General features: G+C 58.1%; 47 protein-coding genes, 1 tRNA gene and 5 pseudogenes (1 of these 53 running past the window's edge). 22 read left to right on the top strand and 31 right to left on the bottom strand.

The window, feature by feature from the left end; genetic code table 11:
- Positions 1-742, bottom strand: partial view of a type I secretion system permease/ATPase gene (locus tag HJB89_RS22390; RefSeq protein WP_221150538.1) — the beginning only. The gene continues 1,406 nt to the left of window position 1, outside the view; only the first 742 of its 2,148 coding nucleotides appear in the window; the start codon lies at positions 740-742; its stop codon lies beyond the left edge, outside the window.
- 232 nt (positions 743-974) lie between these two features.
- Between HJB89_RS22390 and HJB89_RS33835 the strand changes: the two genes are divergently transcribed.
- Entirely contained in the window at positions 975-1,268 is a 294-nt protein-coding gene (locus tag HJB89_RS33835) for a transposase (RefSeq protein ID WP_409201831.1), read from the top strand.
- Between the two features lie 216 nt (positions 1,269-1,484).
- Here the strand turns inward: HJB89_RS33835 and araD are convergent, their stop codons facing one another.
- The 6 genes from araD to chvE all read right to left on the bottom strand — a co-directional run bounded on the left by araD (position 1,485) and on the right by chvE (position 9,778).
- The gene (gene araD, locus HJB89_RS22380) at positions 1,485-3,224 is read right to left on the bottom strand and encodes an L-arabinonate dehydratase (protein WP_221150536.1); all 1,740 of its coding nucleotides are present in this window, start codon (positions 3,222-3,224) and stop codon (positions 1,485-1,487) included.
- 62 nt (positions 3,225-3,286) lie between these two features.
- Positions 3,287-4,720, bottom strand: coding sequence for an aldehyde dehydrogenase family protein (locus tag HJB89_RS22375; protein ID WP_207581401.1), 1,434 nt, complete (start codon positions 4,718-4,720; stop codon positions 3,287-3,289).
- Positions 4,721-4,755: 35 nt separating this feature from the next.
- A complete protein-coding gene (gene araD1 / locus HJB89_RS22370) occupies positions 4,756-5,751 on the bottom strand; it encodes an AraD1 family protein (RefSeq protein WP_207581402.1) in 996 nt (331 codons plus the stop codon).
- A 116-nt stretch (positions 5,752-5,867) separates the two neighbouring features.
- Entirely contained in the window at positions 5,868-7,079 is a 1,212-nt protein-coding gene (gene mmsB / locus HJB89_RS22365) for a multiple monosaccharide ABC transporter permease (protein ID WP_207581403.1), read from the bottom strand.
- A complete protein-coding gene (gene mmsA / locus HJB89_RS22360; RefSeq protein ID WP_207581404.1) occupies positions 7,076-8,614 on the bottom strand; it encodes a multiple monosaccharide ABC transporter ATP-binding protein in 1,539 nt (512 codons plus the stop codon). The genes mmsB and mmsA overlap by 4 nt, the downstream gene beginning before the upstream one ends.
- A 99-nt stretch (positions 8,615-8,713) precedes the next feature.
- On the bottom strand, positions 8,714-9,778 hold the full coding sequence (gene chvE / locus HJB89_RS22355; RefSeq protein WP_164015215.1) for a multiple monosaccharide ABC transporter substrate-binding protein: 1,065 nt from the start codon (positions 9,776-9,778) through the stop codon (positions 8,714-8,716).
- A gap of 271 nt (positions 9,779-10,049) precedes the next feature.
- On the opposite strand from chvE, the gene HJB89_RS22350 reads away from it, so the two are divergent.
- Both HJB89_RS22350 and HJB89_RS22345 read left to right on the top strand, forming a co-directional pair.
- Complete coding sequence (locus tag HJB89_RS22350; RefSeq protein WP_207581405.1) at positions 10,050-11,057, top strand: LysR family transcriptional regulator; 1,008 nt, start codon at positions 10,050-10,052, stop codon at positions 11,055-11,057.
- Between the two features lie 157 nt (positions 11,058-11,214).
- Positions 11,215-11,682, top strand: coding sequence for a hypothetical protein (locus HJB89_RS22345; protein ID WP_221150535.1), 468 nt, complete (start codon positions 11,215-11,217; stop codon positions 11,680-11,682).
- Here HJB89_RS22345 and HJB89_RS22340 read toward each other — a convergent pair whose 3' ends face one another.
- Complete coding sequence (locus HJB89_RS22340) at positions 11,683-11,967, bottom strand: hypothetical protein (protein WP_221132465.1); 285 nt, start codon at positions 11,965-11,967, stop codon at positions 11,683-11,685.
- A gap of 218 nt (positions 11,968-12,185) precedes the next feature.
- Between HJB89_RS22340 and iolG the strand changes: the two genes are divergently transcribed.
- A complete protein-coding gene (gene iolG, locus HJB89_RS22335; RefSeq protein WP_221150534.1) occupies positions 12,186-13,178 on the top strand; it encodes an inositol 2-dehydrogenase in 993 nt (330 codons plus the stop codon).
- A 579-nt stretch (positions 13,179-13,757) separates the two neighbouring features.
- Here the strand turns inward: iolG and HJB89_RS22330 are convergent.
- Positions 13,758-14,978, bottom strand: a complete 1,221-nt coding sequence (locus HJB89_RS22330) for an ROK family protein (protein ID WP_207581409.1) — start codon at positions 14,976-14,978, stop codon at positions 13,758-13,760.
- A gap of 228 nt (positions 14,979-15,206) precedes the next feature.
- Between HJB89_RS22330 and xylF the strand changes: the two genes are divergently transcribed.
- The 6 genes from xylF to HJB89_RS22300 all read left to right on the top strand — a co-directional run bounded on the left by xylF (position 15,207) and on the right by HJB89_RS22300 (position 23,097).
- A complete protein-coding gene (gene xylF, locus HJB89_RS22325) occupies positions 15,207-16,247 on the top strand; it encodes a D-xylose ABC transporter substrate-binding protein (RefSeq protein WP_221150533.1) in 1,041 nt (346 codons plus the stop codon).
- 258 nt (positions 16,248-16,505) lie between these two features.
- Complete coding sequence (locus HJB89_RS22320; protein ID WP_221150532.1) at positions 16,506-17,819, top strand: sugar ABC transporter permease; 1,314 nt, start codon at positions 16,506-16,508, stop codon at positions 17,817-17,819.
- 14 nt (positions 17,820-17,833) lie between these two features.
- Positions 17,834-18,616 (top strand): ATP-binding cassette domain-containing protein, encoded by a 783-nt coding sequence (locus HJB89_RS22315; protein WP_007630865.1) that lies wholly within the window; start codon positions 17,834-17,836, stop codon positions 18,614-18,616.
- Positions 18,617-18,920: 304 nt separating this feature from the next.
- Positions 18,921-18,997, top strand: a tRNA-Arg gene (locus HJB89_RS22310).
- A gap of 480 nt (positions 18,998-19,477) precedes the next feature.
- Positions 19,478-22,552: a hypothetical protein gene (locus HJB89_RS22305; protein ID WP_221150531.1), complete on the top strand. Its 3,075-nt coding sequence runs from the start codon at positions 19,478-19,480 to the stop codon at positions 22,550-22,552.
- Positions 22,553-22,593: 41 nt separating this feature from the next.
- Complete coding sequence (locus HJB89_RS22300) at positions 22,594-23,097, top strand: hypothetical protein (RefSeq protein ID WP_221150530.1); 504 nt, start codon at positions 22,594-22,596, stop codon at positions 23,095-23,097.
- Positions 23,098-23,156: 59 nt separating this feature from the next.
- Here HJB89_RS22300 and HJB89_RS33830 read toward each other — a convergent pair.
- Together HJB89_RS33830 and HJB89_RS22295 are read right to left on the bottom strand one after the other, a co-directional pair.
- Positions 23,157-23,271: pseudogene (locus HJB89_RS33830) on the bottom strand (ABC transporter permease); the annotation flags it as partial.
- Positions 23,272-23,302: 31 nt separating this feature from the next.
- Positions 23,303-23,836, bottom strand: coding sequence for a YegJ family protein (locus HJB89_RS22295; protein ID WP_221150529.1), 534 nt, complete (start codon positions 23,834-23,836; stop codon positions 23,303-23,305).
- Positions 23,837-24,142: 306 nt separating this feature from the next.
- Here HJB89_RS22295 and HJB89_RS22290 point away from each other — a divergent pair, with 306 nt between their 5' ends.
- From HJB89_RS22290 to HJB89_RS22275, 4 genes are all read left to right on the top strand, one after another.
- Complete coding sequence (locus HJB89_RS22290) at positions 24,143-26,125, top strand: acyltransferase family protein (RefSeq protein ID WP_221150528.1); 1,983 nt, start codon at positions 24,143-24,145, stop codon at positions 26,123-26,125.
- Between the two features lie 627 nt (positions 26,126-26,752).
- Positions 26,753-27,694 carry a sialate O-acetylesterase gene (locus HJB89_RS22285; protein ID WP_221150527.1) on the top strand — a complete coding sequence of 314 codons (942 nt, stop codon included), beginning with the start codon at positions 26,753-26,755 and terminating at the stop codon, positions 27,692-27,694.
- A 191-nt stretch (positions 27,695-27,885) separates the two neighbouring features.
- Entirely contained in the window at positions 27,886-29,295 is a 1,410-nt protein-coding gene (locus HJB89_RS22280; RefSeq protein ID WP_221150526.1) for a DUF882 domain-containing protein, read from the top strand.
- Positions 29,296-29,599: 304 nt separating this feature from the next.
- Complete coding sequence (locus tag HJB89_RS22275) at positions 29,600-29,923, top strand: hypothetical protein (protein WP_221132456.1); 324 nt, start codon at positions 29,600-29,602, stop codon at positions 29,921-29,923.
- 42 nt (positions 29,924-29,965) lie between these two features.
- Here the strand turns inward: HJB89_RS22275 and HJB89_RS22270 are convergent, their stop codons facing one another.
- The 8 genes and pseudogenes from HJB89_RS22270 to HJB89_RS22235 all read right to left on the bottom strand — a co-directional run bounded on the left by HJB89_RS22270 (position 29,966) and on the right by HJB89_RS22235 (position 36,740).
- On the bottom strand, positions 29,966-30,661 hold the full coding sequence (locus HJB89_RS22270; RefSeq protein ID WP_311044380.1) for a NapC/NirT family cytochrome c: 696 nt from the start codon (positions 30,659-30,661) through the stop codon (positions 29,966-29,968).
- Positions 30,662-30,669: 8 nt separating this feature from the next.
- On the bottom strand, positions 30,670-31,173 hold the full coding sequence (locus HJB89_RS22265) for a nitrate reductase cytochrome c-type subunit (protein ID WP_221117501.1): 504 nt from the start codon (positions 31,171-31,173) through the stop codon (positions 30,670-30,672).
- Positions 31,140-33,647 (bottom strand): periplasmic nitrate reductase subunit alpha, encoded by a 2,508-nt coding sequence (gene napA, locus HJB89_RS22260; RefSeq protein WP_221150525.1) that lies wholly within the window; start codon positions 33,645-33,647, stop codon positions 31,140-31,142. The genes HJB89_RS22265 and napA overlap by 34 nt, the downstream gene beginning before the upstream one ends.
- Positions 33,648-33,905: a chaperone NapD gene (locus HJB89_RS22255; protein ID WP_221150524.1), complete on the bottom strand. Its 258-nt coding sequence runs from the start codon at positions 33,903-33,905 to the stop codon at positions 33,648-33,650. It lies immediately after the preceding gene.
- Positions 33,898-34,212 (bottom strand): 4Fe-4S dicluster domain-containing protein, encoded by a 315-nt coding sequence (locus HJB89_RS22250; RefSeq protein WP_221117504.1) that lies wholly within the window; start codon positions 34,210-34,212, stop codon positions 33,898-33,900. The genes HJB89_RS22255 and HJB89_RS22250 overlap by 8 nt, the downstream gene beginning before the upstream one ends.
- Before the next feature lie 8 nt (positions 34,213-34,220).
- Positions 34,221-34,412 (bottom strand): periplasmic nitrate reductase, NapE protein, encoded by a 192-nt coding sequence (napE, locus tag HJB89_RS22245; protein WP_207581425.1) that lies wholly within the window; start codon positions 34,410-34,412, stop codon positions 34,221-34,223.
- Positions 34,413-34,753: 341 nt separating this feature from the next.
- Positions 34,754-35,752, bottom strand: a complete 999-nt coding sequence (locus HJB89_RS22240) for an ABC transporter permease (RefSeq protein WP_207581426.1) — start codon at positions 35,750-35,752, stop codon at positions 34,754-34,756.
- A gap of 68 nt (positions 35,753-35,820) precedes the next feature.
- A pseudogene (locus HJB89_RS22235) lies at positions 35,821-36,740 on the bottom strand (ATP-binding cassette domain-containing protein).
- 80 nt (positions 36,741-36,820) lie between these two features.
- Between HJB89_RS22235 and HJB89_RS22230 the strand changes: the two are divergent.
- Both HJB89_RS22230 and HJB89_RS22225 read left to right on the top strand, forming a co-directional pair.
- Complete coding sequence (locus tag HJB89_RS22230; protein ID WP_221150523.1) at positions 36,821-37,801, top strand: NAD(P)-dependent oxidoreductase; 981 nt, start codon at positions 36,821-36,823, stop codon at positions 37,799-37,801.
- A gap of 48 nt (positions 37,802-37,849) precedes the next feature.
- On the top strand, positions 37,850-38,839 hold the full coding sequence (locus tag HJB89_RS22225; protein WP_221150522.1) for a substrate-binding domain-containing protein: 990 nt from the start codon (positions 37,850-37,852) through the stop codon (positions 38,837-38,839).
- Positions 38,840-38,898: 59 nt separating this feature from the next.
- Here HJB89_RS22225 and HJB89_RS22220 read toward each other — a convergent pair whose 3' ends face one another.
- Positions 38,899-39,777, bottom strand: coding sequence for a LysR family transcriptional regulator (locus tag HJB89_RS22220; RefSeq protein ID WP_221150521.1), 879 nt, complete (start codon positions 39,775-39,777; stop codon positions 38,899-38,901).
- Between the two features lie 190 nt (positions 39,778-39,967).
- Between HJB89_RS22220 and ampC the strand changes: the two genes are divergently transcribed.
- From ampC to HJB89_RS33355, 3 genes and pseudogenes are all read left to right on the top strand, one after another.
- Complete coding sequence (ampC, locus tag HJB89_RS22215) at positions 39,968-41,122, top strand: class C beta-lactamase (RefSeq protein ID WP_221150520.1); 1,155 nt, start codon at positions 39,968-39,970, stop codon at positions 41,120-41,122.
- Positions 41,123-41,454: 332 nt separating this feature from the next.
- On the top strand, positions 41,455-42,411 hold the full coding sequence (locus HJB89_RS22210) for an NAD-dependent epimerase/dehydratase family protein (RefSeq protein ID WP_221150519.1): 957 nt from the start codon (positions 41,455-41,457) through the stop codon (positions 42,409-42,411).
- A gap of 31 nt (positions 42,412-42,442) precedes the next feature.
- Positions 42,443-42,720, top strand: a pseudogene (locus tag HJB89_RS33355) (glycosyl transferase); the annotation flags it as partial.
- Positions 42,721-42,819: 99 nt separating this feature from the next.
- On the opposite strand, the gene HJB89_RS22200 reads toward HJB89_RS33355, so the two are convergent.
- From HJB89_RS22200 to HJB89_RS22185, 4 genes are read right to left on the bottom strand one after another with little or no spacing between them, the layout of a single operon-like run.
- Complete coding sequence (locus HJB89_RS22200; protein ID WP_221150518.1) at positions 42,820-44,178, bottom strand: glycosyltransferase; 1,359 nt, start codon at positions 44,176-44,178, stop codon at positions 42,820-42,822.
- Positions 44,171-45,355 (bottom strand): glycosyltransferase family 2 protein, encoded by a 1,185-nt coding sequence (locus tag HJB89_RS22195; RefSeq protein ID WP_221150517.1) that lies wholly within the window; start codon positions 45,353-45,355, stop codon positions 44,171-44,173. Before HJB89_RS22195 ends, HJB89_RS22200 begins: the two co-directional genes overlap by 8 nt.
- Positions 45,355-46,656: an ABC transporter ATP-binding protein gene (locus HJB89_RS22190; protein ID WP_221150516.1), complete on the bottom strand. Its 1,302-nt coding sequence runs from the start codon at positions 46,654-46,656 to the stop codon at positions 45,355-45,357. The genes HJB89_RS22195 and HJB89_RS22190 overlap by 1 nt, the downstream gene beginning before the upstream one ends.
- Complete coding sequence (locus HJB89_RS22185) at positions 46,653-47,501, bottom strand: ABC transporter permease (RefSeq protein WP_221117512.1); 849 nt, start codon at positions 47,499-47,501, stop codon at positions 46,653-46,655. Before HJB89_RS22185 ends, HJB89_RS22190 begins: the two co-directional genes overlap by 4 nt.
- A 115-nt stretch (positions 47,502-47,616) precedes the next feature.
- Here HJB89_RS22185 and HJB89_RS22180 point away from each other — a divergent pair, with 115 nt between their 5' ends.
- Positions 47,617-50,667 (top strand): trifunctional glycosyltransferase/class I SAM-dependent methyltransferase/polysaccharide deacetylase, encoded by a 3,051-nt coding sequence (locus HJB89_RS22180; protein ID WP_221150515.1) that lies wholly within the window; start codon positions 47,617-47,619, stop codon positions 50,665-50,667.
- On the opposite strand, the gene HJB89_RS22175 is transcribed toward HJB89_RS22180, so the two are convergent.
- The gene (locus tag HJB89_RS22175; RefSeq protein ID WP_221117514.1) at positions 50,656-51,705 is read right to left on the bottom strand and encodes a glycosyltransferase family A protein; all 1,050 of its coding nucleotides are present in this window, start codon (positions 51,703-51,705) and stop codon (positions 50,656-50,658) included. The two genes, HJB89_RS22180 and HJB89_RS22175, sit on opposite strands and share 12 nt — an antisense overlap.
- Positions 51,706-51,864: 159 nt before the next feature.
- On the bottom strand, positions 51,865-52,080 hold the full coding sequence (locus HJB89_RS22170; protein WP_221150514.1) for a hypothetical protein: 216 nt from the start codon (positions 52,078-52,080) through the stop codon (positions 51,865-51,867).
- 1,343 nt (positions 52,081-53,423) lie between these two features.
- Between HJB89_RS22170 and HJB89_RS22165 the strand changes: the two genes are divergently transcribed.
- Entirely contained in the window at positions 53,424-53,630 is a 207-nt protein-coding gene (locus HJB89_RS22165) for a hypothetical protein (RefSeq protein ID WP_007630845.1), read from the top strand.
- Between the two features lie 368 nt (positions 53,631-53,998).
- Here HJB89_RS22165 and HJB89_RS22160 read toward each other — a convergent pair whose 3' ends face one another.
- The 5 genes and pseudogenes from HJB89_RS22160 to HJB89_RS33350 form a co-directional block, all read right to left on the bottom strand.
- Positions 53,999-54,247: a hypothetical protein gene (locus tag HJB89_RS22160; RefSeq protein ID WP_207581441.1), complete on the bottom strand. Its 249-nt coding sequence runs from the start codon at positions 54,245-54,247 to the stop codon at positions 53,999-54,001.
- A gap of 101 nt (positions 54,248-54,348) precedes the next feature.
- Positions 54,349-55,056: a TfuA-like protein gene (locus HJB89_RS22155; protein ID WP_221150513.1), complete on the bottom strand. Its 708-nt coding sequence runs from the start codon at positions 55,054-55,056 to the stop codon at positions 54,349-54,351.
- Positions 55,053-56,276, bottom strand: a complete 1,224-nt coding sequence (locus HJB89_RS22150; protein WP_221150512.1) for a YcaO-like family protein — start codon at positions 56,274-56,276, stop codon at positions 55,053-55,055. Before HJB89_RS22150 ends, HJB89_RS22155 begins: the two co-directional genes overlap by 4 nt.
- Positions 56,277-56,518: 242 nt before the next feature.
- On the bottom strand, positions 56,519-56,944 hold the full coding sequence (locus tag HJB89_RS22145; protein ID WP_221117517.1) for a helix-turn-helix domain-containing protein: 426 nt from the start codon (positions 56,942-56,944) through the stop codon (positions 56,519-56,521).
- A gap of 268 nt (positions 56,945-57,212) precedes the next feature.
- Positions 57,213-57,354: pseudogene (locus HJB89_RS33350) on the bottom strand (methyltransferase domain-containing protein); the annotation flags it as partial.
- 106 nt (positions 57,355-57,460) lie between these two features.
- On the opposite strand from HJB89_RS33350, the pseudogene HJB89_RS22140 reads away from it, so the two are divergent.
- Positions 57,461-57,671 (top strand): annotated as a pseudogene (locus HJB89_RS22140) (exopolysaccharide biosynthesis protein); the annotation flags it as partial.

The raw sequence follows: 57,671 nt of genomic DNA, 5'->3' as shown, positions 1-57,671 counted from the left end.
TCTCGAAGTACCCCAGCGGCAGCCGTAGAAGATGGTGGAACAATCGTTGGCCGAGCTCGACATCGATCCGGTTGGTCGTATGAGCCAACGCGTAGGCTCTCAGGTATTGGAGCATAACATCGAAGAAGCCAATGATCGCGATACCGGCAACGAGCACGAACAGAGTCGAATAAGCTTTGTGCGTCAGGACCTTGTCGACCACCACTTGAAAGAACAAGGGTGTGATAAGCGCGAAGATCTGCACAAACAGCGAGGCAAGCAATACGTGAGCAAGTGGCTTTCGATAGCGCCAGATTGATGGCAGAAACCATTTGAAGCCGAATTCTCGCGGGTCGGATCCTTCACCTCTTATACGCCGTCCCACGAGAATAACACGCGCGTCGATTTCTTCTAATATATCTGAAGGCGTGACTTCCCGATCGACGCGCGTTATCGGATCGACAAGTCTGTACTTGCCGGATGGATTCAACCCGCCGAGCACTTGAAAGGAGCCGCTGCGCACCTTGACTATGGCGGGGACGGGCATGACACGAAGGCGTTGCTCCGTGACGTTCTCCACAACACGCGCCTTCAGGCCGATGATTTTGGCTGCTCGCTGAATATCGGCGGCCTGGGAGGTCCGTCCTTTCAACGCCAAGTCGTGCTGCAGCTGGGCCGGGTCGGCGGCAATTCGATAGAACCCAGCAATGCCGCACAGCGCACGAAGACCGGAGTCCAGATGCTGCGAAAGGATGCCATCCATGCGCGGGAACTTTCCCCCTCAAGTTGCGGATTGTCGCAATTGCCGAACTCGTTCCGGCTGTTTGCCGACATGTAGCTCACGCAGAAGTTTGGCACCATCGGGATTTTTGTACTCGGTGTATTTTCGAAGTAGTGTGACTAATAAGTAGCAAATCCATGCTCCCGTGAGCGATGCATCGATCGTGAAGACGACACGGCTCGAAGCTGATTCAACATTCACAGCGAAGAGATGGATGATGTCGCCTAGCCTTCAAGCGGGTGAGGTCGTGGTCATGGACAACCTACCGACCCACAAGGCAGCAGGGATGCGAGATGCCATCGAGCGTGTAGGCGCCTACCCGATGGTCCTGCCGCCAGATAGCCCTTACTTTAATACCATCGAGAACACATTCCCGACTTTGGAAACCATGATGCGAGCGCGGCCGAACAAAAGAGCGATGCTCTGTCATAACGCAGGGCATTGCCCTTCATCGCACCGAGAATACTCTTGCGTTCGTTTGTCCCGCGTGTCGGCGAAAGCACGGTAACTGCTCTGCCGCGCTTGGTGATCACGATGGATCCATTGTCGCTCTGCATTTGATCGATAAGGTTCAGGGACCTTGCCTCGAACTCGGCTGCGCCAACCGTCTTGGCATGACCACATCTCCTCAACACTTGTAGGAATATCGGGCCATCTCTTCATCGTATAAGGGCAAGAAAAAGGCGGGGTAATGCCCCGCCTTTCAATCTTGAAATTCGCCTTGTTAGTGGCTGTCCTTGCCGACAGCGTTTCCGCGACATCCCTTGAGAAAGTCGAGGTCGGCGCCGGTATCGGCCCCTTCCACATGCTGCTGATGCAGGAAGGCATAGCCTGATGTGGGCAGATCATGGTTCGGCTGCCATTCGGCCAGCCGCCGCGCCAATTCCTCGTCGGAAATGTCGAGATGCAGACGACGGTTCGGCACATCGAGCTCGATCATGTCACCGTTTTGCACGACCGCGAGCGGCCCGCCGACCGCCGCTTCCGGCGAGGTGTGCAGCACCACGGTACCATAGGCCGTTCCGGACATGCGGGCGTCGGAAATGCGCACCATGTCGAGGATGCCCTTCTTCAGCACCTTGGGCGGCAGCCCCATGTTGCCGACCTCGGCCATGCCTGGATAGCCCTTCGGCCCACAGTTCTTCATGACCATGATGCAGGTCTCGTCGATGTCGAGGTTGTCGTCGTTGATCTTCGCCTTGTAATCGTCGATATCCTCGAACACCACCGCCCTGCCGCGATGCACTAACAGATGCGGCGAAGCGGCCGAAGGCTTCAACACGGCGCCCTTCGGTGCCAGATTGCCGCGCAGCACAACGATGCCGCCCGAAGAGGTCAGCGCCTTCTCAGCCGGCAGGATGACGTCCTCGTTCCAGTTGACGACGTCCTTGACCTCGTCCCAGACGGTTTCGCCGGAGACCGTCAGCGCATCCTTGTGCAGCAGGCCCGCCTCGCCGAGCCGCTTCAGCACCACCGGCAGGCCGCCGGCATAGAAGAACTCTTCCATCAGGTACTTGCCCGACGGCATCAGGTTGACGATGGTCGGGACGTCGCGGCCGCAGCGGTCCCAGTCGTCGAGCGAAAGATCGATGCCGACACGGCCGGCAATGGCGAGCAAGTGGATGACGGCGTTGGTCGATCCGCCGATCGCCGCATTGGTGCGGATGGCATTCTCGAAAGCCTCTTTCGTCATGATCTCGGAAGGCTTCAGGTCGTCCTTGACCATCTGCACGATCCGACGGCCGGTCAGCTGCGCCATGACCTTGCGGCGGGAATCGACACCCGGGATCGCGGCATTTCCGGACAGCGCCATGCCGAGCGCCTCAGCCATGGAAGCCATGGTGGAGGCGGTGCCCATCGTGTTGCAAGTGCCCGACGAACGGCTCATCGAGGCTTCCGCCTCAAGGAATTCAGCCTGCGTCATCTCGCCGGCCTTCACCATTTCGGAAAATTTCCACAGATGCGTGCCGGAGCCGACGCGTTCACCGCGGAAATAGCCGTTCAGCATCGGCCCGCCGGTGACGACGATCGACGGCAGGTCGCAGGACGCAGCCCCCATGATAAGCGACGGTGTGGTCTTGTCGCAGCCGACCAGCAACACGCAGCCATCCATCGGCTGACCGCGGATTGCCTCCTCCACCGCCAGCGCGGCAAGGTTGCGGTACATCATCGCGGTCGGGCGGAAGGTATTTTCGGATGCCGAGAACACCGGCACCTCGAGCGGGAAGCCGCCGGCCTCCCAGACGCCCGCCTTCACCTTCTCGGCGAGCTCTCTCAGATGGCCGTTGCACGGTGTCATATCCGACCATGTGTTGAGGATGCCGATCACCGGCCGGCCGTCGAACAGGTCGTGCGGGTAACCCTGGTTCTTAAGCCAGCCGCGGTGGTAAATCACGTCGCGGCTCGTGCCGCCGTACCATTCCTGCGACCTCAGCCTGCGCGGCCATTCGGCTTTCTTCTTCATTGTCTCTGTCCTTCAGGTGATTGCCGGGCCGCCTCGTACGGCCCGGATCATCGCGCTTTGTTTTAAGCCAGCGTGTAGGCGGTTTTGACGGTTGTGTAGAATTCGCTCGCGTACTTGCCCTGCTCACGCGGGCCATAGGACGAGCCCTTGCGGCCGCCGAACGGCACATGGAAATCGACACCCGCCGTCGGCAGGTTGACCATCACCATGCCGGCCTCGGCATTGCGCTTGAAGTGCGTCGCATGTTTCAGGCTGGTCGTGGCGATGCCGGCCGAAAGGCCGAACGGCGTGTCGTTCGATGTTGCCAGGGCCTCATCGTAATCCTTGACCCGGATCACCGAGACCACAGGTCCGAAGATCTCTTCGCGCGAAATGCGCATCTGGTTGGTCGCTTCGGTAAACAGCGTCGGCTGCAGGTAGAAGCCGGGCGTGTCGCGGGAAACCACTTCACCGCCGAAGGCGAGTTTGGCGCCTTCCTTCTTGCCGATCTCGATATAGTCGGTATCGGTCTTCAGCTGCCGCTCATCGACGACTGGGCCGATATGAGTGCCTGCCTTCAGCGCATTGTCGACGACCAGCGTCTTCAGCTTGTCGGTCAAAGCAGCAACGAACTTGTCGTGGATGCCTTCGGTGACGATCAGGCGCGAGGATGCCGTGCAGCGCTGGCCTGTGGAGAAGAAGCCGGAATTGGCGGCGGCCTCGACGGCGACGGAAAGATCGGCATCATCGAGCACGACCATCGGGTTCTTGCCGCCCATCTCCAGCTGGAACTTGCGGTTATGCTCGATGGAAGCGGCGGCCACGCGGCGGCCGGTGCCGGTGGAACCGGTGAAGGTGATGCCGTGAACGTCCGGGCTTTCGAGCATGGCCTGGCCGACGACCGAGCCCTTGCCCATGACCAGGTTCAAGACGCCCTTCGGCAGGCCGGCGCGATTGAGAATGTCGACGATCGCCCAGGAACAGGCGGGCACCAGTTCGGCCGGCTTGAAGACGACAGTGTTGCCGTAGCAGAGTGCCGGCGCGATCTTCCAGGCGGGAATGGCGATCGGGAAGTTCCACGGCGTGATGATGCCGATGACCCCGAGCGCCTCGCGGGTGATCTCGACACCGATGTTCGGGCGCACCGACGGGATGACCTCGCCGGCCAGCCGCAGGGCTTCGCCTGCGAAGAATTCGAAGATCTGCGAAGCGCGGATGACTTCGCCGGTGGCTTCCGGCAGCGTCTTGCCTTCCTCGCGGGCAAGCAGCGCGCCCAGCTCGTCCTTGCGCGCCATGATCTCGTCGCCGGCCTTCTTCAGGATGACGTGGCGTTCCCAGATGCCGGAGCGCGACCAAGCCGGGAAAGCGGCCTTGGCGGCGGCGATGGCGTTCTTGGTGTCTTCGGCGCTGCCGTCGGCATAAAGGCCGACGACTTCGTTGGTATCCGACGGGTTGATGTTCTTCGTCGCGTTCGAGCCGACCCATTCGCCGGCGATCAGGTTTTGATAAATGGTCATGGGCTTAACAAGCCTCCTTTACCGTCTATGAGAAATCAGAGTTGCTTGACGGCGATCTCTTCTTCGGCGGCCACCTTCAGCGGATTGCGCAGCGGCAGACCGAATTCGGCGACTTCGATTTCGAAGACATCGCCCTCTTCCGCCTTGATGCCGTCGGCAAAAGACAGCGTCGCCGTGCCGAACATATGGACATGGACATCGCCCGGTGCACGGAAGAGGCCGTATTTGAAGTGGTGATATTCCAGATTGGCGAAGGTGTGCGACATGTTCGCTTCACCCGACAGGAAGGGCTTTTCGAAGATCACCTTGTCGCCGCGCTTGATGCGCGAGGTGCCGCGAATATCGTCGGGTGCGGGCCCGATGCGGATTTCCGGACCATAGGCGGCCGGGCGCAGTTTGGAGTGGGCCAGATAGAGATAGTTGATCCGTTCGGTGACGTGGTCCGAAAACTCGTTCGACAGGGCAAAGCCGATGCGGAACGGCGAGCCGTCGGTGGCGATGACGTAAATGCCAGCCATTTCAGGCTCTTCACCACCGTCGAGCGCGAAGGACGGCGAGATCAGCGGCGCGCCGGGGGCAGCAGCGCCGTAGCCGTTGCCCTTATAGAACCATTCCGGCTGCACGCCCTTTTCGCCGGATTTCGGCTTGCCATTCTCGAGGCCCATCTTGAACATCTTCATCGAGTCGGTCAGCGTTTCCTCGGCCGCCTCGGTGGTCTTCTTGTGCATGGAATCGCGGGTGGCCGCCGATCCGAGATGCGTTAGGCCGGTGCCGGTCAGATGCAGATGGGCGGCGTCGGGATGGGTGATCGGCGGCAGGAAGCGGCCGTCCACATAGGCCTTTTCAAGATCGACGGCATCGCCGTAACCATGGGCCTCGATAACCGCGGCAAGCGACTTGCCGCCGTCGGCGGCTTCCATCGCCAGCGCATAGACGCTGCCGGCATTGTTGACGGACTTGGCTGCGCCGCCCTGCTCGCGCACGGCGACGACGATCTCTCCGTTGGCGCCCTTGATCTGGGAAATAAGCACGACTTCGATCCTTCTCGTTCCGGCGAAGACTAAGAAAAGCTCCGCCTGTCCGGCTCCATCAGGAGCCGGAATCCATCTTTCTTATGACTGCGAATGCCTGGGCTGCGCTCTGGCGCTCAGCCCTTGTTCTTGTTGTAGACGTCGAAGAACACGGCAGCGAGAAGCACCGCGCCCTTGACCATCTGCTGCGAGTCGGTGCCGAGGCCGTGGATCGACATGCCATTGTTCATGATGCCCATGATCAAGGCGCCGATGACCGCACCGGTCACCTTGCCGACGCCGCCCTGGGCCGATGCACCGCCGATGAAGCAGGCGGCGATCACGTCCAGCTCAAGGCCGAAGCCGCCCTTGGCCGTCGCCGAATTGAGGCGCAGCGCGACGATCAGCCCGGCGAGGCCGGCAAGCAGGCCCATGTTGGCGAAGGTCAGGAAGGTCAGCCGCTCGGTGTTGATACCGGAAAGCTTGGTCGCCTTCTCATTGCCGCCCATGGCGTAGATGCGGCGGCCGATCGTCGTGCGACGGGTAATGAAGGCGTAGGCGACAACCAGCGCGAGCATGATGACCAACACGTTCGGGAAGCCGCGATAGATCGACAACTGCCAGCCGAGCCCGAGAATGGCAAGACTGACGAGGGCGTTCTGGGCGAGGAAGAAGCCCAAAGGTTCGACGTCATTGCCGTGCTTCTCGTTCGACAGCCGCTTGCGCCACGCCAGATAGAACAGCGCGACGGCGCCGACGACGGTCAGAATGATCGAGGTCGAATTGATGCCGCCCAGTGCGACAAGGTTCGGCAGGAAGCCGATGCTGATCAACTGGAACTCCGGCGGGAAAGGACCGATGCTGGTGCCGGTCCCCGAAGCCGTCATTACGAACAGCGTCAGGCCGCGGAAGACCAGCATGCCGGCGAGCGTGACGATGAAGGCCGGGATCTTGTGATAAGCGACGAAATAGCCCTGGATGCCGCCGACAAGCGCGCCCATGGCAAGACAGACGATCGCCGCGACGACATAGTTGACGTGCCATTGCACCGTCATCACGCCGGCGATGGCGCCGATGAAACCGACGACGGAGCCGACCGAAAGATCGATATGGCCGGCGACGATGATGAGCAGCATGCCGAGCGCCATGATGACGATGAACGAGTTCTGCAGAATGATGTTGGTCAGGTTGAGCGGCCTGAAGAGAACGCCGCCGGTCGAAATCTGGAAGAACACCATGATCGCGATCAGCGCGATGAACATGCCGTATTCCCGGATGTTGCCGCGAACGTAGTCTCCGATCGAGACGACACGCCCTTGCTCAGCGATGGGTTGGTTGATCGGCGTCATTGTTTCTTCTCTCCTGAGCGCATGATGGCGCGCATGATGGTTTCCTGGCTCGCTTCTCCCTTCGGCAGTTCCGCAACGATACGCCCTTCATTCATGACGTAGATGCGGTCGCAGGTGCCAAGAAGTTCCGGCATTTCCGACGAGATCATCAGAACGGCTTTGCCGTCAGCCGCGAGCTGATTGATGATAGTATAGATTTCGTATTTTGCACCCACATCGATGCCGCGCGTCGGCTCGTCAAGGATCAAAACATCGGGATTGGAGAACAGCCACTTCGACAGCACCACCTTCTGCTGGTTGCCGCCGGACAGATTGACCGCTTCCTGGAAGATGCTGGAAGAGCGGATGCGCAACTTCGAGCGATAGTCGGACGCGACCTTGGATTCCTTGACGCTGTCGATGACCGACGCATTCGACACGGCCTTCAGATTGACCAGCGTCGTGTTGTGCAGGATCGTGTCGTTGAGCACGAGGCCGAGCTGTTTGCGGTCTTCGGTGACATAGGCAAGACCTGCGTCGATCGCCTTGCGCACGGTGCTGACGTCGACCGGCTTGCCGTGCATCAGCACGTCGCCCGAAACTTTGTGCCCATAGGCCTTGCCGAACAGGCTCATGGCGAATTCGGTGCGCCCTGCACCCATCAGACCGGCGATACCGACGACTTCGCCCTTGCGGACGGTGACGTTGATATCGTGCAGGACCTGACGGTCGCGGTGCTGCTGATGATAGCAATTCCAGTTCTTCACTTCGAGGATGGTTTCGCCGATCGGCACCGAACGCGGGGGATAGCGATCCTCGAGATCGCGGCCGACCATGTTGCGGATGATGATGTCTTCGCTGATTTCGTCCGCGTGACAGTCGAGAGTCTTGACGGTCATGCCGTCGCGGAGCACGGTGATCTGGTCGGCGACCTTGCGGATTTCGTTCAGCTTGTGGGAAATGATGATCGACGTGATGCCCTGATTGCGGAATTCCATCAGCAGCGTGAGCAGCGCGTCGGAATCGCTTTCGTTGAGCGAGGCGGTGGGTTCGTCGAGGATGAGCAGCTTGACGCTCTTCGACAGCGCCTTGGCGATCTCGACGAGCTGCTGCTTGCCGACGCCGATGTCGGTGACCAGCGTGTTCGGAGATTCCGAGAGGCCTACCTTCTTGAGCAGCTGCTTGGTGCGGTTGAACGTCTCGTCCCAGCTAATGACGCCGCTCTTGGCATTCTCGTTGCCGAGGAAGATGTTCTCGCCGATCGACAGCAACGGCACGAGCGCCAGTTCCTGGTGGATGATGACGATGCCGATTTCTTCGGAATTCTTCAGGACCTTGAAGTTGCGCGTCTCGCCTTCATAGACGATGTCGCCTTCATAGCTTCCTGTCGGATAGACGCCTGATAGAACTTTCATCAGGGTCGATTTGCCGGCCCCGTTTTCGCCTACCAACGCGTGAATTTCACCCTTGCGAACCTTGAGGTTCACATTCTCCAGCGCCTTGACGCCTGGGAACGTCTTGGTGATGCTCCGCATTTCGAGGATGGTATTGTCCATAGTCAAAGTTCCAGCGTCTTGAGCCGCCAAGCGGTTTGGCGATCATAAAATCGAAGACCGGAACCCGCAAGCGCGGGCTCCGGTCTCCTGCTTAACTGATTACTTCAGCTTGTCTTCAGAGTAGTAACCGCTGTCGACGAGGATCTGCTTGTAGTTGGTCTTGTCGACGGCAACCGGCTTCAGCAGATAGGACGGAACGACCTTGACGCCGTTGTCGTAGGTCTTCGTGTCGTTGACCTCAGGCTCCTTGCCGGACATGACGGCATCGACCATGGCAACAGTGACCTTGGCGAGTTCGCGGGTGTCCTTGAAGATCGTCGAATGCTGTTCGCCAGCGATGATCGACTTGACCGACGGGATTTCAGCGTCCTGACCGGTGACGATCGGCAGCGGCTGGGCAGCCGTACCATAACCAACGCCCTTCAGCGAGGAGATGATACCGATCGACAGACCGTCGTAAGGCGACAGAACGGCGTCGACCTTGGCGTCGGTGTAGTTAGCCGAGAGCAGGTTGTCCATGCGGGCCTGGGCCGTTGCCGGATCCCAACGCAGCGTGCCGACCTTATCCATGCCGGTCTGGCCGGACTTCACGACGAGCTTGCCGCTGTCGATGTAAGGCTGCAGGACGGACATTGCGCCATCATAGAAGAAGAAGGCGTTGTTATCATCCGGCGAACCGCCGAACAGTTCGATGTTGAACGGGCCCTTGCCATCCTTGAGGCCGAGGCCGTCAACGATGGAGCCAGCCTGCAGAACGCCGACCTGGAAGTTGTCGAAGGTCGCGTAGTAGTCGACGTTGCCCGAATCGCGGATCAGGCGGTCATAAGCGATGACCTTGATGCCGGCGTCATGAGCCTTCTGGAGAACGTCGGAAAGCGTCGTGCCATCGATCGAAGCAATGACGAGAACCTTGGCACCCTTGGTGACCATGTTTTCGATCTGCGAAAGCTGGTTCGGAATATCGTCGTCGCCATACTGCAGGTCGGTCTGGTAGCCGGCAGCCTGGAGCTGCTTGACGATGTTGTTGCCGTCGTCGATCCAGCGAGCCGAAGCCTTGGTCGGCATGGCAATGCCGACGGTGCCCTTGTCGGCAGCCATTGCCGGTGCAACGAACGAAGCGACGCCGAAGGCAGCCGCAGCCATCAATGAGATAATGGACTTCATTTCTCTCTCCCTTTGTTAATAAGCAGCGGACGAAAAATCGCCCGCCCCGAAACTGTGGCAGGTTCCGTATTGGATAGATACTTCAGATGGTGAGAAACGAAGTAGGTCTCCTCCACGATCTCACACGTGTTGAGTGCCAACCAGCACACGGCGGCAAACTGGTATGGATTCCTATAACTGTCAAATAGAATAAGTGGTAACGTGCATAACAATTTTGGTATATCGTTAAAAAGTATTACTTTTGATGGAGCGCAGCGAGGAGGCTGCAACCATGACGATTATTTCAGAGCCCATTTTGATGGATCACGTCGATATCCACAGCGATAGTTTCGGCGATGACAACCTTTTACGTGCAGGACTTAAGCTGAATCACCTGCGCATGATCGTCGCAATCGAAGATAGCGGACAGATTTCCGCAGCTGCGGAAGTCTTAAACATCTCGCAGCCCGCCGCATCGCGCATGTTGTCCGAAATGGAATCAATCATCAAGACGCCGCTCTATGAGCGCGTCGCCCGCGGCGTGGTGCTGACGACCTTTGGCGCAGCCCTTGCCAGACGGGCGCGAAAGATCCTCTTGGAGCTGCGCGAGGCAAGCCGCGAGATCGGCGAATTGAAGAGCGGCAAGGGCGGCCCAGTGTTCATCGGCGCGGTGACGGCGCCGGCCATGAGCCTCGTCGTGCCAGCGATCAACAGGGTGCGCAAGGCCTATCCCGGCATCGAGATCAATATCCAGGTGGAGACCAGCAACGTGCTGGCCCGCGAGCTGCTCGCCGCCCGCCACGACTTCATCATCAGCCGCATTCCCGACGATCTCAATCCGCGCCTTTTCGAGGTGACCGAGATCGGCATCGAGCGGGCCTGCCTGATCGTGCGCAACCGCCATCCGCTGCTGAAAAAGAAAAAGACCAGCAGCCTTTCCGACATCAGGGATTACGACTGGGTGTTCCAGCCGCCGGGCACGCTGCTGCGCCGGACGATTGAGGACATTTTCCTGTCGCGCGGCGTGGCGCTGCCGGAAAATATCGTCAACACCTCTTCGCTGCTTTTGACCTGCGCCATCGTCTGCGGAACCGACGCGATCGCTCCTGTTGCCACCGACGTCGCCCAGTTCCTGGCGAGCCAAAGCGCCAAGGCCTCGGACGTGCGCATGCTGCCAATCGACTTCGATATCAACGTCAAACCCTATAGCCTGATCACGGCGAGGGAACGGGCGCTGCCGCCGAGCGCAAGGCTGCTCTACGACATCATCCTCGAGGAGAGCCTGAAGCAGGCGGGCTGACGCGGCCCGCAAGCCCTGCGCCATCTTGCCCGCCTTTAATGGGTGCTGGAGCAATTCCAGCAAAAGTGGACGGCGGTTTTTGCGTCCGGAATTGCGTTTGAAAAGATAGAGCACTTCCGTGTTTCGTAGAAAAACGGAGGGCACTTAAGGAAGGCGGATGCTGTTCGGACAATCATTATTTCAATCAGTCCTCGAGCGGCTGAAGGCGGAGGACGAGACGGATGAAGACGCTGAGGCGCCCGCTGCCCATCGCGTGGCCGGCCTCGGCACCGGGCTTGCCTTCGATGTCATGGAGGGTGTCTCGGTCGCCTCGCAGCGCGTCGGCCAGGCCTATTTCGACAATCTGGAACACGAAGCGGCCGCTGAGATCGTGGACAAACCAACGCCTTTGCCGGAACCTGAGCCCGTCATGCCGGATCATCTGACTCGGACAACACCGCAGGAGGTTGCCGCCGAGCTGGCGATCTCGGCTGCCGACACGCCGCTGACGCTCAGCGAGAAGCGCCGCGCCTTCGCCCGCGCCAATCACCCCGACGGCGTCGCCCTGCCCTTTCGCGACAATGCGACGAAGCGGATGATGCTCGCCAATCTGCTGATCGACGAGGCGCTGCGGCGATTGCGCTGATTACTCGGCCTTACCGTCCTTCGAAGGATTTTCGGTGGATATCTCCGCCGGCTCCTCCTCTTCACCAACGTCAGGCTCCGCGGTCGTCTCGGCGACCTCTGGCTGCGGCTTGAAGGTCCAGAATAGCATATAGAAGGAATAGGCGCCGGCCGCAGCCGAGAGCACCGCCCAAAAGGGATCACCGCCGACAATCTCGAACGCCGCCCAGCCGAAGCAGACGGCAACGATGGCAACACGCACCCAAAGGCGCCGGTATGCCGGATGGTTCGGATCAATCAGTTGCATCTCTACCCCGCGGTCGCATATGTCACACTGCGCTTAGCATGTGTCGCACTGCTCTTTGCATGTGTCACACTGCCGGTGGCATGTGTGGCGCTTGTCTTTAGTTTGAATCTTGCAAATGTGAAAGAGCCGCGGGCTTGACGCCGCGCACAGATAATGGAATGAAAATTCCAGATTTTTGGCAATTCGGTTTGTTTGTTCCGAATTCAAGGGAGGTTGCTATGACAGTGAGATTTGGTCTTCTCGGCGCCGGCCGCATCGGCAAGGTTCATGCGAAAGCCGTCAGCGGCGACGCCAATGCAAAGCTCGTCGCCGTCGCCGACGCCTTTCCGCAGGCGGCCGACGCCATTGCTTCGGCCTATGGCTGCGAGGTCCGCACCATCGAGGCGATCGAGGCCGCCAAGGATATCGACGCCGTCGTCATCTGCACGCCGACCGACACCCATGCCGACCTGATCGAGCGCTTCGCCCGCGCCGGCAAGGCGATCTTCTGCGAAAAGCCGATCGATCTCGACGTTGCCCGCGTCAAGGCCTGCATGAAGGTGGTGGAAGAGACCGGCGCCAAGCTGATGGTCGGCTTCAACCGCCGCTTCGATCCGCATTTCATGGCCGTGCGCAAGGTCATCGACGAGGGCAAGATCGGCGATGTCGAGATGGTGACGATCACCTCACGCGACCCCGGCGCCCCGCCGGTGGATTATATCAAGCGCTCGGGCGGCATCTTCCGCGACATGACCATCCACGATTTCGACATGGCCCGCTTCCTGCTCGGCGAAGAGCCGGTCTCGGTGCTGGCGACCGCCGCCGTGCTGGTCGACAAGGCGATCGGCGAGGCCGGCGACTATGACAGCGTCTCGGTGATCCTGCAGACGAAATCCGGCAAGCAGGCGATCATCTCCAATTCCCGCCGCGCCACCTATGGCTACGACCAGCGCATCGAAGTGCATGGCGCAAAGGGCATGGCCGCGGCCGAAAACCAGCGCCCGGTCTCGATCGAAGTCGCAAACGGCGACGGCTACACCCGCCCGCCGCTGCATGATTTCTTCATGACCCGCTACACCGAAGCCTACGCCAACGAAATCGCCGCCTTCATCGCCGCGATCCAAAAGGGCACGAAGATCTCGCCCTCGGGCGCCGATGGTTTGGCAGCACTAGCGCTTGCCGATGCGGCGGTGCAGTCGGTGAAGGAAAGCAAGCTGGTCAAGGTTGGGTGACGGCTCGCTTTCGATCGGGTGATATGTGTGGGATGGCCGGGTGTTTGCCCGGCCGTTTTGCGTTTGGGGGTAAATGCGCCTAGACCGGCCTGTCATCCCGACTGCCACAACGCACCGGGATCGAGCCGCGACCTCTCCCTCCCTCATTCCTGTGCTCGTCACAGGAATTCATTCACCGCGCGTCTGCGCGGTGAATGAACCCATCGGCCTTGAAGAGCGTCTCCCGCGCCCAAAGACTTGGGCGCACTGGATTCCTGTGACAAGCACAGGAATGAGGGAACAAGAGGAAATGCGACCCTGCCCATCCTCGCCGGAGGCTGCGGCATGGGTCCTCGGCTCAAGGCCGAGGATGACGGAGAGTGGGAGGACGCGACTGGCAGGAGGCGAGATGCTGAGGCAATTCAGCAGCGTGCGGGTGCGGTGAGGTTGGGTGGGGTGACCTCCGCAGCAGAACAGCGATGGATGGCCAGATACGAATGCAGCGGCGCTCCTGCCAGTCCGCGCCTCCTGCCGTTCCCTCTCCTCAACCTCCGTCATTCCAATCCACGGCCGCAGCCGAAGCGCCAGCAGGATCTCTCACTAATCTCCACCCTGTCCCCCCGAAATTACAATATCCTGGTCGATCACCGACAGTGCCCGGTTGAGATGGCCTTCGAAGACGAGGATCTGCTCATCGGCGACCACCCGGATTTCCGGCATGCCCTCCATGCGCACGATATGCGACTGGCCGAGACCCTCTTCGATCCCCTGGCGCAGAAGGTCGTAATAGCGCGTACCGGGGCCGGTGATGGCGATGGGCATGCGCTCGGTCAGGCTAAGCATGCGCGACAGGCCGTTGCCGAGCGCTAGGCCCGCCTGGCGGAAGGCGAAGGCGGGGATGCGGTGGCCTTGGCGGGCCTTGGCGGCGATTTTGTCGAGTTCGGCGACGGGCACGAATTTTGCGGGAATGGTATCGAGCGGCACTTCGAAGGCGCCGCGCAGGATGGCGTAGAAGCCGGCATAGGCCTCGATGCAGCCGCGTGTGCCGCAACGGCAGAGGCCGCCACCCGCCATGTGCAGCATGTGCCCGAAATTGGGCGCCGAGATCTCCTGTGTCTGGTTGCCGCGCCGGACGATGCCGAGCCCGACGCTGTGGCCGAGCGAGAGGGCGGCGAGCGAGCGGAAATCGGCGCCCTTGACGATCTCCTCGCGCGCGCCGAGGGCGGCGGCGACCAGCAGCGTCTCGTTGTCGAGGATCACCTTGGCCTGCCATTCCGGCCGTAGCGCTGATTCGAAATCGATCTGCTCGCTGCCGAAGATCGGCGACCAGACGAGCACCGGCTCTGTGGAATTGACCAGCCCCTTGCTGCTGATCGAGATCAACAGCACTTTTTCCTGTGTGATCCTCGAACGATCGAGAATTCGCAACAGCCCGGCGCGCACCGCCTGAACGAAGCGGGCCGCGCCCGAGGGATCATGCGAGCGTTCCTCGCTGAAACGATCGATCAGCTTGCCCGCATAATCGACAAGCGAATATTGCACCGCATCCGATGAGATGATGACGACGATGAGATAGCCGCAATCGCGCCGCTGGCGCAAAAGCACGCGCGGCCGGCCGCGGCCGCTGGCTGCCTGCTGCTCGGATTTTTCGATAATCTGGGCGCGTTCCAGATCGGCGGTGATCGCCGAGATGGTGGCCGAGGAAAGTCCGGTGGAATCGGCTATTTCTGTATGGGCGAGCGCGCCGTGGCGACGCAGCACGGACAGCACGAGCACGCTGTTTCTCTGCCGGACCAGCTCCGTGCTCGACTTGGTCAGCATGAATGCCGCCCTCTCCCCCTGCTAGTTCCGCCCGCGATTCTCACTGCATCTCCGGCCGCCGTTCCGCAAGGGAAATTAAGCCGGCAGTGCAGTGTTGACAGTTGAAAAAATCTCTGACACTAAATTTCTCGACTGTCGAGAAAATAATCCGAATTTTTCTGGACAGCTTTTCGCGGTGGCCGGAGGAAGCATGGGCTGGGCCGGTCGCAACTCACTCGGGAGGATATTATGAAGTCTATTTTGAAGCTGATGGCCGGGGCGGCCATTCTCGTTTCCGTGCATACCGTTGCCATGGCTGCCGATCTCGTCGTCGGCGTTTCCTGGTCGAATTTCCAGGAAGAGCGCTGGAAGACCGACGAAGCCGCGATCAAGAAGGCTCTCGAAGCCAAGGGCGCCAAGTACATTTCCGCTGACGCGCAGTCCTCAGCCGCAAAGCAGCTGACTGACGTCGAATCGCTGATCTCGCAGGGCGCCAACGCGCTGATCATTCTCGCCCAGGATTCCGACGCCATCGGCCCGGCGATCGAAAAGGCCGCTGCTGAAGGCATCCCGGTTGTCGGCTATGACCGTCTGATCGAAAACCCGGCTGCCTTCTACATCACCTTCGACAACAAGGAAGTCGGCCGCCTGCAGGCCCAGGGCGTCTTCAAGGCCAAGCCGGAAGGCAATTACGTCTTCATCAAGGGCTCGTCTTCCGACCCGAATGCTGACTTCCTGTTCTCGGGCCAGCAGGAAGTGCTGAAGGCCGCGATCGACGCCGGCAAGATCAAGAATGTCGGCGAAGCCTATACCGACGGCTGGCTGCCTGAGAATGCTCAGCGCAACATGGAGCAGTTCCTGACCGCCAACAACAACAAGGTTGACGCCGTTGTTGCTTCGAACGACGGCACCGCCGGCGGCGCGATCGCAGCTCTCGACGCCCAGGGCCTTGCCGGCTCCGTTCCGGTTTCCGGCCAGGACGGCGACAAGGCAGCGCTGAACCGCATCGCTCTCGGCACGCAAACGGTTTCCGTCTGGAAGGACAGCCGCGAACTCGGCACCCGCGCTGCCGAAATCGCTCTCGACCTCGCCGGCGGCAAGGACATGAGCAAGATCGACGGCGCCCAGACCTTCAAGGGCGGCCCGAAGGGCGTCGAAATGCAGTCTGTCTTCCTGAAGCCGCAGGCAATCACCAAGGAAAACCTCAACGTCGTCATCGACGCCGGCTGGATTTCCAAGGCTGAAGCCTGCCAGGGCGTCAAGGCCGGCGCTGTCGCTGCCTGCAAGTAAGCACGCTTCGAACGAAATGCCGGCGCCGCAGCGGAGACACCGTTGCGGCGCCGGATGCGGATGAGAACTCCAAGGATGCAGTTCCTCCGCCCGCCGCACCATCGCGGACTTGCATTCCCTGCCGGAAGGGTGTCGCGACGCCACGCCACGGTTTCCGGAAGCATCGCGATGGTCAGTTGAAGAACAGACGAATGACGCCGCCAACGGTTTTGGGCACGCCGGCGCACCGTCCAAACATAATGGGGGAACGGCAAACCCATGGCCGAAATGGTAAAATCAACGACATCGAGCGGACCGCGAGCGGCGGAAGCCAGTCCGGTGACCCGCTTCTTCCGGGCGACCGAGATCGACACGCGCCTGCTCGGTATGATCGGCGCGCTTGTTATCATCTGGATCGGTTTCCACATCATCACCGGCGGCCTGTTCCTGACCCCGCGCAATCTCTGGAACCTCTCGGTCCAAACGACCGACATCGCCGTCATGACCACCGGCATGGTGCTGATCATCGTCACCCGCAACATCGATCTTTCGGTCGGTTCCGTGCTCGGCCTCTGCGGCATGATCATGGGCGTGACGCAGGCGAAGATCCTGCCGGAATATATCGGCTTCGACAGCCCCTTCACCTGGGCGATCACGCTGCTGGTCGGCATTGCGGCAGGCTGCCTGATCGGCGCCTTCCAGGGCATCATCATCGCCTTCCTGAACGTGCCCTCCTTCATCGTCACGCTCGGCGGCCTGCTCGTCTGGCGCGGTGCGACCTGGCTTGTGACCAGCGGCCAGACGGTTGCGCCGATGGACCAGACCTTCCGCATCATGGGCGGCGGCGCAGAGGGCTCGATCGGCGCCACCTGGAGCTGGATCGTCGGCATCGCCGCCTGCCTCTTCGTCGTGGCCAGCATTATCGGCTCGCGCCGGCAGCGCCGCCGCTTCGGCTTTCCGCGCCGGCCGATATGGGCTGAATATTTCCTCGCCACCCTCAGCTGCGTGCTGATCCTCGGCGCCGTCTCTATCGCCAACAGCTATTACTGGCCGATCAACATCGCCAAGAAATATGCCGAGACCAACAATATTCCCTGGCCCGAAACCGGCCTGGATATTCCCTACGGCATCGCCGTGCCGGTGCTGATCGCCATCGTCGTCGGCATCATCATGACCTTCATCGCCACACGGCTGCGCTTCGGCCGCTATGTCTTTGCGATCGGCGGCAACCCCGAGGCGGCGGAGCTCGCCGGCATCAAGACCCGCTGGGTGACCGTGCGCATCTTCGCGCTGATGGGCATTTTGGCGGCAATCGCAGCCGCGATTTCCACCGCCCGCCTCAACGCCGCAACCAACTCGCAGGGCACGCTCGACGAGCTTTACACCATCGCCGCCGCCGTGATCGGCGGGACGTCGCTGGCGGGCGGCACCGGCACGATTGCCGGCGCCATGCTCGGCGCGCTCGTCATGCAATCGCTGCAATCCGGCATGGTTCTCGCGCATGTCGACACACCGCTGCAGAGCGTCGTCGTCGGCACCGTCCTCGTCGTGGCGGTCTGGCTCGACACCGTCTATCGCTCCCGTGCCAAGTGAGAGGAGCCCTAAACATGGCTGATCAACGCACTCCCCTCGTGGAACTGAAAAACATCTCGATCTCCTTCGGCGGCATCCATGCCGTGGACAATGCCTCGGTCGATCTCTACCCCGGCGAAGTCGTGGCCCTTCTCGGCCACAACGGCGCCGGCAAATCGACGCTGATCAAGATCCTCTCCGGCGCCTACAAGCGCGACAGCGGCGATATCCTGATCAACGGCGAGCCGGCCGATATCCGCAATCCGCGCGATGCCAAGAAATACGGCATCGAGACGATCTACCAGACGCTTGCCGTCGCCGACAATGTCGACGCCGCTGCCAACCTCTATCTCGGCCGCGAGCTGAAAACCCGCTGGGGCACACTCGACGACGTGGCGATGGAAGCCTCGGCGCGCGAGGTGATGGGGCGGCTCAACCCCAACTTCAAGCGCTTCAAGGAGCCGGTGAAGGCGCTTTCGGGCGGCCAGCGGCAATCGGTGGCGATCGCCCGCGCCATCCTCTTCAACGCCCGCATCCTGATCATGGACGAGCCGACGGCGGCGCTCGGCCCCCAGGAGACGGCGCAGGTGGGCGAGCTGATCAAGCAGCTGAAGAAGGAAGGCATCGGCATCTTCCTCATCAGCCACGACATCCACGATGTCTTCGACCTCGCCGACCGTGTCTCGGTGATGAAGAACGGCCAGCTCGTCGGCCACGCTCGCACCGAGGATGTGACCAAGGACGAAGTGCTGGGGATGATCATCCTCGGCAAGGTGCCGCCGAAGGCCATCCCCGGCCCCGGCGCCATGCAGATCTGAGCGCCGCTAAAGCGCGTCGCGTCAAATTTGATTGATGCGACGCGCTTTAGCCTTTTGTTTTGATGCATGTCGCCCGGAACCGCTGCACACTTCAGGGCGACATGCATGAAGCGCCCTGCCCCCGACAACCCCGCTCCGCCGCCCGCAAGGCCGGCGGAGTTTTTTGTTCGATCCCGAGGCTGACGAATAAAAATACCCTGCAAACCGCAAGCACCGGTATTTCTGAGAATTTCCCGATTGAAGCCGGCCGCAAGCTAGGCTAAGAACCACCCATCGGACAGGCGATTCAAACCGCCTTCGGCATGCACCCGTAGCTCAGCTGGATAGAGTGTTGGATTCCGATTCCAAAGGTCACAGGTTCGAATCCTGTCGGGTGCGCCATTTTTCTCAGAGACTTATGGAAAATTGGCCCAGCGGCGGATAGCGGCAGGAAGCAACCTTGGCGGGAGGTGACCTGCCACTGAAATTTCATCCAGCTGCGACCAGAGCCTCGGCGGGTGTGAATCGCGCCCAAACATCGGCCCGCAAGCGCGAATCCTTCATTCTACACTGCATCGGAGCCAGTTGCGGCGATGCTCCCGGCATAACTTGCCTGATCCTGTATCCGAGCGATGAGGCGGGCAGAATGCTTGACGTCGCTCGCCCTTCCAGTAAATGGCACTTTGATCGTGATCGGCGCCGAAGAATAGATGCTCATTCAGCACTACACTCGGAAATTGCTCCGGGATAAAATCCGTCGTCGTCGACTTATACATAACCTGCAAGCCTGTTCAACCAGAGCCTTGGCACCCTTTATCGTTGCGAATCAGGAACGACTATGCGCAATTCCAGTTGCAGAAAATTCAGAAAAAAGAGCTACCCATGAAATTTGTGGATATTGCATTCGTCATACCTCTCAAGGAAGAGTTTGACCGGCTTGTTTCAACTTTTCCAGTTATTCGCGACCATGTCGATGGCACTCAGTTCTGGGTAGAATTGGATCTTGGATCAAGTGGCTTCACTTCAATAGCGATCTTGCAAGATAGTATGGGTAAGGCTGCGGCAACAAGAGCCACTGAAATGCTACTCTCGCGCTACGATATTGGCGTGATAATGCTTGTTGGAATTGCCGGCGGCCTAAGTGGCGATGTTGCGATCGGCGACGTCTGCTTTAGCGGGTCAATATTTGATATACTTGAAAATGCGAAGGTGTCTGACACCACTAAGGGCAAAATAAAAATTGAATACAATACTTTACCATTTAAAACCGACAGCCTCCTATCTTTTTCTCTAAAGTACATATCGCTGCCGAACCAAATGAAGAGTGCATTTGAGGATTGGCAATCCGACCAATATTATAGCGCGGCATCCCTGGTTCCGGGAGAATTTATAGGAAGAAAAGATAAAAACGAGAAAATATCAATTCCTCAGATCCATGAGGGAAGTATTGTCTGTGGATCAGTCTCAAAAAGCGATATCTATAAGAGTAACATCTCGAATTTGGATCGAAAATTACTTGCCGTCGAGACAGAGGCCGGGGGCGTATTTGCGTCCGCCGAGAGGCGAAATGTCCCTGCGGTGGCAATAAGAGGGATCTGTGATTATTCAGATAAAAATAAAAATAAGCTGGAGGAACAAACTGAGGGCAACACTAGATGGATTGCTGCAGCGAACGCGGTGACCTTCATCCACATGCAACTGTCAAATCCACAATTGCACCGCTTTCTTGATGCTCGGCGAGAGGCTTTCAACGGAATCAAGGAGGCGACGGATAAGGCAAAAGCGCTTTTGGAACTAGTCCCCAGCGCGCTTACACTAGTCCGATCCGAGATTCACAGCCAGTTGGCACAATTGTCGCCTGAATATCAGGGCAAGCCCATCGGATACCGGCTTCCCTTGCCGCGAGTGAAGTACGCGGCCTCGAATGCCACCGTAAGTCCCAAACTTAAAAACTTCGACCCAATAAACGTCCTTGAGGCCATTACTACCCATAAAACCATATTTTTGACGACACCGAAATCTTATCCCGACAACGGGTTACCTTGGCTCGTCGCCGCAGAACTCAGCTTGATAGAAATTGACGATAAGCAAGTCATGCCCGTCGTCATTGACGGCGCGGCGATAAAACCTCCAAGTGGATCACTACGGAAACAACCCAACGTGGACATCGCATCGCTTGATGAGCAGGGATCGTGCACATTAGTATTCGTAATTTACAACTTCGATGGTGCATCAAAGTCTCGCTCAGACTACCTCAGGTCGCAGATGGATTTATACAAGACCGCCCATTTTGTGCTGATAGCGAAGAACCTTGCCGACTTAAATGAAAACACGACGCTTATGCTTTCGACAGCCGCTGAGAAGTTTGAGCTTTGTGAAATTTCCTTCTCAGAATTGTCTACATTTTTTAAACGAACCTTCAATCTCGAAGATCAGCAGGCCGGAGTACTTACGCTTCGGCTGCAAAATATGTTCAAGAAGTTCGATCTGAACGCTCATCCCAGTTATTTTGCCGGGCTTGGAAATGAAACCCTTACAAGTTTGCTGAAAGCGAACAGGCGCGCCGAACTGCTGCAGATAGCGGTCGGTGGTTTTTTGAGCTTTGTGGTTGCCGGCGACAAAGACGATGTCGTTCTTAGTCGAACAACGCGCGAAACATTTTTGAAAAAGTTTGTCTATAACACTGTGTTCCTCAAGGAACGCTTTGACGAGCCAAGCCTGGTAAATTTCGTGAAGAATTTTGCTGCCGAAAAAGATTTTGATATCGACAGCATACTTTTTATCCGCAATTTTCAAGACAAGGGAATACTCCATTTCGAAGGTGGATTCGCAAAGATCTCTTTGCCATTTATTGAATCTTATCTTCTTGCAGAAGAACTTGCGGGGCGACCTCAGGATGCCCTTCGCTATTTTAACGTAGATGACGACGATTTCGACTATCCAACTTTTGATGTGTATTGCGAGCTAAATGTAAGTCCTGAGATCACAGAACGAGTAGTCGAAAAAATGACTGCAGCGCTTGATCGGGAACGCGGAGCAAAATCGGAAAAGCACATACTTTTGACGAATCAACTACGCCCAACCTATGTTGATCACCCTGAAAAACTAAAGTCTCTGCAAACACAGTTGGAAAAGGCTGTCTCAGATGTTGTTACAAACCGAGGCAACAGCTCTGAAAAGCAGAAGATTCTTGATATCGCGGAAAAAGTTGAGAGTGAGGCGCGCCAATTTCATGAGCACAAACCGGTCGATGAAGAGTCCGAGCGGGCGATCAAAAACAGCGACGATCTTGAGCAATTAGTGAGGCTCTGGAACGTTGCAATTGTTTTGCTTGGTGCAGGCTCCGAAAAGTTAGACCGAAAGCCCAAAAGAGAACTGTCTCGGCTCATCGTAGAAACGAGTAGTCTGGTGATTGACCGCCTATTACGGGCATTTCCCACCACGCAATTTGACGATTTGAAAGTTCACATCTCTTCCGACGACAGTATCAGAGCACTGTTCTCGATTCAGCCCGATGCGCCGATACTGGATAAACAAAAGGAGTTGGTCGCTGCGATCGTTGATGCCTATGAATTCTCGCTTGTTGGCTACCCAATTCGGGCCGTGTTAGAGCAATTAGGCAACTTAGCCAGCCAGCCGGTGTTACGCTCCAGCGTCTCCAGTGTGTCCCCGGAAGACCCAATGGAGAACCTTATTGCGAGAATTTGGGCAGCTGAAATTGACGCCGCCAAAGAAAAAAATAGCCTGTTGAAGGCCATCAATAAATTACCCCCTGCACAGTTTCTGAGGATCTCCTTATCCACATATTTTATGACGAGGGTGTTTTGGAACCATTGGCAGCCGGAAAATCGGCTTGCCTTGCTTGATGCTGCTGAAGAATCTCTTAAGCCTCTCAACCAAGGCATTAAAAAAGGCGAGTTTCAAAGGATGATTAGCAAGGGCAAAGACAGATCCTAGTAATATAGATAGCTCGAATCATACACGAAAGAACGCGTAAAATGGCTTCCAAAGCAAAACCGGAAGAACCTGCTCCGAATGATGACATAGATTACACGGCAGCGCTTAATCATGCTTGGAAATACTTTGAGCTTCACGCAAATCAGCGCATGACGCTCTTCAATTTTTTTTCAGCGTTCTCTGGACTTATCGTGGCAGGAATTGGCGCAACCTTACAGGCATCTTCGAAATACGCCTTTGCTGGAGCCGGACTTGGGCTAGTACTCACCGCAGTCTCTTTGATATTTTGGAAATTAGACCAGCGCGCCTCTTTTCTCGTGAAGCATGCAGAGGATACTCATGCTTCGATTGAGGCATTCGCCTTTAAAAAATTCAGACTATTTACTGATGAACCTGAAAAATATCGTGCAGCGTCAAAGTCAGGCGGTTGGTTGATCGGCCCCTGGACATATGGACAATCATTCAGGTTGTTATTTAGTCTAATGGGGCTCTCGGGATTTTTGGCTGCGGGATTTTCCATTCTCCGACTCGCAGAAATTGTGTAACTCAGTCATAGCTTAATTCAATGGCGCCGCGCGCTGTCTACAACTTTCCACCACTCAAAAAGATAGATGCCGCCAGTGATGATGACCAGCGTCATAGCGAGCGTAACGATGGCGACGAAGGTACCGTTGCGGGTGGAGGTTCTTCGTCGCAAAAGAGTCGGTGGAGAAGGACACATGTCTAGGGCGCATCGGAGCGACCTTGCGGTCAGTCGCAAACAATGCCGTAGATTTCGCGAGATTGGTCCAACTGTTCTTTCGGGCCGGCCAGCAGCAGCGGACAAGCCGTGTAGTCTCCCTTCACTTTCCCATTTTCGGTATAGAGCCAGTCGAAAATATCGGATTTCTCGAACTCGACGCGATCACCTTGCTTGATGTTGCGGATGTATTCCGGCGTATCGTCAAGCAGAGCGGTGAAATGGTCACCTGATGCCTCGATCTGATAGACCCACATGAATTCTACATTCTGCGCCATCTGGTCAGTGGTGAGTGCCACGTCCTTGCCCTTGTCCATGAAGCCCAGCTTGAGGCTGTAATTTTCGGTTCCGGGCGGTGGATTTCGCAGTTTCTCGAGGAAGCCATCCAACTCCCTTTGGGACTTCTCATGGGCTTTGGCCATGGCCGGATCGCCGGGCGCGATCGACTGGACGTTTGGATTGTCGGTGGCCAGAGCGAGTTCGGCGGGAATGACGAGAATGGATAGTGCAAGCATTGAGAAAAGTGAAATGACGCTGCGCAACATTCGATAGGCCCAAAATTTTTGTTACTATTCCGGCCCAGCATAGCTATCTGGGGTTGATTTTCAATATTTGGTTTGGATTTGGAGCGCTGCTGGTTTCGCCGCCATCGGCCAGTGAATCTGGTTTGGGATCGGTCCGCAATGCTGATTTACAACAGCGCAGAAAATAAAGATTGAAATCGGCCCCGCCCACAAACCTTTTATCCGGTCAAACTGTTCTCGCTCCAAGCTCTCTGTGGTAGGCAACCCAAAAGCGCCAATCTTGCGCGCAACAACGTACGTTCTCGATATCGAAGGTAGGCGCTAGCATTGAAGGTTTACCGACCAGAGATCGATGGCTTAAGGGCCATATCGGTGATCGCGGTTATTCTTTATCACGCCGAGTTCACCGTTGCCGGCCACACCTTGCTTCAGGGTGGATACATCGGCGTCGATGTATTTTTTGTGATCAGTGGCTTCCTGATTTCCCAGATTTTGCTGACAGAAATCGAAGCGACGGGGCGGATTGATTTCCTTAAATTCTATACGCGGCGTGCGCGAAGAATTCTGCCTGCGTTGTTCGCAGTTGTTTTCGTGACAATTCCCTTCGCCTATTTCCTTTTATTGCCATCGGAACTCCTGGATTACGCGAATTCCATAGGATCTTCGCTGCTATTTGGATCGAATATCTATTTTTATTTTACTGCGGCCCAGTACGGGGAGCCGGATACCCTTCTCAAGCCCTTTCTTCACACTTGGTCGTTGAGCGTCGAAGAGCAATTTTATATCGGCTTTCCGCTCCTATTGCTGATTACGCGCCGATACTTGAAATCAAGGTTTTTGCCGTGCGTGCTGCTCATGGCAGCCTTAAGCTTTGTATTCTGCGTGCTAACGGTACGGCATGATCAGCAACAGGCCTTCTACTCGCCGCTCACCAGGGCTTGGGAACTCCTGGCCGGGACACTTCTCGCCTATCACCAGGTGAGACATGGACGAGCGCGCCCGCGGCCGTTGCTCGCCGCGGCCGGGCTTGTCCTCGTTCTTGGTTCGCTCATCCTGTTTAAAAAGGACACGGTTCATCCTGGCCTGCTCACGGTGATCCCAGTCATCGGGACCTGTCTGGTGCTTGCATTCGCCAGTCATCAGAATGCAGTCGGGCGCCTGTTGGCTTCTCGGCCTGCGGCACTCACCGGATTAGTATCCTACTCTTTATATCTGTGGCATTACCCGGTCTTCGCCTTCGCGCGGCTGACAAGCCTGGATTTCAACAACGGCGATAAGTTTCTTGCCGTTGCAGCGACGGTCTTGGTGGCGGTCGTCAGCTTTGTCGTCATCGAAAGGCCCATTCGCTACACCAGGAGAAACCGCGCCTTCTGGATCTACCTGAGCTCATCAGTTGTCACCATCGCGGCCGCTGTCGTGTCGGCAATCACTATGGCCGGTTTTCCTCACAGGCTGGATCAGGTCTATCCACCTCTCGCGCAGGCGAACGAAGCACGGTTAGAAAGCACTTTTCTAAGCTTGAACAACAACATTCAAGCCGGGAAGCCCGTTATCTTCATCATCGGGGACTCGTTTGCCAGAAACTGGTCAGTCGCGCTGAAAAACTACATTGATGCCGATCGATATGAAGTCGTGGCAATCAGCTACTTAAACTGCATGGTGGAGATCAAGGACGATAGTGTTAAAGCCCCTTCTCGCGCCAGCATTTACGATAAATACTGCATTCCCTTTGAAAAATATATCAACGACAAGTCATTGCTCAGCCGAACGAAAGCGATTTTCCTCGCGAGTCAACGGCCTTTCGAGTACACCGTCAACCCGTTCAGGTTTGAGCTTCTTTCCTGGATGAAAAGCCATTCGGATGATGCGAAAATTTTCGTTTTCGGAAATTATTACCAGCTGGACCGGTTGCACTCGTGCCTGGGGCTCATGTTTCAGACAAAATCCGATGCCTCGACGTGCCTGCGATTGGCGACCTATCCGCCGGCCAACCAGCCTATAGCGCAGCTGCCTTTTTTCCCATCTGATCTTGCATTCAACTACGTCGATATCATCAAGCTTCACTGCGATTACGACAAGGAGAAATGCCTCACCAGCAGCGGGGGTGTTCCGTTCATGACAGACTGGGGCCATCTGACAGCAGAATTTCTGACGACCTTGCTTGGTGACATTCTGGAAAAGAGAGCCGCCGACCTGCGGGGCAGCGGTCTCCTCGATTTCCTGGTACTGCCGCACGCCAGGCAATCCGAACGAACTGCAAGTTCTGAGCCGCACGCTGGTCCCACGTCTTCCGCTTCTCCATCAAATTAAGCGGCCTGACGCCGGGAACGACGGTGAACCTGGTGTTCAAGTCTGGACTTCCCGCATAGCCCATCGTCTCGATGAGTTGGTTCTCATTGCGATTGAGGAAATAGCACCTCCGAATTATCGAACAGGGAGTACGATTGTCGTGGTTCTCACTTAGGCTGAGCCGGCAATACCGCGGCATCGGAACCCGGTCGGGGCTGCCGACGCACACTTTGAACTTGGACATCCCCTCGGTCGGAGGCTAGTCATCGCTTCTCTCTCTTCGCGCCAAATCAAAAGCTTAGCACTGGATTTGCGGGTATGAACGTAACCGGTGCTCCACGCCCACGTTGTCCGCGCCGCCCAAATCTGCGATCGCCTTTCCATGGACGAGCAACGGGAGTTTTCTACGTGGAACTGCGTGCTGCATAGCAGGCACGATCTCTCACCCAACCGGATGATTGCAATCACTGGTTCGGACTATAGTTTAGAGCGGGTTTCCAGCAACTCCACGCCGAATAGTCGTCGATTGGGGCGCGATCTTCGCGTCGAACTCCTTTTTTAAAGATCATGCCCGAACAAGCAGATGTGGCTGGTGTAAAGGAACCGTCATGGCTGGAGCAGCCTTGATCGGTCCGATTGGGTAACGACATGCGCAAAACGATAGCAGTCGGCCTGGCCGCCTTGATCGCCATGTACTTTCTCGGCGGCATCAGCGCGAGACATGAGATCTTTCCTTGGCCGCAACTTTCCGCGCTGAAGAAAATGGAGGTTGGAGAGAAGGCGGCGGCTCCAAGCCGTTATACTTTCGACGACAAGGAACGACTGATCGGGGATGAATTAAAAACGCCTGTGTCCTGCCCGACTCAAACTGATCGAACTGCTGTCTTACTCATTCTTGGCCAATCGAACGCGGCCAACGACGGTGGCCAACGGCACCGGTCGAATTATGGCGGTCGCGTTGTAAACGCCTTTGACAAACGGTGCTTCATCGCGGCGTCGCCACTTCTTGGATCGACCGATACCAAGGGAGAGTATTGGACGCTTCTTGGGAACAAATTGATCGCATCGGGACAGTATGACAGCGTCATCCTCGCGCCTCTCGCCTATTCCGGATCTGAGGTCGCACGGTGGGCGACAGGCGGTGACCTCAATCCAGTGCTGGTCGATACAGTGAAACAGCTTCAGGATTCCGGTTACCGGATAACGAACGTCCTCTGGGTGCAAGGAGAGAAGGACCTCGTTATGGGCACCACTGCGGAGGCCTATCAGGAATATTTCATGTCGATGGTTGACACATTGCGTCAGCACGGCGTCGCAGCACCCGTTTACATTTCGATCGCATCGAAATGCCTCGAACCGAGCAACGGCGGATTCAAGGCGCATATTCCAGACAATGCGATAGTACGGGCGCAACTGGCCCTGTCAAAAAGTGGCCACGGTATCCGAGAGGGCGCAAATTCTGACGCCTTACTCGATGGAGAGGACCGCTACGACGATTGCCATATCGGGGGCACAGGCGCGGAGAAACTGGCGCAGGCCTGGCTGAACCTTCTGGGCGGCGATCACCGCCACGAAGGAGTAAACATGTAACTCGCAACACTGAACGGGAACAGCACCAACATAGCAATGCCAATGATCATGGGCAGAGGTTCCGTATGTCTTGCCCATGCAGGGCGAACGTTGCCAGAAGGTTGGATAGCCCGTATCCTCAACTCGCCGAGCTTCCGCATCCCCTCGTTAGGAATTTGTTGACCATAAGCTGGCTTTACTGAGCGGGATGGATGCGGAGGTTCCCGCCCGTCGTCGAGTGTTTGGTGTGGGCGGGATTGTTGGCGTTGACGTATTCACTACAAGATTTGTCAGGCGGAATTGCCACACTCCTGTCGCGTGCCGAACGCTTCGTCGCGCAGACCATTCTGCCGGCCCTGTTTGCGCTGCCGGCACTTCTCGGCTCTGCATCATTTGCCTCAGCTGAAGATCGTGCCCTGAAGCTGTTCTTTACCCATACGGGCGAGAAGGCCACGATTACCTATAAGCGCGACGGTAAGTTCGATCCGAAGGGCCTTGCCCAGATCAACCGGTTTCTGCGCGATTGGCGAAGGAACGAGCCGACCCGGATGGATCCCCGGCTGCTCGACCTGGTCTGGGAGGTGTACAAGCGCAGCGGCGCCAGGGACGCCATCCACATCGTCTCCGCCTATCGATCCCCCGATACCAACAACATGCTTCGCAACCGCTCGCGCAGCACTGGTGTCGCCAAGAAGAGCCAGCACATGCTGGGCAAGGCGATGGATTTCTACGTTCCCGGCGTGAAGCTTTCGACGCTGCGTGCGACTGCCATGCAGATGCAGGTCGGCGGTGTCGGATATTATCCGACCTCGGGATCGCCCTTCGTGCATCTCGACGTCGGCAACGTCAGGGCCTGGCCCCGCATGTCCCGGCAGGAACTCGCCCGAATATTCCCGAATGGGCAGACGATGCATCTCCCGGCCGATGGCCGGCCGATGCCGGGATACAATCAGGCGATTGCGAACTACGGGAAACGTGTCAGCTCCACCGCGATCCAGATCGCCAGCACCGCGGGAGAAGACGAAGAGGTGGTGGTGTCGACCAGGTCGAGCGGCGACACCCCGGACGGCAACCTCGTGACGGCGCTTCTGCCCGCGCCGAGAAGCCGAGCCTTGAATGCGCTTGCGCTGCAGACCGGCGCGGCCGAGCGGGATGACAAACGCTCAGCTCCGGATGTTTCATCTTTTCCGGTTCCGATACCGGCGATGCGGCCGGCCGCCCTGGAGCGCGACGCAGATGTGGACGCCAAACTGCAGACGGCATCGATCGGCCCGATTGCCGCACTTCCGGAGAGACAGGCGTCTGCCTCTCCGAGCCACGCCCGCTTCCATCCCCGCATTGTTGCACCCGAGGCCTCCAGGCAGGGCGCTGATATGATCGCCTCGCTGCCCATGACCGCTGCCTGGGAAGAAGCAAATTTCCTTGGATCGACGTCCGACGCGGCGCTGATGAAATGGGCGCTGCATTCTCCCGGCGAGGTCATGGGATTGAGCGCGCCGCGCATTTCCCCCCGCACGGTTCATCGTCAGGCGAATGTCGCGACAACAGGTGAAGACATCATTCCGGTCGCCGCGGCGGACCGGTTCGATGCCAACCGGTTTACGGCGCCCCCGGAGGGCTGACCTCGATCGTCAGCTTGATGCGTTGCGCCTGTGACAAAAGCATTCGTTGAGATCATGCTGCAGAAGCCGAGCACCCAAGGCCGGTGGTCAGAAATCCATTGTCCATGCATCAGGCGCAATAGTCCCGGAGCAACGATTGGCAGCGCGCGGGGCGACATCATCTCGTTGCCGCTGGAGCCGCGTTAGCACCATGTTAGCGCGCACCATCTACTGTGGTGACAACAAGGGAAACCCGGTTATCCATTGCAACCGGGACAAGTCGAGTAGCACGAGCCCTGAGACGCCGACGGCTGACGGAGGATACATGAAACTGGTTCTAGGCAGCTCGATAGTGTCGTGTGCCATCCTGCTATCCAGCGTATCGGGATTCGCCGCCTCTGGCGGATGGCAGTCGGATGGCCAAGGCACGAGATACTGGCACATCACTCCACGGCCCGGACAATGCAACGTAAGCCAGGCAAAAAACCTGGCGCTCCGGGCCGGCATCTATCGCAGCGAGATTATACAGCAGGATGACAATGTCATCGTGCTCAGAGGTCTGGATCAATCGGGCGACCGGCGGGTGATCGGCTTCGGCAACATCAGGGGATGCCCTGAGTTGGATGGCTATGAGGATGCGCATCCCTGAGGGCATGGTCAGCGCGTCCAGCGCCACCTTCAGACGCCTCATTCAGAACTGCTGCGTATGGATTTCGGCCATAGCGCGCCTGAGGTCGTCGATGGGGTCGCCGACCGACGTCTGCGTCCCTTCAAGCTCCTTTGGCATCTTCCAGCCGGGATCAATTCCCTGCATGTTGGGCAGCTCGTGCGCAATGCCCTTATGGCAGTCGATGCAGGTCGCCTTCCCCGAAAGCAGATATTGCGTGTGGATCGCCGCGGCTCTCGGCGTCTGTTTCTGCAGGTCCATTGCGACTGCCGAATGGCAGTTGCGGCATTCGAGGCTGTCATTGGCCTTCATCCGGGCCCACTCGTTCTGCGCCAGGCCGAGACGGTGCTCAAGAAACTCCGATCGGGTGTCGATGGTGCCGAAGATTTTGCCCCACACTTCCTTCGACGCCTGCATCTTGCGAGCAATCTTGTCCGTCCAGTCATGAGGAACATGGCAATCCGGACAACTGGCGCGCACGCCCGAGCGGTTGGAGAAATGGATTGTCCGGGTCAGCTCCTCATACGGATTGTCGTGCATTTCGTGGCACGACACGCAGAACTTCTCCGTGTTTGTAAGTTCCAGAGCGGTGTTGAAGGCACCCCAGAACATAACGCCGCCAATAAAGCCGCCGAGCGTCAGCACGCCTAACCCGATCGTCGCGGCTGGCGTCGTCAATACTGACCATGCCCACAAAATGATGCGCTTCGCCCTAGCGATCATCGTCGTCACTCGCTTCCCGCGGGCTTGAAACCAAGTTCGCTCATATCTTTGAACGTGCTTGGCACCAGTGGTTTGATATCAGCCTGTGGAACGTGGCAAGCCGTGCAGAAATAGCGCCGGGGCGCGACGTCCGCGATCATCTGGCCGTCCCGCGTCATGTAGTGGGTCACGCTGATCATCGGAGCGCCGGAGTCCTGAGTGAACTCCCGCTTGTGACAGGAGAGGCACCGGTTCGCGTTGACCGAAAGCTCATAGCCCTCGATCGAATGCGGGATGACAGGGGGCTGGTCGGGATAGGCGCGCATCTGGCGGCGGTCATCGACCACCCATCTCGGGAGGACGGCGGCGGGCTCGGACTGCATTGCATCAGACGGCCCCTGAAGCTGGGGGACATTCTGGGTGACGACCTGGGCGATTGATGCCGTCGTGACGAACACCAGCAAACCCGCTGCAATGGCTGTCCATTCGGGTCGTCTCAACCGACGACGGGGAGAATCTTGACCGCGCATTTCTTGAAATCCGTCTGTTTCGAGATGGGATCGGTGGCGTCGAGCGTAACCTTGTTGATCAATTGGCTGGCGTCGAACCAAGGAACGAAGATGACGCCGGATGGCATCCGGTTCCTGCCGCGGGTGTCAATCCGGGTTCGGATTTCACCACGCCGCGAGACGATGCGGACTTCGGCCCCCTGGTTGATGCCGCGTTTTCGCGCGTCGTCGGCGTTCATGAAACAGCGCGCACCGGGGAACGCTTTGTAGAGCTCGGGAACCCGCATTGTCATCGAACCTGAATGCCAATGTTCGAGTACCCGTCCCGTCACCAGCCAGACATCGAACTCGTCGTCGGGCGATTCAGCGGGAGGCTCGTAGGGCGCCGCCAGGATGACTGCCTTCCCATCAGCCTGGCCGTAGAAATTCAAACCTTCGCCGGATTTCACATAAGGATCGTAGCCTTCGCGGTATCGCCACTTGGTCTCCTGCCCATTGACCACGGGCCAGCGCAGGCCCCGAACCTCGTGATAGACGTCGTAGGGCGCCAGATCGTGGCCATGTCCCCGTCCGAATGCGGCGTACTCTTCGAAAAGCCCCTTTTGGACATAGAAGCCGAAGGCCTTTGCCTCGTTATTGTCGTAGTCGGCGCTGATTTCCTCGACAGGGTACCGGTCAACCTCGCCGTTGCGAAACAACACGTCGAAAAGCGTCTTGCCGCGAAAAGTTGGATTGGCGTCCAGCAGTTCCGCCGGCCAGACCTCGTTGGTGGTGAAGCGCTTGGAGAACTCCATCATCTGCCAGAGGTCGGAGCGAGCCTCGCCGGAAGCCTGCACAAGCTGGTGCCACACATGCGTCCGGCGTTCGGCGTTGCCGTAAGCGCCTTCCTTTTCCACCCACATGGCGGCGGGCAAAATGAGGTCGGCACTCATCGCGGTAATCGTCGGATAGGCGTCCGAGACGACGATGAAGTTTTCAGGGTTGCGATAGCCGTTGTAAGTCTCGTTGCTGGTATTCGGCGCGGCCTGGACGTTGTTGTTGACCTGCACCCAGTAGAAATTCAGCTTGCCATCCTTCAGCATCCGGTCCTGCTGTACGGCGTGGTAACCCGGTTTCTCGGGAATGAGGCCGTGAGGGACCCGCCAGATCTCCTCAGCGTGTTTGCGATGCTCGGGATTGGTTACGACCATGTCGGCAGGCAGGCGATGGGCGAAAGTTCCGACCTCACGCGCCGTACCGCAAGCGGAAGGCTGACCGGTCAGCGAGAACGGACTATTGCCCGGCTCGGAGATCTTGCCCGTCAAAAGATGGAGGTTATAAACCATCTGGTTGGCCCAGACGCCTCTGACGTGCTGGTTGAAACCCATGGTCCAGAGCGACATGACTTTCCGGGTGGGATCGGCATAAAGCTCGGCCAACTGCTCGAGAAACTCCGGATCGACGCCGGTCATCGCAGCCGTCTTCTTCAGCGTGTAGTCCGAGACGAAGTCCTTGAAAGCCTCGAAATTCATCGGCTCGGTCTTGCCCGGATCGGCCGAGTTTGCGGCCTTGACCTCGATCGGATCATCGGGGCGCAGGCCGTAGCCGATATCGGTCGCGGCGCGGGCAAATTTGGTATGCTTCTGGACGAATGCCTCGTTGACCCGCCCGGTTTGAATGATGTGGTTGGCAATGTAGTTCAGGATCACCAGGTCCGTGCCGGGCTTGAAGACGATGGGTATGTCGGCCAGATCCATGCTGCGATGGGTGAAGGTGGACAACACCGCGACCCGGACATGCGGTTGGCCGAGGCGACGATCGGCGACACGCGTCCACAAGATCGGATGCATCTCCGCCATGTTGGAACCCCAAAGCACGAAGGCGTCGGCATTCTCGAAATCGTCGTAGCATCCCATCGGCTCGTCCATGCCGAAGGTTCGCATGAAGGCGACGGCGGCAGACGCCATGCAATGGCGGGCGTTTGGATCGAGATTGTTCGACCGGAAGCCGGCGCGCATCAGTTTCGTCGCGGCGTATCCCTCGAAGATCGTCCACTGGCCGGAGCCGAACATGCCGATGGCGGTCGGCCCCTTTTCCTTCAGTACGCGTTTGCACTGCGCGGCCATCACGTCGAAGGCCTCATCCCAGCTCACCGGCTCGAACTCGCCTTCCTTGGCGTAGACGCCGTTCTGCTTGCGAAGCAGCGGCGTCTTCAACCGGTCCTGGCCGTACATGATCTTCGAAAGAAAGTAGCCCTTGATGCAGTTCAGGCCCCGGTTCACTTCTGCCTGCATGTCGCCGTGGGTGGCGACGACCTGGCCCTGCTTGACCCCAACCATGACGCCACAGCCGGTCCCACAAAACCTGCAGGGCGCTTTCGACCACTTTATCTCAAGCGCGTCGATGCCTCCAGGCACCTGCTGCGCGGCGGCGGGAAGCGCAATGCCCGCGGTCGCCGCGGCTATCGCTGCTGCGTGCGCCTTCAGGATGTCACGACGGGTCAGTTCACCGGTCATCTACGCCCCCTCCGTTTCGACATGTTCGAAAACCATATTCGCGGAGATGACCCCATCGAACAGCGATATGCGCGACAGGCATTCGCCCATCATGCCTGTGCTTGTCCCTTCGATGACGATGACAATCTTGCCGCCGCCATGGCCGTGGACTTCAACGTTTTTCATCATCGCAAGCTGGCTGAGAACGCTAAGCGTCGCGGTAGGCAGCGTCGCGACGACCGCGCTCGATATGTGATAGAGCGATGGAGTTTCAGGCATTGCGACCCTCCAGTTCATTTGTGCGGGTCGCGATTGCGCCGACCGGACAGACCGCAAGGCAGGCGTCGCATCCGGTGCAGAGTTTTTCGTCGATTTCGGGAAAGAACGGCCCGCCGATCCGCGGCCGGAATCGAATTGCGTTGTCGGGACAGTTTTCGTCGCACGACCGGCAGGCGACGCCCAGCTTGGACAGGCAGGCTTCCGTCACCATGGCCGTATGAGGCACTGATGTTGACGCGTCCGCTTCGGATGCCGGGTCGGGACAGCCAAGGAACAGTTGTCGGCGCGAAAGCGCTTTTGTCTGCATGGAACGCCTCAATGACCTGGAGGCCCGGGAGGTCCAAAGACGATCTGCCACATCCAGACGGCGAACCCGTAGCTACCGACGACGCCGACGGCGATCACCGGCCAGATGCCGAAGGCAAGTGCGAAGAACGTCACAAGCTCGATCTTCCTTCTGTTCGGAGGCTGCGCGCCCGCAGAGCCGCCTTGGACCGGCTGCAACATCTCACTTCCTCTCCGCATGTCATCGCCGGCATTTTGATGCTGGCACTGCCGTGCTGAGAGTTGCATACACCGTGCCTTTGGGCACGTATGTTACGGTAACCAACGGAGCGGGTTGCCAATATGTGGCAAGTCGGGAACTGGGGCTTCGATGGACAGAGAACGCGAGCATGACGACCTGACCGCCGGGATTGACCGACCGATCGTTATTATTCTCCCCAAAGGTGGGTATATCGGCGTCTTCACGGGAGACCCATGAGGCTCATGCAGAGGGATCCATATCTCAGCAAGTTTGGACCACCCGCACCCTTCGGTGCGCCGCGGACTCCTTGTCCAGCCCAACCCTACTCGCTCTGCCGCAGATTCCGTATCCGATCAAACAGCACCGCCAGCACGATCGCCCCGCCAATAAACGTCCCCTGCCAGAACGCATTGATGCCGAGCAGGCCGAGGCTGTTGCGGATCACTTCGATCAGGGCCGCGCCAACCAGGGCGCCGAAGGCGGTGCCGATGCCGCCGGCGAGGTTGGCGCCGCCGATGACGGCGGCGGCGATGACCTGCAGTTCCATGCCGGCGCCGATATTGGTGGTGACGGCGCCGAGCCAGCCGGTCTGGACGATGCCGGCAATGCCGGCCGACAGCGCCGAGATCATGTAGACGGCGACCTTGATGCGGCGGACGGGAACGCCGGTCAGCGTGGCGGCATGTTCATTGCCGCCGATCGCGAAAATATAGCGGCCGAAGCGCGTCCAGCGCAGCACGAAACCAGTGATGAGCGCCAGGATGACCATATAGAGAACCGGATTGGCGATCCCGAAAAACCAGGCGCCGCCGCCAAGCGCCAGCAGCTTGTCATGATCGGGGCCGAACTGAAAGACGACCGTGTTGTTCGAGGCGACCATCGCCAAGCTCCGCGCAATCGACAGCATGCCGAGCGTCACCACGAAGGGCGGGAAATTGAGATAGGCGATCAGCACGCCGTTGAAGGCGCCGATCGCCAGCGCCGTAACGATCGCGGCCGTTATGCCGACCTCGATGGAATAACCGGCGTTCATGGTGACCGCCAGCACCATGCTGCAGAGGCAGAGCACCGAGCCCACCGACAGATCGATGCCGCCGGTGATGATCACCAGCGTCATGCCGAGCGCGATGATCGCGACGAAGGTGACGTTGCGGGTGATGTTGTAGAGGTTCTTCGTCGTCGCAAAGGAATCGGTGGCGAAGGACAGGAAGAGGCAGGCGAGAAGCACGGCGATCAGCACCCAGAATGTCTGGCCGCCGACAAACTCCGCAAGCCGGCTGCGCTGCTTCTGTGCAATCGTCTGGTCCAATGTTACTGCCATTTCGACCTCTCACTCCAGATGGGGCATTCCCGTCAGCGGTATTTCTCCCGCGGGATAAGCGGCGCGGCTCAAACCTGTTCGATGGCGCCGGTGATCAGACCCGTGACTTCTTCAGGCGAACTTGCCTCGATTGCCTTGTCGGCGACTTTCCGGCCGCGGCGCATGACGATCACCCGGTCGGCCACGGTGAAAACATCGGGCATGCGGTGGCTGATCAGCACGACCGCAATGCCGCGGTCGCGCAGCTCGCGGATCAGATTGAGGACCTCGGCCACCTGTCGGACCGAGATGGCGGCGGTCGGCTCGTCCATCAGCACGATCTTTGCCTCCGACAGCATGGTGCGCCCGATCGCCACCGCCTGCCGCTGGCCGCCCGACATCTGCTTGACGAGATCGCGCGGGCGGGTTTCCGATTTCAACTCCCTGAAGATCTCGCCGGCGCGCCGATACATCGTCCCGTAATCGAGGATGCGAAACGGACCGACGCCGCGGCGCAGCTCGCGCCCGAGGAAGACGTTTGCCGCCGCCGTCAGATTGTTGCAGAGCGCCAGATCCTGGTGCACGATCTCGATGCCGTGCTGGCGCGCCTCGATCGGGCGATGCATGACGATCTCCCGGCCCTCGAGACGCATGATGCCCTCGCTCGGCCGAAAGTTGCCGGCGATCATCTTGACCAGCGTGCTCTTGCCGGCGCCGTTATCGCCCATCAGGCCGACGACCTGGCCGGCTTCGAGCGCGAACGACACGTCGTTGACCGCCTGGATGGCGCCGAAATGTTTTGAAATATTGGTGAGCTCGAGAACCGCGACCAGCCGACTACCCTCCCCTTAACTGCAGGCCTGCCTTCGCCGCCGGTTGCCGATACCCGGTTGCCAGTCAGACGCCTACGATCTCGCTCAGCCGATCTCCTCCCGGAAAAGCGATTGCGCTCATTAATGCAAAAGCGCCAGGAATCGTCAATCAATAGTCCGCTAAAACGTCCCCTCATCACAAAAATCTATTTTGTACGATAAATACAGATTGACGCCGGAAACGCATAGATATTAGCTGTTACTGGGGGAGAGAAGTATGCTGATCCTTGTCACCGGGGCTACGGGCAAGGTCGGGCGGCGCTTTATTACTGGGCTGCTTGACGAGCCACAATTTTCCAACGCACGCATTCGCGCGCTTTGCCATAATCGTGTGCTTGGTGAAACCGGCCGGGTCAGTGTGATCAAGGGCTCGATCGCCGATAGCGATGTCGTTGCAGCGGCGATGGACGGCGTCACCCATGTCGTGCATCTCGCCACCTGCAAGGAAATCCCCGCCGATGTGATGGATATCACCGTCAAGGGCCTGTTCTGGCTGCTCGAGGCGTTCCGCGCCAGCCCCACGGCAAAGCAGTTCATCCTCATCGGCGGCGATGCCGGCATCGGGCATTTCTTCTATCGCCATGACGGGCCGGTGACCGAAAAGACGCCGCATCGCGCCTATCCCGGCTGTTACGCGCTGTCCAAGGTGCTGGAAGAGGTAATGCTCGAGCAATTCGCCATCCAATACGGCATCAACACCTGCTGTCTGCGCGCGCCGTGGATCATGGAGAAGGACGATTTCAAGTTCACGCTGTCCTTCGGCGAGGATGTCTTCGGCGGGCCGGACTGGAAGACGCTGGTGCCGGCAGCCGATGCCGAGCGTTATTTCCGCGATGGCACGGTGCCGCTGCTGCGCGACGCCGATGGCCGGCCGCTGAAACGCAATTTCGTCCATGTCGACGATCTCGTCTCGGCGATCCTCGCGGCAATCGACAATCCGCGCGCCAAGGGGCAGCTTTTCAACATCTCGATGGATCGGCCCGTCGATTATGGCGAGGTTGCCGCTTATCTCGCCCGCACGCGCGGGCTCGGCTCGGTCAATATCGAAAGCCAGTTTCACTCGAACTGGATAGACAATAGCAAGGCCAGATATCTGCTGGACTGGAACCCCGTCTACGATCTGGAAAAGCTTATCAATTCGGCTTGGGAATACCAGCGATCGAAGGAGGAGCCTCGGGTCGTCTGGTATCCAGGTTGATGACGCGGCGGGTGCAGAAGCGTCCGTCTTTTTCAATGGGAGGAAGCTATGAGGAAGGCATTATTGCTTACAGCTGCAGTCCTGGCGCTGACGGCCGGACAGGCCCTGGCCGCCAAGAAGCAGCTGGTTATCGTCGTCAAAGGCCTCGACAACCCGTTCTTCGAGGCGATCAACCAGGGTTGCCAGAAGTGGAACAAGGAAAACGCATCCGCCGAATATGAATGCTTCTACACCGGCCCGGCATCGACCTCCGATGAAGCCGGCGAAGCGCAGATCGTCCAGGATATGCTTGGCAAAGCCGATACCGCCGCCATCGCCATCTCGCCGTCGAACGCCAAGCTGATCGCCCAGACGCTGAAGACGGCCAATCCGAGCGTTCCCGTGATGACGCTCGATGCCGATCTTTCGGCAGATGACGCCGCTCTCCGCAAGACCTATCTCGGCACCGACAACTATCTGATGGGCGCCAAGATCGGCGAATACATCAAGAAGGCCAAGCCGAAGGGCGGCAAGATCTGCACGATCGAAGGCAATCCCGGCGCCGACAACATCCTGCGCCGCGCCCAGGGCATGCGCGATACGCTGAGCGGAAAGAAGGGTCTCGCGGCCTTGAAGGGTGAAGGCGGCTGGACGGAAGTTGCAGGCTGCCCGGTCTTCACCAATGACGATGGCGCCAAGGGCGTTCAGGCGATGACCGACATCCTCGCCGCCAATACCGACCTCGATGCCTTCGGCATCATGGGCGGCTGGCCGCTGTTCGGCGCCCCGCAGCCCTATCGCGACCTGTTCAAGCCGATGGCCGACAAGATCGGCAAGAACGAATTCGTCGTCGGCGCCGCCGACACGATCGGCGACGAAGTGGCGATCGCCAAGGAAGGCCTGGTCACCGCGCTCGTCGGCCAGCGGCCGTTCGAAATGGGCTACAAGGCGCCAACCGTGATGATGAACATGATATCCGGTAAGAAGGTCGAGGATCCGGTGTTTACCGGCCTTGACGAATGCACCAAGGACACCGTCGACACCTGCATTCAGAAGTGACCTTGGCATTCCACAAATGATGCGGTTCGGAGCGCCCACACGCGTGGGCGCTCCGATGATTATACAGCGCTCAGCTGCGCACCGATCCAATCCGAAAATGCCTGCATGGCCGCCGTGACCGGCCGCGATTGCAGGCGCGTCAGCCAATAGCTGCCGAGCGATATCGCCGTGGCGAAGGGCTGGATGATCGCGCCTGAGGAGAGATGCCTTGTGAACATCGATGGCGGCGCGAGCGCGACGCCGAGCCCCTGAAGGGCCGCCTCCATCATGCCGACGGAGGAATCGAAGACGATGCCGGCATGGACCTGCGCTGTGGGGGGAACGCCGGCGGCCTGAAACCAGGTGCTCCATTCATCCGTCCGGTAACTGCGCAGCAGCACCGCTCCGGCAAGATCCTCAGGCGATTGCAGATGTTCCGCCAGCTTGGGGATGCAGAGAGGCGAGAGCGGCGCTTCGAACAGGCGGAGCGCCTCCGTTCCGTGCCATGAACCGCTGCCGAAGCGGATGGCGAAATCCAGTCCTTCGGCGGCCGGATCGACCCGATTATTGTTGGTGGACATGCGGAGATCGATGAAGGGATGCCGGCGCTGGAAATCCGAGAGCCTCGGCAACAGCCAGCCGACGGCAAAGGTCCCGACAACGCCGAGAAACAGCAATTCCCGCACCTGCCCGGCTTCGATCCTGTCCAGCGTCGTCGCCATCTGGTCGAACGAGGCCGTCACCGTCGGCAGCAGCGCTTCGCCTTCCGCGGTGATTTTCAAGCCGCGGGGGAGACGCTGGAACAGCGCCACCCCCAATCGGGTCTCGAGCCCTTTGACCTGCTGGCTGACGGCCGCCTGGGTGACGCAGAGCTCGATCGCGGCGCGGGTGAAGCTCAGATGCCGTGCGGAGGCTTCGAAGGCACGCAGGCCGTTCAAGGGGAGGAATTGCCGAACCATTTGAGCCCTTTGTTTTGCTGCATGTCGTTCTCCCGGAACCGCCGCCCACTTCCGGGCGACATGCATTAGATTTTCTTGTGGCTGCTGCGAGATATCATCATTTGTGATTGCAAAATAGCGCAGTTAAACGTCGTCCCCATCCGCTTTTGCGCTTGTTTTGGCGGCCCTGTCGATGTGGAGGATGATGGTTATGAAAAGCGTTGGAATAAGAATTTTATCGGCCGTTTTGCTCTCGGCCTGCGCTGCCACAAGTGCTTTTGCCGCCGACGAGACCAAGTTGAAGGCGATCACGGATGCCGCGATCAAGCCGATCATGGAAAAATACGCCATCCCCGGCGTTGCCGTGGCCATTACCGCCGACGGCCGGGACCACATCTTCAACTATGGCGTCGAATCCAAGGACACCGGCAGGCCGGTGGCATCGACCACGCTGTTCGAGCTCGGATCGATCAGCAAGACCTTCACGGCGACGCTGGCATCCTACGCCGAAGCAAGCGGACAACTCTCGCTGTCGGACAAGGTCGGAAAATTTCTGCCGGCGATGAAGGGAAAGCCGTTCGGCGATATCGCCCTGATGAATCTGGGCACCCACACGGCGGGCGGATTTCCGCTGCAGCTTCCCGATGAGATCAAAACCGAAAAACAGCTGCTCGGATATTTCGAAGCCTGGCAGCCCTCCTATGCGGCTGGGACTGAGAGAAGTTATGCCAATCCCAGCATCGGCATGCTCGGCTATATCGTGGCGAAAGCCATGCACGGGGATTTTACGGCTTTGATGGAGGGCAAGCTGTTTGCCGCACTCGGATTGAAAAGCACCTATATCGATGTGCCGAAAGCGCGGCTGGCGGACTATGCTCAAGGCTATAAGCGCAGCGGCGAGCCAGCCCGGATGATGCCGGCCGTTCTCTCATCCGAAGCCTATGGCGTCAAATCCACCGCAGGCGACATGATCCGCTTCGTCGGCGCCAATATGGGCCTGGTCAAGCTCGACGAAAAACTGCAGCAGGCTATCACCAACACCCATATCGGATATTTCAAAGCCGGGGCGATGACCCAGGATCTCATCTGGGAGCAATATGCCTATCCCATGGTTTTGAACGACGTGTTGGAGGGCAATTCGCCCGCGATGCTGAAGACCATGCCGGTTTCGGAACTGCAGCCACCGATGCAACCGCGCGACGATGTGTGGATCAACAAAACCGGCTCGACCAATGGCTTCGGCGCCTATCTCGTCTTCATCCCCAGACAGCGGCTCGGCATCGTCATCCTGGCCAATAAGAACTATCCCAACGAGGACCGTGTCGCCGCAGCCTATCAGATATTGACCGCGCTTTCGGCCGACTGAACGGAAAACAGCCCTGTCCCGCGTGAGTGCACACCGGACAGGGGGCCTCCACGGCAAACAGCATCGCTTTCTGCTTCGTGCTTCCGAAAATCGAGTCAGACTTTAGCCCGATGCCGGACCGGCGCCCTCGTGATACAAACCGGTGCGATCGACGGACGCGCCGCGCCCGCAGTCGTTCCGATGCCGAATCCGGCGACACTACTTTAAGTAAGACATATGAATAATTAAGATTAATAAGGGAGTATTTTCTAGAATACTTCTAATGAATTGCCACGCCTTAAAGGTGATGCTAATAAACAAACCACATTCTCAAAGTCACAAGGCGCAATCCAATGAAAAGCGTATTGATTTCTGGCGGAGCTGGATTTATCGGATCGCATTTGTGCGACCGGCTTTTACTTAGATCCGACGTCCAGAAGCTGGTTGTTGTTGACAATCTCTGGACCGGACTTTTCGACAATATCGCCCACATCAGGGATCCCCGCTTTCACTTCGTGAAGTCGGACGTCGAGACGCTGCAGACGTCGGAGAAGTTCGATGAAATCTACCATCTCGCCTCCCCGGCATCACCGCCATGGTATATGAAGGAACCGAAAAGGACGATTTCCGCCAATCTTCTCGGGGCATTCCGGCTGCTGGAGCTCTTGAAGAAGGGTGGGCGTTTCGGTTTCACCTCGACCTCCGAAGTCTATGGCGACCCGCTGGTGTCGCCGCAGCCGGAGACCTACAAGGGCCAGGTGGATTGCACCGGACCGCGCTCGTCCTACGACGAGAGCAAGAGGTGCACGGAATCGCTGCTGTTCGAAATGCAGCGCACCGAGGGGCTCGACCTCAAGGTCGTCCGTCCCTTCAACATTTACGGCCCCCGCACACGGCCCGATGACGGCCGCGCCGTCTCCAACTTCATCACCCAGGCGCTGGCGGGACGGCCGATCACCGTGTTCGGCGACGGCAAGCAGTCGCGCAGCTGGGGTTATGTCGATGACGTCGTCGACGGTTTCGCACGCTATTTCTGGATCAATGAAACCGACTATAAGGGACCTTTGAACGTCGGCAATGATCGCGAGATCTCGGTTCTCGAAGTCGCGCAATATATTTCCAAGCTGGTCGGCGGCGTGCCGATCGTCTTCGAGCCGTCACCGCCGCAGGACCCCACGAACAGACGGCCGGACCTGACCAACGCGCATTATGTCATGCCCGAGTGGTCGTGCAAAATCACCTATGAACAGGGCGTGGCGATGACGCTCGACTGGTTCAGGGACCAAATGAAGGCGCAGGCTGCAGAATAAACCATATCAGCTTTCGAGACTCGCGTACTGAGTGCAGGTGGCGTATATTCACGGTTTGATTGAGATGGTGACGGTGCGAGAACCAATTCCGTCCGATCTGAAGGATATAAGTTTGCCGTACCGATTCATTATCTCGATCTCGCCACCTCTCGCCTCGATGCCGTTTCGCCCCTGATCTTTGATGGGTTGGTGGTCTTTCTGTCGGATGGTCTTCCCGTAGGACAAGCCTATATCGAAAGGCCCGAGACGGCCGCGGCCCTGGCCGAGCGTGTCGTGCGACCTGAGACCATCGAGCATGCGCGTCATGTACTTTCTCCGCGACAGCCGGAACTGCCCCCGCGGCGGGCGCATCGGCATGGGCGCGGTGGGGCGTCTGAACCTGGCGGTCGGCTGCAGCAGCGTCGGCCGCTACGACTTACTCGTATTGTCGTAGAGTGCTGAACGCAGTTTCGCCTGCATCCACTGGACGTGCTGTTCGATCATATGCGCGTGGAAACTGGGGTTATTGAGCGTGTTCAATGTGAAGTCGGACAAATGCGAGGCGACGTTGATCGGCTGACCCTGCCATTCGGCAAGCGCCACAGGAAGATATCTATGTATTGCCTGGCGGTTCAGCCACGGACGGAAATGCCGTGCGTCCCACGGTTCGGCGCCGATCCGGTGACACATGTCGCCGACATGTACCGTCCCATTCATGATACGAGCAGCGAGGGGTCGGCGTTCCGCCAGCATAGCTTCGGCTGCGTCAAGGCCTTGGTCCAGATTGATCTCGAGCACGTCGATTTCATCAGTGGAAGCTGTCGGAAGCCGCCAATCCTTACCCAACACTTCCGCGGCGCCGCGAAGATAATGATATCCATTGAGCTGTCGCTCTACCTTCTCATAGAGCCTGCGAAGGCCAGCCTTTTCCAACATTTGGAGGACGCGAGGGCCAGCCTTGACGAGGGGGTCAAGGACAGAACCGGCGCGGGTAGCGATGGCCCTTTGCAGACGCCTCTTCCGCCCCTTTCTTCCGGCAAACCGATGGATCGCAAGCAGCCGCTGTATGTCGGGGTGCTTACGAGCCATCAAGGCATCGGAGCGTCCCTCTTGATGCCTGCGCACCATCTTTCCGGTGAGTGTCGTCGTTTGATGTTCGAGATGATAGCCCAATGCGTCAGGAGCAAAACGAATTGGAACCCCTTTTTTGATCAGACGCAGACCAAATTCGAAGTCTTCTCGTGCACGGGCGAATTGAGGATCGAGCCCGCCCATTGCGTGAAATAGGTCTGCATCCAGCGAAAGGTTTCCTGTCAGCACATCGGTAAAGGCGAACTGATGTCCAGGGCGGGACACGCGCTCGAAGTGCCTCGTCCACCATGCGCGCGCGCTGAGGCGGAAGCGATCCTTTGCAATGTGCGGAAGTGGCGGGTAGGGGCCTATCACTACGCCCCCAGGGTGGCGCTGATGTTCAACGACGTGCGCCCGAACGAAGTTTTCCCCGGGCTGAATGTCGTCATCAAGGAAGATCAATAAACGGCCGCTCGCGACCTGCGACCCCGCATTGCGGGCGAGTGCCGGACCGACGCCCGGCAACGTCAGGGTACGAAGCGGAACGCGGGTACGAAGCGACGAGAGCATTGTCGACGTGTCGTCCTCACACCCGTCCGCCACAACCAGGACTTCGAAGGCTGGGGTCCCATCTCGCTGAGCGTCGAGCTTGCTTAAAAGCGATCTCAGCATGGCAGCACGATTATGCGTTGGTATGATAACGCTGATGTCAACCACGCTTATGCCCTGCCTCCCCTGCTCGCGCCCGCGCCCTCAGATAACGGACCGGGCCGTTCACAGCACCTCTGACCTGCATTAAGGCGTCGTTGTAAGGCAGGCTGAATTGGTGTCTCCGTCGAGGTTGAAACAAGCGCCGAAGAAGCCTGAGATACGAACGAACCATGCGAGGGAGCGCACGCGGGTTTCCCTCGAACAGGAGGGCCTTCGTCAAGATGGCGAACGATGCAACCTCGTAGCCATACATCTGCTGCTGCAGTTCCTTGCTTGAGCGACGATGGCGGTGCCAGTTCAGAGCCTCGGGATCGTAGATGATCCGATATCCGGCTTCGAGCACACGCCGGAACATGTCTGTGTCACCACCAGCCAGACTTAGCGTTCCAGCGTCAAGAGCCTCGTCGAACCACCCCACCGCATCAACGATCGTTCGGCGCAACGCCATGTTGACACCGGCACCCGCATGCCATCCCATGAATGGGTCCAGGTTATGGGCATCATAGACCTGACGCCTGAAACCACGGCAAAAACCGCCAAAATGCTGAAAGGCGATCTGCGAGTCCGTTTCCAGCTCTGCCGCCATGGTAAGGCCGGTTACGGCCAGCACTAGGGGGTCCTCGAAATTGCGAAGCAAGGTTCTAAGCCATAGCGGGTCGGGGACCGCATCGTCGTCGATGAAGGCGACGACGTCTGCTTCTGTGTTGCGAAGGGCAGTATTGCGCGCGACGTCAAGACCAGGACGCGGTTCGCGCAGATATCTCACAGTGTCGAAGCGCCCGACTAAATCTCGCGTGGCCTCGTTCGATGGGGCATTGTCGACGACGAGAATATCGGCCTTATCGGGCATAGCCAAAAGCCCGGTGAGGCAGCGCTCCAGATCTTCGGTACGATCGCGCGTGCAAATCACCACGGAAGCTTTCGGCAGCTGACTTGGAGTCGGCGACGGGTCAGGGAGGGCCAGCCGATGCCTCAGCCAAGCCTCGAACACCGACGAACTGGCCGCAGACAGAATCCGGTCTTTAATTGGCGTCTTGCAGCCATCGGTGTCGAAGGCGATCACAGCTTGGCCGCACGGACGACCGGCGACCCGGATCAGCACAAGTGCACCCTGATAGTCATCGGTCGGTTCAAAATCTGGCGGAAGGTCAAGAATGTCGATGTCTCGAACCGCAAGGCGCATCAGGAGTTCCGATCCAAGCTGCGCTGACCCAATGAGCCGTGGTCCGGCGAGGTCGCGGTGGGGCGCGACTGCACCTGCTCCCACTGTGTCGGAGGATTCAGCATACCCTTTCTTGGGCCGGGGCCGGTCACGGCGAGAGGATAGACTTCGGCGTGATAATCGTAAACCTGCTGCCAGTCTGCCGAAAAAAGGCCTACAGTAACGCGATAGTCGCCGGGCGCCAGGTCGATACGATTGAGTGATGTTTCGATGCGCACCGTGTCCGTGTCTACGACAGGGGCGAATTCGGCCAACTTGCTGTCGGTCTCGAAGCAGCACGTATCGTCCGCCGCGTAGATGCCGATGACGATAACGGCGTTGCGATCTCTGGTGGCGCCAACATAGGTCAGTGAAATCGACAGCCGGTCGCCCGCAACGATGGTACTTGTCGGCGTGCTTTGCTCGTTCAGCAACACTACGGCTGTGATCTGGAGTTCGCCATTGCCGAACCGGTTGACCTGCGGCACAAGTTCGACGGGCAGTTTTGTAACGGCGAACGGTTCGTGCGGAACGCTGGCGACCTTCGCCTCGACAGCCGAGGTATAAAGCGGGAGCATTTCGTCGATTGGTCCGTAGCCCACGACGCGTCCGCCTCTCAGGAACAGCACGTGATCGCAGATTTCTCTTACCTGCGAGACGTCGTGTGACACGAAAAAGATAGTGGCGCCGTCCTTCAGTATCTCCTTCACTCTTGCAATGCACTTCTGCTGGAAGGCTTGGTCGCCTACGGCGAGGGCCTCATCGATAAGCAAGATGTCCGGGCGCACATGAACTGCCACGGCGAATGCCAGGCGCATACGCATCCCGGTGCTATAACTGCGAACCGGATTCTCAACGGCCGCGTCCAACTCGGCGAAGGCTACAATCTCGTCAAACCGCTCGGCAACCTCGGTCCGCCGCATTCCCGCGATAACACCCAGCAGGAAGATGTTCTCGCGCCCCGTCAAATCGTCGGTCAGGCCCGCCCCGATGTCGAGCAAGGCGCCAATTCGACCCATCACCTTGATCTGCCCTTCGTCCGGACGACCAACACCGCCGATCAGACGCAGCAAAGTGGACTTCCCGGCCCCGTTTAGCCCGACCACGCCGACAGCTTGCCCTGGCGCAACCGCGAAGCTGATGTGGCGCAGGCCCCAAAAGCTTGTCGACTGTACCACGGACCGTCCGGACAAAAGGTAACCCTTCAGGGTGGTAGAGCGTGCACCCCCTTGCGCACGGTAGCGCTTGCCGACATCGTGGACGGTGATGGCGCCTTGTCTCATAGGTCGTCCACTAGGCGTGCGCTGCCACGCTCGACCAGCCAAATGCCAGCAAATAGCATCGGCAAAGAAATCAGCGCAGTCTTCCAATAGATATCAACGGGAGGCCACGCGTGTTCGACGAAAATGGCGCGGTACCCCTCGAGAATCCAGGCCATCGGGTTCCAGGTGTGAATTAAGGCCATCGGCTCACTCGCCTTGAGTGGGCTGTAGAACACGGGTGTCAGGTAGAAACCCAGCATCAAAACTACGCCTACCAAATGTTGAGTATCCCGGAAGTGGACATGCGCAACCGCAACAAGATAGGACAGGCCCATCGTGAACAGCGCCTGCGCAAGGAAGACGAGTGGAAGTGCGACGACGCTCAAAGTCGGGCCCCCGGTCTCGATAAACGAGATGATGAAGAGGAGTGGCAGAGCGAGCAGAAGGTGAACTGCCTGTGTGATGACTGCGACAACAGGAAGTATCCCGATCGGAAAGCCCGGCCGGCGCACCAGTTCGCTGCTGCCGGTTATGGAAGTCGTCGCTGCGGGCACCGCAGTGCTGAGCCAACCCCAGGCCAACACGCCGGAAAAGACGAAAGTGGTGTAATGGGGAATATCTAGGGGCAGGACCTTACGAAAGATCAGCGAAAAAACCAACAGCTGGCTCAATGGCCGCATCAAGGACCAGCCGAGGCCAATTGCGGACCGTTGATATCTCATCTTCAGATCGCGTGCCAGAAGTTCTAACAGCAAATCGTTCCATTGCAGACAGACGTGGATCAAGGGCTTCCACTGATCACGACGCCAGCATTGGTCCCGTCGCTTCGCGCGATCAAGCGCATCATCCTTGAGATGTTCAGGCATTTCGGCTCACTTCTGCCACCGGTTAAATACACCTTGCCTCAAAGTAGTAAAGATCATCATACTCGCGAACTGACCCGGTACACTAGCGTGATCGTTATCGTAGGAAGCAACAATTATGCCGATGGTTTCCATCATTACACCGGCGCATGGAGCGGAAACAACGATTTCTTCGACTTTGGAAAGCCTGATAGCGCAAAGTCATGCCGACTGGGAATGCTTCATCATTGATGATGGTTCAACCGATCGGACCGCTGAGATCGCGGACCGTTTCGCGGCTCGGGATACGCGCTTCCGTGTGCTGCGGCAGGAGCAGCGCGGCGTTTCAGCTGCTCGCAATGCGGGACTGGCACAGGCGAAAGGCGACTGGGTCGTCTTTCTCGACTCAGACGACGCGCTGGCACCCTTCCATCTCGAAACCATGCTGAATCACACTCGAACTTTGCCGCAGGCCGACATTCTGCATTGCGGTTGGCGCCGTCTGAAAAATGGTGCTCCCTGGTGGCAGTCTCACCCCGCAGTGAAAATGGACAATCCGTTTGCCGAAGCAGCGCGCTATTGCCCCTTCGCGATCCACGCCGCCTTGCTTCGCCGGTCCCGGCTTGCAGAACTCGGCGGCTTCGATCCGGAGATGGCAATGTGCGAGGACTGGGACCTGTGGCAGCGCCTCGCTCGAGTTGGCGCCGAATTTGCGCCGGTCGAAGGCCTGATGGCCGACGTTAGCGTAGAGGCCGGTTCGCTGTCGTCAAACAGGGTTAAGCATCTCGATTTTGGTCTTAAGGTGATCCGGCGCGGCCACCATTCCGATCCGCGCATCGCCTATCCGGTGCCGGCGCTCGCCCAGGGAATAACAAAAGCTGCGTTGGGAACGGCGTGCTGGTATCTCGCGATCTGGCTTGTCGGCGCCTCAATAGGTCAGGGCGACAATCCTGGCGAACTGCTTGAGCGGGTGGCGGAGCCTATCCCACCTGACGCTGACGCCTACGCGCTCAGTGCAATAATAATGGACGGGATTGTGGTCGGCGCCTTCCCCGACGAGCCGATTTGGCCCGGACTTTGGTCGAAGATCCAGGGCAAGCTTCCGGACCTAGAGGCTTGGTTTAATCGGCATGGTCCCCAAGAAGCTTTTGGTTCCCTGTTGATTCGTTCACTGGAGCGAAAGGTCGCGGACCAGCTGCCGACCGACGTGCCCAGCACGATCGGAACAACAAAAATAGAGCCAATTGATTTGGATCGACCTATCGTTGACCTTATCTTGCCCGGCATTGAGCGGTTGCGCTGTTGCATCTGGCGAGGTTCGACGCTGCTGGGGCAACTGGAGTTTGTTGTCTTCGGAGCAATCGAAGCGGATGCTATCCGAAGTCGACTTCGGACGATGTTCGGCCCGGAGTTCGACGATCTGAAGCACTCAACAGCGGTTTTGTTGGCAGAAGATGACTTCGTCAATCTTCCTGATCAGGATGACGGGCGCGCCGCCTCCGCCAGCATGGCAGCGCCAAGCTACAGCGGAGTAGCTCAACAGGTGCTGAAGCTCATGGCGAAAATATCATATTGGGCCGAAGCTAAGACAGTAACGGGTTGGTGGAGCAAGAAGGAGCCGACACCAACACGTGTCGACTCGATATCAGGCATGGCGCATGCCGGGCGCGCCGAATTCGATCGAATCGTTGAAGAGGAAAGCCAGCGGGCGGTTGCAGCCTCAACGCAGATATCCAAGGAGACGCCGTCGAAAAAAACCGGCCCGGTGGGCGATGAGGTGCCGAGATACGATACGGAGGCGTACTGGGAGGAGCTGTTTTCCCAGGTCGACCCTTGGGACTACCGAAACAACTATGAGACTGTGAAATATCTTCAAACACTCTCGTTGTTGGACGATCGGCGCTTTTCAAACGGCCTTGAGCTGGCCTGCGCGGAAGGAACCTTTACACGGATGTTGGCCTCCCGCGTCGACAACCTGCTGGCGACCGACATTTCGGCGTCGGCAGTCGCTCGAGCGGCCTCGCTTCAGGACCATGATTCCGCGGTAACCTATCGGCAGTTGGATCTTTTGAGCGACGAGCTAGAAGGGCCTTACGATCTCATTGTCTGCAGTGAAGTTCTGTACTATTTCGAGAACAGAGAAAAACTCCAGCAGATAGTCGATAAGATTGCGGGCAGTCTTCGCATTGGTGGTTGGTTCGTTACTGCCCACGCCAACCTCCTGATTGATATGCCGCATGAGACAGGATTTGGGTGGCCGCATGAATTTGGTGCGGTCGGCATAGGTGAGATGTTTGACCGGCATCCGGATTTAACTCTCTCGGTCGAAGCCAAGAGTCCGCTCTATAGAATCCAAAGGTTCGAGAAGGTGGAGCACGGGGGTTTCCTTGAGCCGACACGCGTGGAAGTAAACACGGCGCAGCCCTTGCCTCTTCAGGTCGCCAGCCAAGTACGCTGGAGAGGGGGGCAAGTTGTGGAAGTGGTCGCCGACTGGAACGATGTCCCGATCTTGATGTATCATCAGGTTTCGGACGACGGTGCTGAACAGCTTGCTCGATACCGCCAGTCTCCGGAGGCTTTCGAAACTCAACTGGCCTTCCTGCGCGACGCCGGATGGCGCGGGATGACTTTGGACCGGCTGCTTGCTTGTTTCGACGAAGGTGCCAAACCGCCAGAAAAAACATTAGTCCTGACCTTCGACGACGCTACGCGCGATTTCATGACGCATGCCCTCCCACTGCTACATCGATACGGCTTCCCATCCTCACTCTTTGTCCCAACCGATAGGGTCGGCGGCTCCGCAATATGGGATTCGGCCTATGGATCGCCGGCTCCACTGCTAACTTGGGAGGAACTTGCGGCAGTCGCGAACAGCGACGTGACGCTGGGCGCCCACGGTGTCCGGCACGTGCGTTTACCTGCCCTGGCACCGGAGAGCCTATTGCGAGAGCTTGCTGGCTCCAAAGCTATGATTGAAAAACGCCTAGGTCGAGAAGTGCTGGCGGTCGCTTATCCGTACGGCGACTTCGACCCCGCTATCCGGGACATAGCCGAACAATGTGGTTACCGGATCGGGTTAAGCTGCGTCGGCGGCACGGTGCGGGCGGATGCCGATAAGCTCGCATTGAAAAGACAGGAGGTTTTTCGCGGGATCACCCAGTCAGAGTTCGCAAATCTGCTATTTGGCTGAGACAAGAATGGGGGGGTCCACCGTCCAACCCGCATCGTACTTTGTTCCTAGAGCAAAGCGATGATTGGGATTTGGAGAGAAATTAGGTTCCTGCTTCAGCCATGATCGGGCCTTTTTTTTGAGGCTCGTCATTGCCTTTGATCTCGCGTCAACCACAAGCATCTCGGCGGCAATTGGCTTGTTATGTCGCGACATGGTAGCCACAAGTCCGATGAGCGCGCGATATTGGCCTTGTTCAACAGCCCTCTGGGCGAGCCACCGGCCACAGCGGCGTAGGCCGGCCCGGATTGCAAAACCCTTTTCCGGGTGTCTCGTTAGCATTTCATCCGCGACCAGAATCCAGGACCGAAGCATTCGCGTCAGATTGGCTGACATGTTGTCGGGGGTTTGGCGATAGCCGACAAGATGATCCGGCACCACTACAAAATGCGAGAGTTCAGCGGCCAGGCAGTAGAAGAAATAATCTTCACATCCCTGCGCCTCGCGCTGTTGGAGTGAGGAGTCAAATCCTCCGGTCGCCTCGAGGACATTCCGCCGTACGAGTGGCGAGCTTCCATTTCCAATGAAGTTTTTGGCAAGTACTTCGTCGAGCACATCTCCCTCGACGGAAATCTCATTGCTCCGGTAAATGACGTAATTCTTATGGTCGATCATCGCATACCAAGTGTAGACTAGCCCGACTTGTGGGCCGCCTGTCTCCAATGCCACCAATTGTCGCTCAATTTTATCAGGTGACCAAAGGTCATCAGCATCTAGGAATGCCACTAGGTCGGCAGGGGTAGAGCGCCAACCCGCATTTCGAGCAGCAGCGACGCCTGAATTTCTTTGCTTCAATACTCGCACGCGCGGATCAATTTTAACGATTTCTTGCGCAATGGCCAGGGTATCGTCCTTAGAACCGTCGTCCACCACGACGATATCGAGCGCATGATGCGTTTGATTGCGAACGCTGCTGATTGTTTCAGCCAGAGTTCGTTCCGCGTTGTAGGCCGGGATTACAACAGCAACAGTTGCTTCACTTCTTGCCGATTTCTTCAAGCTCTCAACTCCACACGATCGCAAAGAAGTTACACCAAGATGGACGTTTGAGTTTCAATAGATGGAGTAATGGTTATTCGACAAGATATTTCTAGCCAGCAGCTGTTCGTAGTCGACAGATTGCCGGTGCAAAAGCGACGCGCGCCGCCAAAAAGACGGTCACCATCTACCTGTGAGGAAGCTGATCTGTATCCATCCCGCCTTGCGCTTTAGCACCGTGGTGGGAAGGAGAATATTGCTCGCCTCCTTCGCCGCGACGCCGGCCGCGGCCATCAGAAGGTTTGCTAGCTTGGCGACAACGGTACTCCGTTTCGCATCGCTCAGGCCTCGCATCTGCGGTGGATCGAACGGTAGGCTCAGTTGCTTGATCGGCATTCTCGCCGGCTAAGGCCGCCCGAAATGCGATCCACAGAACTCTCGTCATCATCAATTTGATACAGGAGGTTGGTTGCGGATCCGGTGTTGCGTGGCTTACCGCGCTCAGCAAAGGCACAGTCGCCGCCTGCTCCTAAAAATGATGGGTGGTTGAAAATGCTCGTCGGAGTGAGCTCTCCATTCGGCGACCCTTGAATGATACTCCACCGGGGAACCAAAGTTAAAGTAATAATTTAAGTAGAGTATAATCACCCCAATAATAATCTTGGACAACGTCGAATTTAACTGCGATTATATCTACGCACTGTGCAAGCATTCCGACGGGAGGACCCGTCAACCACCCCGGCGGGTCCTCGACTTTGCTTTTGGAAGGCCGCCGCAAGTGCGATTGCTGTTGCCCATGTCGACATCGCAAAAATATTGCATCGAACAGTGATATCGCACGCTGGAGATACGCGCGATGAGACAACCTCACATTTTCGAATGAGGATGGTAGTTACGTCGCTCGCCCACCCGCATCAGAAGCTATATTTTACTGTCGGAATCTGCATTAGGCGCACACGAACGTAACTTCATCGATCCTGTCATGTAACACGGTCGATATAGACGGACGATAGACACTAATAAAATCACCGAGACTATTAATAGATACATCCTGGGATTATCGCGTTTATAATTTGTGTCGTCTTTTAATTGATATTTAAATGCAACCCCTGCCTGAAACTTATTATTTAATCCTTTGACAAAACTTGTCTTGATCATCACGAAGATCCGTCGCAGTTTATTCTGTCTCTAATCTCCGCCGGCCTCTGTTTCGGTTCCCGGTAAATCGGCTGGAACCGGTACCGGCGGCCGCCCGACAACCTGCCGGACATACCGACGACGGGCTCACAGTTGCTCGCCCTGACAATCACGGAGACGATGGCGCGCCCGAAAGCTGCCGGTGCAACTTAGAATCGCCGGATGATGGCAGCGGAGATGTACAATGGTTCAATATATTGCAGAATCAGATAGTTACATCGCACGATGTGCAACGATTGCGCCGCTCAAGTCGGCAACAACCGGTCCGTCGATTTCACAATTCGGCGCAGCGGCTCCGAGATCATCTGGTTGCGATGGCGGCGCCATGCCGTGGCGTCGGCCCCGTGCTGGATGCTTTCGGCACGACACGTCCGACACCCCTAGACCCCGTCTTGTTTCAGCACTCCGGAAGGTCTTATGGTATGCCAAACCTGTGTCGAAATGGTCGCACCTCGACAGGGAATTAACCCTTCATAAAGCATTTGCTTGCTCAACTTATAATTTGTGTCATGGTCACTGTAAGTAGTGAGGGAGCCGACCTGATGAGTGATATGGCATCGCATATTCCGGAATTTGGTTACGATGAACGCGTGATGATCTGCCGGAAGCAGATCGAGAAGGCGGTTTATCAGTTCATTGCAAATACGAGGGTCGAGGGGTGCGATCCGGCGGAAGTCGCAATGGCCATCGCAGACATTGCCGACGATTACATTCTACTGCTGGCCCAGAAGCGCAATCTGACCCATTGAGACCAGGGATTGGCCGGTCGACCGGCCGGTCGCGCAGGAGATGTGTGAACACGAAATCGCGCCGTTTCCCTGCCTGGAAGCAACGTCAAGGAGAGCGTTTATCGCTCGGTTGAACCCAACCATGTGGCGGCTCCTGCAAATCCCAACGCGCCGACCGTCAGCGACCCGCAACAAGCCGGGCTTCTCCAAGTCACAGTTGATCGATCGCCAAGGAAGGGGGTCCGCTTCAGCCCGTTATTTCCCCCGCGACGGGATCGAAGGGCTCTGCTTCGATCGACGAGTGCTCACATACGCATAACCGCGAAAATCGATGTTGATTTTCGCGGTTATGCGTGGGTTCGAAGGTGTGAAGTCGCGTGATCGACGCGTTAATGACATCTCACGCTTACTTGCGGGACCGGCGAACTCAATTCGGCCAATTCCTTGGTCAACCCCTCCCCCACCTCCTGCTTCACGGCCTCGAGCGCCAGATCGAGGCAGTTCGTCGCGAGCTGCAGTTTGACATCCTGAGCGACCTGCCGTGCATAGGCGATCATTCGCGCCAGCGCGATGAGTTCGTCGGGACCGTCTTCCGCCGCGCGGTCTGCGTCTCTCTTGGCAGCCAATGTCACGCCCATGTGCATTTCTCCCTTCAATTGAAGGAATGATACGCGCGCTGACGTGATCCAGCCCGTGAAAAAAGCGTGACACAACCCCCGGTGACATTGCCGCCTTCGATTCACGGTGCAGGTCGAGTGCGGAATGAGGTCTCATGCAGTGTCCAAGGCAGATCGGCATTCGAGCGAATGTCGCGGGCGTCCTGCACGGCCTTCAGCAATTCCAGCGCGTCGATACGTTTTTGATCGACGGAATTCGAAGCAAGGGCCGCCAGCAGTTGCGGACGGCCGGGCTCGGCCATGTCAGCACATTGCTCGACGATCGCCCGCCAGGTCCGCTTCTTGAAAAAGATCGCGCTTGCGGCATCTTCGAGCTTTTGGCGCAACCCGGCTGCCAACAGCCCGCGATCCTCCATCGCATCGAGCGTGGCGCTGACATTGACAAGTGGGATCGTCAGTGGCTTGCTGCTCAGTGCGCTCGGCGCGTGGATGAGTGCGACGGCGGCATCGTCGACCAGCCGGCCGGAGCGATAGTCCTCGAAAATGCGGCCGATCCCGATCATCCCAAACGGATGACATTCCGCGGCCCGCAAGGCGCCCATGCTTGCTGCCCCAAGGACGGCCACGCCAAGCGAGAGAGCATGGAGAATTTCCTTGTGCCAAACCGGTGCGGCATATTCGAAGCAGCCGTCGATCAAGCCGATGACATTGGCGCCCTGCTCCACCTGAGCCAGGACATCGCCTTGTATGGCAGGCGACAGGACGCGGATCGCCTCGCCGGCAAGCAACGCCGCATCGGGAAGACTGGGACCTGCGAAAATGATCTTCAAAGCCCTATCGCCTTGGCCAGTGCCCTAGTCCCAAATCGCCGGGCGCGTTCCCCCTCTGGATTTTCGAGTTCAGGGATAACGACTTTGACGACGCTGAAGGGAAGCGTGTCGTCGCTGAGGCGCACTGTGATGACCGAAGCAATCCCTCTGCTGCGCAGCGCGTCAAGCACATGTTGCAGCAGATGCGTCAAATCCTGTTGCTGGCCTGCCGCACCGTCACGATGGAGGGTGGCAGGCGGTGCGGCAACCGCATCGAAGGCTCGCCGCATCAGCGGCGGGAGGGATCTCGAGAAAGTTGCAGGCGAAATATCGTCCCTGGCGCCGCTAATATGGGTCAGCCGGGATTGCACGGCTTCCGTCACCGCGCGAATGGCCGCGCGCACCGGGAACGGATGCGCCCCGGTGCCGCCGGTTACCTCGACAAGGCGAATGTCCCTCTTACGGCGAAGATCCCTGCCACCGCGAAGATCACTCCTGACGTGAAGATGCCTGGGGGCCGGAACAGGCTCCCCGGGGCCCAGCATGGCGGTGAAGCAGGGGATTGCGATGTCGCTGGTAATATCGAACAGCCTGAGCGCCAATCCCGATGCTTCGATTTTGTCGATCAGCCCGTTGAGGGCGCCATCCCCAAAACCGCGGGGATCGACGCAGCGGGCATAAAGATCGGCTTCCCCGCCGACCTGCCACAACACATGGGCGTCGCGCTCGATACGCTCCAGTACGCCATGAAAGATTGCCTCCTCGGCATTGTTTCCCGAAGCCAAGCCATCCGACGACATCCAGTATCGCGCATTACGCGTCCGGTCGAGCACCACCGCTTCGAAGGGAATGTGGATCTCGCCGCCGCTGAGGATATTGACGCCGGCAACCCATTCCGTCTCGTCGTCCGGCCCGAGATCGGGTTTATGGACAGCGGTCAGGCAGCTCAACCTGTCGACCTCGCAGCCCATCGCCTGCAGGCGAGAAGAGGAACCGTGAACGAGCTTGACGAACGGCTCGCCGGCGACCGCCCGTTCGAGGGCTTCCATGACAGTGGATACCTTGGCGTCCAGATCGGTCAGGCCCTTTCCCTGCGCAATCACGATCGACCGCGAATTCGGGGTATATGCGCACCAGACAGGGATTCCGATGTCGTCCAATCCGGTATGTCGTGCAACCCTGGTAATGCCGAATCTGGCCAAAAGAGGTTCGACGCGGGAAAGAGTTTCCCCCGGCGACATGATCCTGTCGGAATAGTGGGCGCGGTGTGTCAGGACACCGCCTCAGCCATCGACGTAGCCGAAGGCACCTGCGCCGACGAACGACGGCGCCTGCCTCGCCAGGTATGCCTATAATGACTGGAATGGCCGGCAAAAATACAGGCTGTCGTCAACAGCCCTTTGATCCGGTAGCGAACCAAGTCGCCACTCGTCTCGATCAACCGCAGATCGCCGAATGCCTGCAGATGAAGCACGATCCGTCCTTAGCCGTTTACAACCGGATCATGCAACTCACCGTCGATCTCAGAGAATCCCGCGACCGCCAGACTTTTGGCCAATGCCACCAGTTTTTGCCTGATATTCGGATCCTCGATGGCGATGAATGCCTTGTTGAGCGCCAGCCCCTCCTTCGAGGACAAAAACTTGTTCAATTCGCTAGTCTCGCCTTCGATCGGTCCAGAACCGCCGTTCTCGAAGAAAAAGCCGATGGGCACGCGAAGAATCTCGGATATGCGCTGAAGACGGCTGGCGCCTATTCGGTTCGTGCCTTTTTCGTATTTCTGGATCTGCTGGAAGGTAATGCCCAGAAGTTCGGCCAGACCATGCTGGGTCATCCCGAGCGTCTTTCGCCGGATCCTCACGCGGTTGCCAACATAGACGTCGATCGAATTCGGGGATTTAGCCTTCATGTGAATAAGTCTCCCACCTCATCAGCACGCCCAGCTGTATAATGGAGAGTTTAAGCAAAAATGCAACTAAAAGTAAATATTTGGTAAGGACTTTTTTTCAGCACTGCACACAGTAAAAAAACAACCTGTGGATTATTGCAGCGGATGCCTTGGAGAGGCTGCATAAAGCGCTCTCTCTCGCTCTGCCGCACCCCTCGAAATTGACGAATGCTGTTCGAAATCGGCGCCACTTCGACGCCGTCTCTAAAGAGGCTTTTGAGCGACGAGAGTCATAGGCCGAGCCGATATTCCGCGGGAGGTTGGGATAGTTGATATTGGCCTTGGCAATACCATCGCCGGAAGATCGACGCCGACGACATAATAACCCTTGTCCGCGGGAGCAGCGGCTGCCCGCCAGTACCACATCCCAAAGGCGTCCAATTGCCGACACGAAGCCAAAGATATTTAACGGATAAATGTATACTGCTGGATTTAGACAGCCCGATCGAAACCCTTCTCGCACCGGAGAAGACAAGCTTGCCTGAGAATTCATCGTCCGCAAATGCGAAACTGCCGGTGGGAAAACGGAAGATTCCCGTGGTCTTCTGGTTGCTGCTGACGATTTCCCTCTCGCTGGTCATGGGAACGGTGCTTCTTTCCAACGATATGAAACACTTGAAGACGGTGGGCCATTACTTTGGCTTCGATCTCTTTCCTGCTGACGTTAAGCCGCCTCCCCCCAAACCCC

Source organism: Rhizobium sp. NZLR8 (assembly GCF_019685025.1).
GTDB lineage: Bacteria > Pseudomonadota > Alphaproteobacteria > Rhizobiales > Rhizobiaceae > Rhizobium.
This window is presented reverse-complemented; position numbering and strand designations above follow the sequence as displayed.

Coding starts and splice junctions, on each gene's coding strand:
- napA (WP_221150525.1), bottom strand. CDS start 33,647: ATGACCGGTGAACTGACCCGTCGTGACATCCTGAAGGCGCACGCAGCA.
- HJB89_RS22195 (WP_221150517.1), bottom strand. CDS start 45,355: ATGCGCCTTGCGGTTCGAGACATCGACATTCTTGACCTTCCGCCAGAT.
- mmsB (WP_207581403.1), bottom strand. CDS start 7,079: ATGACGCCGATCAACCAACCCATCGCTGAGCAAGGGCGTGTCGTCTCG.
- HJB89_RS22295 (WP_221150529.1), bottom strand. CDS start 23,836: ATGTTGCGCAGCGTCATTTCACTTTTCTCAATGCTTGCACTATCCATT.
- HJB89_RS22340 (WP_221132465.1), bottom strand. CDS start 11,967: ATGCAACTGATTGATCCGAACCATCCGGCATACCGGCGCCTTTGGGTG.
- mmsA (WP_207581404.1), bottom strand. CDS start 8,614: ATGGACAATACCATCCTCGAAATGCGGAGCATCACCAAGACGTTCCCA.
- xylF (WP_221150533.1), top strand. CDS start 15,207: ATGAAGTCTATTTTGAAGCTGATGGCCGGGGCGGCCATTCTCGTTTCC.
- HJB89_RS22305 (WP_221150531.1), top strand. CDS start 19,478: ATGAAATTTGTGGATATTGCATTCGTCATACCTCTCAAGGAAGAGTTT.
- araD (WP_221150536.1), bottom strand. CDS start 3,224: ATGAAGAAGAAAGCCGAATGGCCGCGCAGGCTGAGGTCGCAGGAATGG.
- HJB89_RS22230 (WP_221150523.1), top strand. CDS start 36,821: ATGCTGATCCTTGTCACCGGGGCTACGGGCAAGGTCGGGCGGCGCTTT.
- HJB89_RS22160 (WP_207581441.1), bottom strand. CDS start 54,247: ATGGGCGTGACATTGGCTGCCAAGAGAGACGCAGACCGCGCGGCGGAA.
- HJB89_RS22190 (WP_221150516.1), bottom strand. CDS start 46,656: ATGAGACAAGGCGCCATCACCGTCCACGATGTCGGCAAGCGCTACCGT.
- napE (WP_207581425.1), bottom strand. CDS start 34,412: ATGTTGCAGCCGGTCCAAGGCGGCTCTGCGGGCGCGCAGCCTCCGAAC.
- HJB89_RS22180 (WP_221150515.1), top strand. CDS start 47,617: ATGCCGATGGTTTCCATCATTACACCGGCGCATGGAGCGGAAACAACG.
- HJB89_RS22345 (WP_221150535.1), top strand. CDS start 11,215: ATGCTGTTCGGACAATCATTATTTCAATCAGTCCTCGAGCGGCTGAAG.
- HJB89_RS22210 (WP_221150519.1), top strand. CDS start 41,455: ATGAAAAGCGTATTGATTTCTGGCGGAGCTGGATTTATCGGATCGCAT.
- HJB89_RS22315 (WP_007630865.1), top strand. CDS start 17,834: ATGGCTGATCAACGCACTCCCCTCGTGGAACTGAAAAACATCTCGATC.
- HJB89_RS22220 (WP_221150521.1), bottom strand. CDS start 39,777: ATGGTTCGGCAATTCCTCCCCTTGAACGGCCTGCGTGCCTTCGAAGCC.
- HJB89_RS22145 (WP_221117517.1), bottom strand. CDS start 56,944: ATGAAGGCTAAATCCCCGAATTCGATCGACGTCTATGTTGGCAACCGC.
- ampC (WP_221150520.1), top strand. CDS start 39,968: ATGAAAAGCGTTGGAATAAGAATTTTATCGGCCGTTTTGCTCTCGGCC.
- HJB89_RS22170 (WP_221150514.1), bottom strand. CDS start 52,080: ATGCCGATCAAGCAACTGAGCCTACCGTTCGATCCACCGCAGATGCGA.
- HJB89_RS22250 (WP_221117504.1), bottom strand. CDS start 34,212: ATGCAGACAAAAGCGCTTTCGCGCCGACAACTGTTCCTTGGCTGTCCC.
- HJB89_RS22285 (WP_221150527.1), top strand. CDS start 26,753: ATGCGCAAAACGATAGCAGTCGGCCTGGCCGCCTTGATCGCCATGTAC.
- HJB89_RS22265 (WP_221117501.1), bottom strand. CDS start 31,173: ATGCGCGGTCAAGATTCTCCCCGTCGTCGGTTGAGACGACCCGAATGG.
- HJB89_RS22240 (WP_207581426.1), bottom strand. CDS start 35,752: ATGGCAGTAACATTGGACCAGACGATTGCACAGAAGCAGCGCAGCCGG.
- HJB89_RS22275 (WP_221132456.1), top strand. CDS start 29,600: ATGAAACTGGTTCTAGGCAGCTCGATAGTGTCGTGTGCCATCCTGCTA.
- HJB89_RS22320 (WP_221150532.1), top strand. CDS start 16,506: ATGGCCGAAATGGTAAAATCAACGACATCGAGCGGACCGCGAGCGGCG.
- HJB89_RS22300 (WP_221150530.1), top strand. CDS start 22,594: ATGGCTTCCAAAGCAAAACCGGAAGAACCTGCTCCGAATGATGACATA.
- HJB89_RS22280 (WP_221150526.1), top strand. CDS start 27,886: ATGCGGAGGTTCCCGCCCGTCGTCGAGTGTTTGGTGTGGGCGGGATTG.
- HJB89_RS22330 (WP_207581409.1), bottom strand. CDS start 14,978: ATGCTGACCAAGTCGAGCACGGAGCTGGTCCGGCAGAGAAACAGCGTG.
- chvE (WP_164015215.1), bottom strand. CDS start 9,778: ATGAAGTCCATTATCTCATTGATGGCTGCGGCTGCCTTCGGCGTCGCT.
- HJB89_RS22165 (WP_007630845.1), top strand. CDS start 53,424: ATGAGTGATATGGCATCGCATATTCCGGAATTTGGTTACGATGAACGC.
- HJB89_RS22255 (WP_221150524.1), bottom strand. CDS start 33,905: ATGCCTGAAACTCCATCGCTCTATCACATATCGAGCGCGGTCGTCGCG.
- HJB89_RS22225 (WP_221150522.1), top strand. CDS start 37,850: ATGAGGAAGGCATTATTGCTTACAGCTGCAGTCCTGGCGCTGACGGCC.
- HJB89_RS33835 (WP_409201831.1), top strand. CDS start 975: ATGATGTCGCCTAGCCTTCAAGCGGGTGAGGTCGTGGTCATGGACAAC.
- iolG (WP_221150534.1), top strand. CDS start 12,186: ATGACAGTGAGATTTGGTCTTCTCGGCGCCGGCCGCATCGGCAAGGTT.
- HJB89_RS22150 (WP_221150512.1), bottom strand. CDS start 56,276: ATGTCGCCGGGGGAAACTCTTTCCCGCGTCGAACCTCTTTTGGCCAGA.
- HJB89_RS22185 (WP_221117512.1), bottom strand. CDS start 47,501: ATGCCTGAACATCTCAAGGATGATGCGCTTGATCGCGCGAAGCGACGG.
- HJB89_RS22375 (WP_207581401.1), bottom strand. CDS start 4,720: ATGACCATTTATCAAAACCTGATCGCCGGCGAATGGGTCGGCTCGAAC.
- HJB89_RS22350 (WP_207581405.1), top strand. CDS start 10,050: ATGACGATTATTTCAGAGCCCATTTTGATGGATCACGTCGATATCCAC.